The 57,671-nt window shown below is 42.0% G+C and carries 39 protein-coding genes (2 of these 39 running past the window's edge); 27 read left to right on the top strand and 12 right to left on the bottom strand.

The annotated features are described in order from the left end of the window. From ACE1EF_RS07290 to ACE1EF_RS07250, 9 genes are all read left to right on the top strand, one after another. Positions 1-206, top strand: the 3' end of a protein-coding gene (locus ACE1EF_RS07290) for a permease (RefSeq protein WP_375719976.1). The gene continues 730 nt to the left of window position 1, outside the view; only the last 206 of its 936 coding nucleotides appear in the window; its start codon lies off the left edge, out of view; the stop codon is at positions 204-206. Positions 207-282: 76 nt separating this feature from the next. After that, positions 283-2,253, top strand: a complete 1,971-nt coding sequence (locus ACE1EF_RS07285) for a DUF362 domain-containing protein (RefSeq protein WP_375719975.1) — start codon at positions 283-285, stop codon at positions 2,251-2,253. Positions 2,254-2,527: 274 nt separating this feature from the next. Then, complete coding sequence (locus ACE1EF_RS07280; RefSeq protein WP_375719974.1) at positions 2,528-3,799, top strand: DEAD/DEAH box helicase; 1,272 nt, start codon at positions 2,528-2,530, stop codon at positions 3,797-3,799. Between the two features lie 33 nt (positions 3,800-3,832). Next, positions 3,833-4,255, top strand: a complete 423-nt coding sequence (locus ACE1EF_RS07275; protein ID WP_375719973.1) for a VOC family protein — start codon at positions 3,833-3,835, stop codon at positions 4,253-4,255. A gap of 39 nt (positions 4,256-4,294) precedes the next feature. After that, the gene (locus ACE1EF_RS07270; protein WP_375719972.1) at positions 4,295-6,211 is read left to right on the top strand and encodes a sialate O-acetylesterase; all 1,917 of its coding nucleotides are present in this window, start codon (positions 4,295-4,297) and stop codon (positions 6,209-6,211) included. A 118-nt stretch (positions 6,212-6,329) separates the two neighbouring features. Next, entirely contained in the window at positions 6,330-8,510 is a 2,181-nt protein-coding gene (locus tag ACE1EF_RS07265; protein WP_375719971.1) for a polysaccharide lyase family protein, read from the top strand. Between the two features lie 20 nt (positions 8,511-8,530). Continuing rightward, positions 8,531-9,682, top strand: a complete 1,152-nt coding sequence (locus tag ACE1EF_RS07260) for an endo-1,4-beta-xylanase (RefSeq protein WP_375719970.1) — start codon at positions 8,531-8,533, stop codon at positions 9,680-9,682. A gap of 37 nt (positions 9,683-9,719) precedes the next feature. Beyond that, positions 9,720-11,762: an alpha-glucuronidase gene (locus ACE1EF_RS07255; protein ID WP_375719969.1), complete on the top strand. Its 2,043-nt coding sequence runs from the start codon at positions 9,720-9,722 to the stop codon at positions 11,760-11,762. A gap of 145 nt (positions 11,763-11,907) precedes the next feature. Next, on the top strand, positions 11,908-15,432 hold the full coding sequence (locus tag ACE1EF_RS07250; protein WP_375719968.1) for a beta-L-arabinofuranosidase domain-containing protein: 3,525 nt from the start codon (positions 11,908-11,910) through the stop codon (positions 15,430-15,432). 44 nt (positions 15,433-15,476) lie between these two features. Here the strand turns inward: ACE1EF_RS07250 and ACE1EF_RS07245 are convergent, their stop codons facing one another. Further along, positions 15,477-18,371: a PAS domain S-box protein gene (locus ACE1EF_RS07245; protein ID WP_375719967.1), complete on the bottom strand. Its 2,895-nt coding sequence runs from the start codon at positions 18,369-18,371 to the stop codon at positions 15,477-15,479. Positions 18,372-18,596: 225 nt separating this feature from the next. On the opposite strand from ACE1EF_RS07245, the gene ACE1EF_RS07240 reads away from it, so the two are divergent. The 5 genes from ACE1EF_RS07240 (at position 18,597) to ACE1EF_RS07220 (ending at position 23,574) form a co-directional block, all read left to right on the top strand. Beyond that, complete coding sequence (locus ACE1EF_RS07240; RefSeq protein ID WP_375719966.1) at positions 18,597-19,397, top strand: cation efflux transmembrane domain-containing protein; 801 nt, start codon at positions 18,597-18,599, stop codon at positions 19,395-19,397. A 125-nt stretch (positions 19,398-19,522) separates the two neighbouring features. After that, entirely contained in the window at positions 19,523-19,984 is a 462-nt protein-coding gene (locus ACE1EF_RS07235) for a hypothetical protein (RefSeq protein WP_375719965.1), read from the top strand. 26 nt (positions 19,985-20,010) lie between these two features. Next, positions 20,011-21,003 (top strand): Gfo/Idh/MocA family protein, encoded by a 993-nt coding sequence (locus ACE1EF_RS07230; protein WP_375719964.1) that lies wholly within the window; start codon positions 20,011-20,013, stop codon positions 21,001-21,003. Positions 21,004-21,222: 219 nt separating this feature from the next. Continuing rightward, complete coding sequence (locus ACE1EF_RS07225; protein WP_375719963.1) at positions 21,223-22,170, top strand: bifunctional methionine sulfoxide reductase B/A protein; 948 nt, start codon at positions 21,223-21,225, stop codon at positions 22,168-22,170. A gap of 144 nt (positions 22,171-22,314) precedes the next feature. After that, positions 22,315-23,574, top strand: coding sequence for a spondin domain-containing protein (locus ACE1EF_RS07220; RefSeq protein WP_375719962.1), 1,260 nt, complete (start codon positions 22,315-22,317; stop codon positions 23,572-23,574). Between the two features lie 83 nt (positions 23,575-23,657). On the opposite strand, the gene ACE1EF_RS07215 is transcribed toward ACE1EF_RS07220, so the two are convergent. From ACE1EF_RS07215 to ACE1EF_RS07205, 3 genes are all read right to left on the bottom strand, one after another. Further along, positions 23,658-24,653, bottom strand: a complete 996-nt coding sequence (locus ACE1EF_RS07215; RefSeq protein ID WP_375719961.1) for a glycoside hydrolase family 43 protein — start codon at positions 24,651-24,653, stop codon at positions 23,658-23,660. Between the two features lie 318 nt (positions 24,654-24,971). Next, entirely contained in the window at positions 24,972-25,526 is a 555-nt protein-coding gene (locus tag ACE1EF_RS07210; protein ID WP_375719960.1) for a DUF4251 domain-containing protein, read from the bottom strand. Positions 25,527-25,644: 118 nt separating this feature from the next. Next, complete coding sequence (locus tag ACE1EF_RS07205; protein WP_375719959.1) at positions 25,645-26,622, bottom strand: c-type cytochrome; 978 nt, start codon at positions 26,620-26,622, stop codon at positions 25,645-25,647. 294 nt (positions 26,623-26,916) lie between these two features. Between ACE1EF_RS07205 and ACE1EF_RS07200 the strand changes: the two genes are divergently transcribed. The 11 genes from ACE1EF_RS07200 to ACE1EF_RS07150 all read left to right on the top strand — a co-directional run bounded on the left by ACE1EF_RS07200 (position 26,917) and on the right by ACE1EF_RS07150 (position 46,850). After that, positions 26,917-29,796, top strand: coding sequence for a glycoside hydrolase family 2 protein (locus ACE1EF_RS07200; RefSeq protein ID WP_375719958.1), 2,880 nt, complete (start codon positions 26,917-26,919; stop codon positions 29,794-29,796). Between the two features lie 131 nt (positions 29,797-29,927). Further along, the gene (locus ACE1EF_RS07195) at positions 29,928-32,705 is read left to right on the top strand and encodes a beta-galactosidase (protein WP_375719957.1); all 2,778 of its coding nucleotides are present in this window, start codon (positions 29,928-29,930) and stop codon (positions 32,703-32,705) included. Positions 32,706-32,714: 9 nt separating this feature from the next. Continuing rightward, complete coding sequence (locus ACE1EF_RS07190) at positions 32,715-33,551, top strand: SDR family oxidoreductase (RefSeq protein WP_375719956.1); 837 nt, start codon at positions 32,715-32,717, stop codon at positions 33,549-33,551. Positions 33,552-33,566: 15 nt separating this feature from the next. Continuing rightward, positions 33,567-34,766, top strand: a complete 1,200-nt coding sequence (uxuA, locus tag ACE1EF_RS07185; protein WP_375719955.1) for a mannonate dehydratase — start codon at positions 33,567-33,569, stop codon at positions 34,764-34,766. 369 nt (positions 34,767-35,135) lie between these two features. Then, on the top strand, positions 35,136-38,312 hold the full coding sequence (locus ACE1EF_RS07180; protein ID WP_375719954.1) for a BspA family leucine-rich repeat surface protein: 3,177 nt from the start codon (positions 35,136-35,138) through the stop codon (positions 38,310-38,312). 139 nt (positions 38,313-38,451) lie between these two features. Further along, on the top strand, positions 38,452-38,982 hold the full coding sequence (locus ACE1EF_RS07175) for a DUF3124 domain-containing protein (protein WP_375719953.1): 531 nt from the start codon (positions 38,452-38,454) through the stop codon (positions 38,980-38,982). A 106-nt stretch (positions 38,983-39,088) separates the two neighbouring features. Next, the gene (locus ACE1EF_RS07170; protein WP_375719952.1) at positions 39,089-41,278 is read left to right on the top strand and encodes a glycoside hydrolase family 3 C-terminal domain-containing protein; all 2,190 of its coding nucleotides are present in this window, start codon (positions 39,089-39,091) and stop codon (positions 41,276-41,278) included. 8 nt (positions 41,279-41,286) lie between these two features. Next, on the top strand, positions 41,287-42,666 hold the full coding sequence (locus ACE1EF_RS07165) for an MGH1-like glycoside hydrolase domain-containing protein (RefSeq protein ID WP_375719951.1): 1,380 nt from the start codon (positions 41,287-41,289) through the stop codon (positions 42,664-42,666). A 501-nt stretch (positions 42,667-43,167) separates the two neighbouring features. Continuing rightward, positions 43,168-44,760 (top strand): SulP family inorganic anion transporter, encoded by a 1,593-nt coding sequence (locus ACE1EF_RS07160; protein ID WP_375719950.1) that lies wholly within the window; start codon positions 43,168-43,170, stop codon positions 44,758-44,760. A 374-nt stretch (positions 44,761-45,134) separates the two neighbouring features. Next, the gene (locus ACE1EF_RS07155; protein ID WP_375719949.1) at positions 45,135-45,845 is read left to right on the top strand and encodes a CPBP family intramembrane glutamic endopeptidase; all 711 of its coding nucleotides are present in this window, start codon (positions 45,135-45,137) and stop codon (positions 45,843-45,845) included. A 15-nt stretch (positions 45,846-45,860) separates the two neighbouring features. Continuing rightward, positions 45,861-46,850: an SDR family oxidoreductase gene (locus ACE1EF_RS07150; RefSeq protein WP_375719948.1), complete on the top strand. Its 990-nt coding sequence runs from the start codon at positions 45,861-45,863 to the stop codon at positions 46,848-46,850. Here the strand turns inward: ACE1EF_RS07150 and ACE1EF_RS07145 are convergent. From ACE1EF_RS07145 to ACE1EF_RS07125, 5 genes are all read right to left on the bottom strand, one after another. Continuing rightward, positions 46,847-47,680, bottom strand: a complete 834-nt coding sequence (locus ACE1EF_RS07145; RefSeq protein WP_375719947.1) for an SDR family NAD(P)-dependent oxidoreductase — start codon at positions 47,678-47,680, stop codon at positions 46,847-46,849. The two genes, ACE1EF_RS07150 and ACE1EF_RS07145, sit on opposite strands and share 4 nt — an antisense overlap. Positions 47,681-47,797: 117 nt before the next feature. Then, entirely contained in the window at positions 47,798-48,688 is an 891-nt protein-coding gene (locus ACE1EF_RS07140; RefSeq protein ID WP_375719946.1) for a methyltransferase domain-containing protein, read from the bottom strand. Positions 48,689-48,699: 11 nt separating this feature from the next. Next, positions 48,700-49,524, bottom strand: a complete 825-nt coding sequence (locus ACE1EF_RS07135) for an SDR family NAD(P)-dependent oxidoreductase (protein ID WP_375719945.1) — start codon at positions 49,522-49,524, stop codon at positions 48,700-48,702. A 17-nt stretch (positions 49,525-49,541) separates the two neighbouring features. Beyond that, positions 49,542-50,201, bottom strand: coding sequence for an SRPBCC family protein (locus tag ACE1EF_RS07130; protein ID WP_375719944.1), 660 nt, complete (start codon positions 50,199-50,201; stop codon positions 49,542-49,544). A 309-nt stretch (positions 50,202-50,510) separates the two neighbouring features. Then, the gene (locus tag ACE1EF_RS07125; protein WP_375719943.1) at positions 50,511-51,509 is read right to left on the bottom strand and encodes a hypothetical protein; all 999 of its coding nucleotides are present in this window, start codon (positions 51,507-51,509) and stop codon (positions 50,511-50,513) included. A 319-nt stretch (positions 51,510-51,828) separates the two neighbouring features. On the opposite strand from ACE1EF_RS07125, the gene ACE1EF_RS07120 reads away from it, so the two are divergent. Both ACE1EF_RS07120 and ACE1EF_RS07115 read left to right on the top strand, forming a co-directional pair. Beyond that, positions 51,829-53,580, top strand: a complete 1,752-nt coding sequence (locus ACE1EF_RS07120; RefSeq protein ID WP_375719942.1) for an ABC transporter ATP-binding protein — start codon at positions 51,829-51,831, stop codon at positions 53,578-53,580. Further along, the gene (locus tag ACE1EF_RS07115) at positions 53,537-55,330 is read left to right on the top strand and encodes an ABC transporter ATP-binding protein (RefSeq protein WP_375719941.1); all 1,794 of its coding nucleotides are present in this window, start codon (positions 53,537-53,539) and stop codon (positions 55,328-55,330) included. The genes ACE1EF_RS07120 and ACE1EF_RS07115 overlap by 44 nt, the downstream gene beginning before the upstream one ends. Positions 55,331-55,334: 4 nt before the next feature. Here the strand turns inward: ACE1EF_RS07115 and ACE1EF_RS07110 are convergent, their stop codons facing one another. The 3 genes in view from ACE1EF_RS07110 to ACE1EF_RS07100 are tightly spaced (each overlapping or abutting the next) and all read right to left on the bottom strand, a layout consistent with a single transcriptional unit that may run on beyond the window. Further along, positions 55,335-55,916, bottom strand: coding sequence for an HD domain-containing protein (locus ACE1EF_RS07110; protein ID WP_375719940.1), 582 nt, complete (start codon positions 55,914-55,916; stop codon positions 55,335-55,337). Continuing rightward, on the bottom strand, positions 55,913-56,878 hold the full coding sequence (locus tag ACE1EF_RS07105; RefSeq protein WP_375719939.1) for a YitT family protein: 966 nt from the start codon (positions 56,876-56,878) through the stop codon (positions 55,913-55,915). The genes ACE1EF_RS07110 and ACE1EF_RS07105 overlap by 4 nt, the downstream gene beginning before the upstream one ends. Further along, a protein-coding gene (locus ACE1EF_RS07100; RefSeq protein ID WP_375719938.1) for an adenylate/guanylate cyclase domain-containing protein crosses the window boundary here: on the bottom strand, positions 56,878-57,671 show its 3' portion. The gene runs 247 nt beyond the window's last position; the window shows 794 of its 1,041 coding nt (coding positions 248-1,041); its start codon lies off the right edge, out of view — the gene reads right to left on this strand; the stop codon is at positions 56,878-56,880. Before ACE1EF_RS07100 ends, ACE1EF_RS07105 begins: the two co-directional genes overlap by 1 nt.

Genomic DNA, 57,671 nt, shown 5'->3' with positions numbered 1-57,671 from the left:
CCGCTATTCCTGTGGTTCAGCAATTGTCAGAACTGGGTTTGTCCGATGGAGCTGTGCTGGCTTTTTTTATTTCGGGTCCCGTAACTAAAATTGCTAACATTGCCATGATGCAAAGTGCATTCAAAAAAAACATCCTGAGCATATATCTCATTACCGGCATTGGAGGAGCCGCGATTCTGGGTCTTATTTATACACTGTTTAAATAGTTGATTGCCAGCATTAAAACCGTTGTTTATTCCGGTGTTTTTATTAATTTTCCGCAATAAATCTATTTATAATCATATGAACCGGAATGTAACCCGTAAACCTTCAAAAAAGGGTGGAAAGACATATTTAAAATACGCAATACTAATTCTTGCTGCGATATCACTGGATTTTGTGGTTTCACATGTTGCCGACGATCTGGTCACGTATAAATATGAATCGGAATTCGATGCCGTAACGGCAGCTACGGTAAAGGTTGGATTGGTTCCCTCTGATTATGATGGTCTTGAAAATCCTTCTTCACGCGATGCGGATATCACTTATGAACAGGTAGAAGATATGGTGAGAAAGGCCATTGATCTGCAGGGTGGTTTCGACTGGGTGATTGATAAAGGGGATAACGTGATGCTGAAGGTCAATCTTGTGGGGGCGAACAGTCCATCCGGGCAGGGAGAAAATACCGATGTCCGCGTTGTTAAAGCGCTGATAAAAATTATTGATGAGTTTACAGAAGGAGATGTAGAGATCGTGGTGGCAGAGGGTTCGGCCAGAACCAACGATGATCCGGAGTCATCCTCAAGCGTTTGGGCAAACTCTGGTTATACCGCTCTGAAAAGTGATGCTTATCTGAATGGCATTAATTTCAGATTTCTGAACCTGAACCAATCCATCGATGATGTGGTGGAAGTGGATCTGGGAGATAAAGGGATGTCTTCCATACAGGGTTCTGTTTATGGTGTTCATGCTGCTGAACTACAGGCAGATGTTTATATTGTGGTCCCGGTACTGAAAATTCATGATACAGGAATTACAAATGCCTTAAAGCTGCAGGTAGGAACAGCACCGGGTTGTTATTACGGTTATAACAAAATGGCCGGCACAACGCATTCACCCGGATTGTATCACGATGTAGGCTTCAGAAGATGGACAACAGAAATGATCGTTGACCTGTGTAATATTGCCGATATTGACTTTGTGGTGGTGGATGCACTGATGTGCCTTGAAACGTATAAAACATACAAAGGTGATAACCAGGTCAGGATGAATACCATTATTGCAGGCGTTGACCCGGTTGCGGTAGATCACGTTTGTGCAGAACTGATGGGATTAAACCCTGACGATATTGCCCACATCACCCTGGCCGAAAAAGCGGGGCTGGGAACAAACGATCCTGATAAAATCAATGTGGAGGGTGCGACAATCAGCGAGGTAGCCAAACGCGTTAAAAAGAATACATCTGAAAACGGGAAATTCGGTCAGAGCAACAGAACGTGGATTTTATCAGGTCCTTACGAGGGAACAAGTATTGCCACAGAATATATCCCGGGGGAAGCTTCTGTAAAAGCTGTTCCGGGTCAGGATGGATGGACACAGCCGGTGTATTTCTTTGATGACAGGATAGACCTATCATCGTTTTACAGCGACCAGACCAACATTGTAAGTTATGCATACACTAATGTTTATGCACCTAAAGCTCAGGAAGCGGAGTTATGGCTTGGCGCACAGGAAGCAATTTACGTCTATCTGAACAGCGAACTGGTTTACAGTTCCACAACCACAAAGACTTACGGTGATAACGACATTGGAAGTAAGGTGGCCACTGTTCAGCTGGCTAAAGGGGAAAATGCCCTTATGGTTAAAACACTGAACCGCTTTGGAGATTACAGTTTTGCACTCAACATCTGTGAGCCCGAAACAAATTCTATTTATGCCGGAAACCGTGTAAAAGGGCTTAAGTTTTACCAGACTTCCGGTTCTACTCCATTGCAGAATATAACAGGAGAAGGTAAGCTGAAGATCACGCTGACACCTAATCCTGCAAGGGATTTTGTTAACATCAGTGTTGCTGCAGAAGCAGATGAACCGGTCAGGATAATCATTACAAATCTTAAAGGTCAAACCATAAAATCATTTGCCGGAATTCGTGGTTCACAAACATTGAACTGGGATCTGCAGGATGAAACAAATCGTAAAATTCAGGCGGGTACCTATCTTTGCATCTGGGAAAGCAACGGTAAAAGGCAGACCATAAAGTTTATGGTTAAATAGTTCAGAACGGAACAATTATCAGATCAACAGGACCGTTTATCAACTGTTTTATGGATGGTTTTGAGCATAGTCGCGCCTATTTTCAGTATTTCTGTATCATTAAATTCATTTACATCCCGGCTGTAACCCTTTTAAATAAAGGGATGTAGTTAAAAACAGAATTATTCTCCGTTTTAAGCTGATTTAAGAGTAAGAGTCACTACTTTTGCCCTCCTATGATTCTATCCCTGAAATTACTCCCACAGCTTACATTTTATACAGAACAGTCAGTAGCATGAGATTTGAAGATCTGGAATTAATTAAGCCTTTACTTAAGGCATTAGAGGACGAAAAATATGAGGTTCCAACCTCGGTTCAGGAAAAAGCGATACCACATATATTGAAACGAAGGGATGTACTGGGCAGTGCACAAACCGGAACGGGCAAAACCGCCGCATTTGCTATCCCAATCCTGCAGCATCTGTATCAGGACCGTCAGAATCAGAATAGTCCGCGTAAAATTAACGCGCTGATTATTACACCTACGCGGGAACTGGCGATTCAGATCGGAGAGAGTTTTTCTACCTACGGAAAGTATACGGGATTAAAAAATACGGTCATCTTTGGCGGAGTGAATCAGACAGCCCAGATCAGAAGGTTACGCAGTGGCGTGGATATTCTGGTGGCAACACCGGGCAGACTGCTCGATTTGATGGATCAGAATTATATTCGCTTAAACCATATTGAATATTTTGTGCTGGACGAGGCAGACCGGATGCTTGATATGGGTTTTATTCACGATATCAGAAAAATCATCGCTAAACTTCCCGGCAAACGGCAGTCCCTGTTTTTCTCTGCTACGATGCCGAAAAACATTGTGGATCTCTCACGGAAGATATTGAATAATCCGGTTAAGGTTGAGGTTAGTCCGGTGTCTTCTACCGCTGAAACCATACAGCAATACCTTTATTACACCAACAAATCAACAAAAAAGGATCTGCTGCAACATATTCTTAAAGACCGGAAGATGGATCAGGTTTTGTTGTTCTGTAAGACCAAGCATGGTGCCGACAGAATTGTACGCAATCTGTTTAAACAAAAGGTGTCTGCTGCTGCCATTCACGGCGATAAATCGCAGAACCAGAGGCAAAAAGCTTTGGGTAAATTTAAGCATGGTGAGATCCGGGTTTTGGTGGCTACTGATATTGCAGCACGGGGAATAGATATTAACAAGCTGAAATACGTGATTAATTACGACATCCCGAATATCGCTGAAACCTATGTGCACAGAATTGGACGTTCAGGCCGCGCCGGAGATGAAGGCGTTTCCATTTCTATTTGTGAACCGGAAGAAAACGACTGGATCAGGGATATTGAAAAACTCATTGATCAGAAAATTGAGATCATTACCGATAATCCTTTTCCGCAGACGGACCGCCCAATGACAGCAGGTGAAAAGCAGGAGTTCGAAAAGGAGAAGTTGCTGAGAAAGCAGGAATATTTTGCCAACAGGCATAAAAATCAGAAAAGACCGGATAAATCACACTCGGGCAGGCAAAAGAAATAATGATAACTTTGTATGGAATCTTAAAAAAATCCCATGCAACCGCTTATCGATCATATACAGATTACAGTAAAAAACATAAAAGTAGCAGAAGCATTTTACGATAAGTTTCTGCCAATCCTGGGTTTTGACATCAACAGAAAGGTTAAGGCATTTATCAGGGAACACGACTTTCATGTGATTGAATATACGCACGATAACCTTGCTTTTGCCATTACTTCGCCAAGAAAAGCCTTTCAGAACGACAGTATAAATCGTAGAAAACCTGGCGCCTTGCATCACCTGGCGTTCAGAGCAGAATCAAGAGCTGAAGTTGATAATGCATACATGCAATTATTAAAGATCGGTGCTGACATTGTGTCTGAACCACAGATTCATCCGGAATACAGCGATACGTATTATGCTGTTTATTTTAAGGATGCTGAAAACATTAAATACGAGATTGTATGCAATAGCTGACTTTAAGCTATAAGAAATTATTTCTAAATTTGAGATCTTATGAAAGGAGTCTCAAATTTTATTCTCATTACATTATTCCTGCTGCTTGATCCATATGAGGTATTTGGAGAGGTAAAGCTGCCTGCTTTAATAAGCAACGGCATGGTATTGCAGCGCGATATACCATTAACCATTTGGGGTTGGGCTGATCCGGATGAAGAGGTTCAAATTATTTTCAGAGACAAAAGCTATGCAACGAAAGCTGATACCCACGGCAAGTGGAGCACAGAGTTAGATGCTTCTGAAGCAGGCGGTCCTTACGACATGCAGATTAACACCATTACCATCCATGATATTCTGATTGGTGATGTATGGTTATGTGGAGGACAATCGAACATGGAGCTGCCACTGAGCAGGGTTACCGATCTGTATGCTACAGAAATTGATCGCATAAATAATTCTGATATCCGTATTTTTCGCGTACCCATAAGCTATCATTTTCAGGGACCACAAACCAGACTTCCGGGAGGCTACTGGATGAAAGCAGTGCCGGCTCATATCAGGTCTTTTTCTTCTGTTGCGTTTTTTTTTGCTGCCGAACTCCAACAGCGCTATCACGTTCCGGTTGGCCTGGTGAATATTGCGGTAGGTGGTTCGCCGGCTGAAGCATGGTTGAGTGAGGAAAAGTTGAAACACTATCCTGAATATGCCGAAATGTTGAAAATCTGTTCAAACCCCTCATATATTGACAGTGTGGAATCATCGGACAGGAATCGTCGAAACGCATGGTATAAACAGCTGAACGCCAATGATCCGGGTGTGGCACTTTGGTCAGAAACCGGAGTGGATGTGTCCGACTGGCCTTCCATGTCACTTCCGGGATACTGGAATGATAAGGGACTGGATCTGATAAACGGTTCGGTCTGGTTTCAAAAAAGCTTTGATGTACCGGATAAACTTTCAGGCAGAGAAGCAACGCTTCGCCTGGGACGAATTATTGACAGCGACTCAGCATTTTTAAATGGAGTTTTTATTGGATCTGTTGGATACCAGTATCCACCACGCATTTACAAGGTGCCGTCCGGTGTTTTAAAATCCGGACGAAATGAGCTGATGGTCCGGGTAGTCTGTCCGAACGGTAAGGGGGGATTTGTAGTCGATAAACCATATAAAATTTTGATTGATTCTCTGGCTATTGATCTGACCGGCATGTGGAAGTATCATCCGGGAGCAGCTATGCCACCATTAAACCCTCAAACGTTTTTTCGCTATAAACCTGCCGGCTTATACAATGCCATGCTTTTTCCGGTCCGGGATTTTGAATTTAAAGGCGTGATCTGGTACCAGGGAGAATCAAACACCGCGAAATCGGATGAATACAGGAAGCTGTTTTCCGATGTCATTAAGGATTGGCGTTCCGCCTTAAATAATAGTAACCTGCCATTTTTGTATGTTCAACTGGCAAATTACGGGGAAGCGTCCTGTTGTCCCACCAGGAGTAAATGGGCTGAACTCAGAGATGCACAGCGAAGGGTTTTAGACCTTCCAAAGACCGGTATGGCCGTAACGATCGATTTAGGGGAATGGAATGATATCCATCCCCTGAATAAAAAAGAAGTGGGGCATCGCTTAGCCCTACAGGCAAATAAAGTTGCTTATGGTGATACCGGAATCATAAGCTCCGGTCCGCTCTATGAGCATATGTCAGTGGAAAACAACAGCATTGTCCTTACGTTTAAGTCCACAGGTACAGGGTTTAACACCAATTGCAGGCTGCAGGGATTTGAAATTGCCGGTTCAGATGGACAATTTGTGGCGGCTGAAGCTGCTTTTATGAGTCAAAATTCCATCAAAGTCTGGAGCAACAAAATACAGCATCCACAAGCGGTCAGGTATGGATGGGCTGACAATCCGGCGTCTGCCAACCTTTACAATTTAGAGGGCTTACCGGCTTCCCCTTTTACAACTGCAGACTGAAACGATTTTGGAAATATGGCAGGGAAGGTTGTATATTGTACTGATTATTAAGGATGATCACTTGGTTTGAACCACAAAGAGTTAACGTCATAAAAGTAATACGCCAGCATAAAGTAACATGAATAGGGTTAAAGACCTCATATTTATTGTATTGCAGTTGTACTTTTTTGCTGTACCTGCTCAGAATATTGCTGTGGTTAGCGGGAACACGGTTGCTGTAGATAACGGTATAATTGAAGCTCAGATTGATGGTGGAAAGATGATTTCGGTGAATCTGAAGGGAGAAGCCAATCTTCTGAATAATGGCGGATACGGTTATTTTTCCTACAATGACGATAACGGTTTTTTTTCTCCTTCAGCTCTTCAGCCCGGCATAAAAGTAAATACAGCCGAAATAGCAGATATCTATTTTCAGAAGGTCGATAATTTTGATATTGAAATGCACTTTGTGTTTCGAAAAAACGAGTCCGGGTTTTATACTTACTTCGTGGTTTCGGATGCCGGACTTGCCGGTAAATCGCTTGGACAGTTGCGGTTTGCCTTTCGCGTGGATAAGGCCATTTTTGATTATGCCTGGACTGTAGAACGCCAGGGCTCCATGATTCATCCGGATGTGCTGGCAAATTATGTGGAGGAAATTCAGGATGCGACCTTCCTGCTTCAGGATGGCTCCATCTATACCAAATATGACTGGTGTACCTATAAAATTTACGACGATCTGCATGGCCTTATGGGGAACGGAACAGGTGTTTGGAATATAGAAGCCAGCCATGAATACATTTCCGGTGGTCCAACCATGCAGGAGACTACACTCCATGGGACAAATACAACGCCAATATTGCTTTGTCCCTTTTTAACCGGCCATTTCGGGAGTGAAACCATAACGCTACAGGATGAATATACACATTGGAGCAAGATCTTTGGCCCTGCATTTATCTATATCAACAGTGGAACAAATGAAGAAATTATTGCGGATGCCAGGCAAAAGGCAGCAGAGCTGAAATCAGAATGGCCGTACCAGTGGCTTGGCCATGATTTGTACGTGCACTCCCGTGGCAATTTAAACGGAAAGCTGGATATAAAAGGCCGTGGAACGGTGGATAGTGTCATGGTGGTGCTATGCAAAGCCGGGCCATCCTGGATTTCTGAAGTAGGACGCTGGCAATGGCAACCTTATGACTATTTCTTCTGGGCTGAAGCCGATGAAAAGGGGAATTTTGAAATTGAAAAGATTATTCCCGGAAACTATACCCTTTATGCCTATACGCAGAAAGGCAAATTAATTGATGAGCTGAGACAGGATAACGTGCTTATCAGTGAAGGGAATAATGATGCAGGCATCATTCAGTGGGATGCTAAAGACAGAGAAAAAACAATTTTTCAGATAGGGATAGCAGATCATAAATCCGACGAATATAAGCTGGGAAACCTGCCAAGAGCCTATGGCCGTTGGAAAGAATCACCACATGAGCTGACCTATAACTGTGAAGACGATACTCCACGTGATAACTGGTATTATTGTCAGCGGGTGAACAGCACCTGGGATATAAAATTTAACATAGCAGATGTTTCAGTTTTGAATGATCCCGTAATTAAAGTAGCGCTGGCTGGAGTGGATGCCGGGCCACACCTCGATCTTATCCTGAACGGTGAAACCGTTTCGGTGAACGATCTTTGGAGTGACAGCGGAATCCGCAGATCCTCACTGACCAGTGGAAAATACAAACTGATTGCCTGCGATGTGGATAAAAGCCTTTTACTGGAAGGTGAAAACACCCTGCAACTCAGAAGTTACGGCTCAGCACAGGAATATAAAGGAATAATGTACGATGCGATCATCCTGGAAGCCGATACCAGTAAAAGTGTGCACGACCCGTCGCTGGCATCACTCAAGGTAAGTGCAGGACAGCTTAGCCCGGCATTTAATTACAGAATCGGCACCTACATTGTTTCTGTCCCGCAGGGCACTACAGTATTACCAAGCGTATCAGTCCTTGCTGCCAACGAAAATGCCATGGTCCAAATTGATAACGTGACCGAAATTCCGGATACCGCATATGTGCATGTCACAGCGGATGATGGGATATCTACAGCTACCTACAGGATCATTTTTGATTATGCAACATCAATACAAACTGTTAAAATGGATGTGGAAGATGAAAGCAAGAGGGTAGATGTTTATACGGTTTCAGGCCGTCGTTTACGTTCAGGCGTTGAAAAGGAAAAAGCACTGAAGGGATTGGAAAACGGAATATACATTGTAGGACAAAAAAAAGTAGTTGTTACAGAATCAAAATAAACAATAACATAAATCTATTGATGGAAACAAAATTCTCCGGTCGAAGGGCCTCTGGTCTCTATTATGCACTGCTTTTTCTAATGGTATTATCGACCATTGCATGTGTGCCGAAATCCAGTCAAAAAGAGTTGGTGTTAAAGGATGCGTTCAAGGGTAAGTTTTATCTTGGAACAGCCCTGAACGGAGCCCAGATAACAGGTCGGGATACCTTAGCTGTCCGTATTGTAAAGGAACAGTTTAATGCCATCGTGGCTGAAAACTGCATGAAGAGTGCATCGCTTCAGCCGGAAGAAGGTCGGTTTAACTTTTCGCTGGCTGATCAGTTTGTGAAATTCGGGGAAGAAAATGACATGTTCATATCGGGTCATACCCTCATATGGCACTCCCAGATTCCCCGATGGTTCTTTACAGACAGCCTTGGAAATGATGTCACACCGGAGGTATTGAAGGAGCGCATGAAACAACATATCCTTACTGTTGTCGGCAGGTATAAAGGTCGTGTGGAAGGCTGGGATGTGGTGAATGAGGCCATCCTGGACGACGGATCATACAGACAAAGTAAATTCTATCAGATACTGGGTAAGGATTTCATCAAGCTGGCATTCAGGCTGGCACATCAGGCTGATCCTGAAGCAGAGTTATATTACAACGACTATTCAATGGCAAATGCCGGAAAACGTGAAGGTGTTGTCAAAATGGTGAAAGAACTTCAGCAGGAAGGCATTCGGATTGATGGCATTGGTATGCAAACACACATCGGATTAAGTTACCCGGATTTGGCAGAATATGAAAAAAGCATGGAAGCCTTCGCAGGTCTGGGGCTTAAGGTCATGATCACAGAAATGGATCTGACGGTATTGCCTTCACCATGGGGAAATACAGGGGCTGATATTGCTCAAAACAAGGCATACCAGGAAAAGATCAATCCCTATAAAGACGGACTGCCTGATTCTGTTTTGCAAAAGTTCAACGCCCGTTACCTTGATTTTTTCGGTCTGTTTCTAAAACATCAGGATCAGATTTCACGGGTTACCTTCTGGGGTGTGACTGATGCCAATTCCTGGCGCAATAACTGGCCGGTGAGAGGACGAACCGATTACCCTCTGCTGTTTGACCGCAGTGGCAGAGCCAAACCGGTAGTTACGGAAATCATACAGGAAACCAAAAAATAAAGTAACAAACAATACAATCCGGTCAAAATGCCATAACATGACACGAACACTTTTACTTCTCACGCTGCTATTATGCCTGAACATCACTGCAGAAGACGGTCATCAGCTCTGGCTCAGGGCACAGAACACCGGTCAGGTCACCGTAAAATGTAAAACAGGTTCTCCTACACTGGATATTGCAGCACAGGAGTTACATCAGGGATGGCAGGGTAAAGATGGCGGCCACATCAAACTGAAGATAAAGCAGGACAAAAGGATTACAGGAGATGGATTCCGGCTGACACGAAACAGGATTTACGCTCAAACCGAACCGGGTATTCTCTACGGTGTATATGAATTGCTGCGTCGTCAGCAGACCGGAGCACCTATTGATAGGGTCACTCAAAACCCGTCGTATGATCTTCGTCTGCTGAACCACTGGGATAACCTCGATGGGAGCATCGAACGTGGCTATGCCGGTTCATCCATATTCTGGCGCAAAGGCAAAGATGCCTTTACTGTTACAGCACAGGACAGAAACCTATGGACGGAGTATGCGCGGGCAAATGCGTCGGTCGGGATAAACGGGACTGTTTTGAATAATGTCAATGCATCACCTCAAATGTTAAGTCCAAAGGTTTTGAAGAGGGTTCAGGAGATCGCTGATGTACTGAGGCCTTATGGTATAAAACCGTATCTGGCGGTTAAATTCTCCTCTCCTTCGCTGATCGGCGGACTTAAAACGTCTGATCCGCTTGATCCTGATGTTATAAGATGGTGGCAGGAAAAAGTCAGTGAAATATATGCGCTTATCCCCGATTTCGGTGGATTCCTGGTCAAAGCTAACAGTGAGGGACAGCCGGGGCCACAGGATTTCGGCCGGACCCATGCCGATGGGGCTAATATGCTGGCCGATGCATTAAAGCCGTATGGTGGAATTGTGATGTGGCGCGCCTTTGTCTATAAACCTTCCGGGGATGATCGCGTCAAACAGGCTTATAACGAATTTGTCCCTTTGGACGGAAAGTTCAGGGACAATGTTATCATCCAGTCCAAAAACGGGCCGCTGGATTTTCAACCACGTGAACCCTTCAGCCCGTTATTCGGAGGGATGAAGGAAACGGCTGTGATGCCGGAACTGCAGATTACACAGGAATACCTTGGTCAAAATGTACACCTTGTTTTTCTGGCGCCCATGTGGGAGGAGTTTTTTAACAGCGAAACCTATATGGAAGGACCCGGAAGTACCATTGCCAGATATACAGGTGGTGACATAATTCCTTTTCAACATACGCTGATTGCCGGTGTGTCAAATATTGGTTCTGACCCAAACTGGTGTGGTCATCCCTTTGCGCAGGCCAACTGGTATGCTTTTGGCAGAATGGCATGGAACAATGCCTTAAGCAGTGAACAGATCGCCGATGAATGGATAAAGCTGACGTTTAAAAATAGTTGGGGAAATGACGCAGGCAAAGAGATATTTAATGAAAAGTTTATTTTGCCGGTAAAGGAAATGATGCTTAAAAGTCGTGAAACAGCCGTTAATTATATGATGCCACTTGGGCTACATCATATTTTTGCTGCTAATCATCATTATGGGCCCGGTCCCTGGTGGGCGCCTGCAGGCGTAAGAAAAGACTGGACACCACCATATTATCACCAGGCTGATGACAAAGGTATCGGGTTCGACCGGACCCGGACCGGAAGCGATGCTGTGAGCCTGTATCATAAACCATTGCCATCTGTTTTTAACGATTTGAAAACTTGTCCTGAAAAGTATCTGCTTTGGTTTCATCATGTGCCATGGGATTACAAGCTGCATATTGGTAATACCTTATGGAATGAGCTGTGTTACAGGTATGATCGTGGTGTTAAAGAGGTAGATAAATTTCAAAAAACCTGGAATAATATGGGATTGTATGTGGATTCTGAACGCTTTTATCAGGTTCAGGGTAAATTGCGGGAACAATACGATAATGCCCGTATCTGGAAGGATGCCTGTCTGCTATATTTTCAGCAGTTCAGCGGAATGCCTTTACCTGATAATGTAGAACCACCGGTTTACAGGCTGAACGAACTGATGCAGATAGATAAAAAGTGATAAACCACATTTTAACGGATGAATGCAATAAAATCCCTGTATACTTCTTCATAAAAACGAATTAATTTCTGGATTGAACTCAATTTGAACCGGATAATGCCTATAAGTTTTTAAATTTGCCCCGTACTAACAACGTGCTTTTCACATGAAAAAAACCATTTTTTATGCCTTTGTAGTTATGCTTGGTCTGCAAACTGCAAATGCACAAACAGATTATACTGATTCCATTACTAATCCTAGTTTTGAAACCGGCAATGCTAACGGCTGGAACTGGAGCGGAACAAGCGGCTATACATGGGTTGGCGTGAACAACGATGGAGACGACACCAAAACAGGGACGTACATTGCCGGCACATGGAATGCGAACATTGGCGATGTTGAACTTTCTCAAATGATCACAGGGCTTCCGGACGGTATGTACACCGTCACAGGAGATCTTATGGGAAGCAGCAATGCAAGCACCAGTCGCTTAACTACCCAGCGTATTTTTGCCAACGGGGTATCGCAGTTGTTTGGATCAGAAAGCGATTATTCCACAGATAATCTGTCTGTTTTAGGCAGGGCAGAGACGTATTCTTTCGGCGGATATACTGAAACTCAAAACGACAGGGGACCGTTTTTAACATTGACGGTCATGGCTCCGGTAACCGATGGTAATTTAGTGTTGGGTGTTCGTACAAATGGTAGAGCAACTCAACAGGGATATGCTTTTCCAAACCTTACTTCTGGAGATGGTCATGGATGGTTCAAGGTGGATAATTTTACGCTGACCTATATCGGTGAGTTAACTGAAGAAGTGAAAACCAATGTCTCTCTATTGAATATTAAAGTCACAGATGGGCAGTTTGAACCGGATTTTAATCCTGACTCTCTAACCTATGCGGTGACACTGCCTGTTGGTGCCACATCGGTCAATCCGGAAGTGGTTCCGGCTGTACCCGGTGTTGCTGTTTCAGGAAATGAAGCGGTTGATATCACTACAGGAACAGGGGTGTCTGTGATAACAATCACATCTGTAGATGGCTCAGAATCAAAAATATATACGCTGAATTACACGGTTGAAAACCCGTTTGAAATTACCGGTGAACAACAGGATAAACTTTACACCAATGAGTTTCCACTGGGAGATGTTACGCTTTTGGATGGTCCGTTTAAACATGCGGAGGATCTGAATATCCAGACGCTTCTGAAATATGATGTGGATCGCTTACTTGCTCCTTATCGCAAGGAAGCAGGTTTATCCGCAAAAGCAACCAGTTATCCCAACTGGATCGGACTTGACGGACACATCGGGGGACATTATCTTACGGCAATGGCTATCAATTATGCGGCTACCGGCAATACAACCTGTAAGCAACGCATGGATTATATGGTGGATGAATTGAAATCCTGCCAGGATGCAAACGCAGTTAAATATCCAGCATGGGGTGTCGGTTATGCCGGAGGTGTTCCTTCAGGTAATTCGGTATGGTCAACATTTAAAACAGGGAATTTCAGCAACTATACTGCAGCCTGGGTTCCCTGGTACAATCTGCATAAAACGTATGCCGGCTTACGTGATGCCTGGCTATATGGTAATAATGAAACCGCGAAGGAAGTATTCCTGAAATTTTGTGACTGGGCCATTTCGATCACTTCCGGTTTATCTGATGCGCAGATGGAAACCATGCTGAATACAGAACATGGTGGCATGAATGAGGTACTGGCTGATGCTTACCAGATGACCGGTGAAGCAAAGTATATCACAGCGGCGAAACGGTTTTCACATAAGCAGATTTTAAACAGCATGGCTGTTCATGTTGACAACCTGGATAACAAACATGCCAATACACAGGTGCCTAAAGCTGTCGGATTTCAGCGAATTGCAGAACTGACCAAAGATGTGGCATACACGAATGCAGGACAGTTTTTCTGGCAGACCGTGACACAAAACCGCAGCCTTGCACTTGGAGGCAACAGCCGGAAGGAATATTTTCCACAGGCTTCTGCCTCCATGGATTATATCAACGATGTGGAAGGACCCGAATCCTGCAATACCAACAATATGCTGAAATTGACAGAAGATCTGTTTCGTATTGATCCTCAGGCCAAATACGCTGATTTTTATGAAAGAGCGATGTTGAATCATATTCTTTCCACCCAGCATCCGGAACATGGTGGATATGTTTACTTTACGCCGGCACGTCCTCAGCACTACCGGGTTTATTCTGCGCCCAACAAAGCCATGTGGTGTTGTGTTGGAACCGGTATGGAAAATCATGGTAAATATGGTGAGTTTATCTATACACATGATGACGAATCTCTCTATCTCAACCTCTTTATTGCATCAGAGCTTAACTGGAAAGAAAAAGGTTTAACGCTAAGACAGGAGACATCTTTTCCTGAGGAAGAGCAGACCGTTTTAATTGTATCTGCGGTTGCACCAACCGATTTTACACTGAAAGTTCGTTCACCAAAGTGGGTTAATGCAGGTGAACTGAAAATTATTGTTAACCACGATACGCTTGATGTGCAGTCAGATCCACAAACCTACATCCCGGTTCAGCGCACATGGAGTGACGGAGATACTGTGAAGGTTTTACTGCCCATGCATAATACAATTGAGCAGCTTCCCAACGTATCCCGCTACGTGGCCATCATGCATGGTCCTGTACTGCTTGGTGCAAAAACCGGAACCCGGGATATGGCCGGACTTATTGCGGATGACAGTCGCTGGGGACATATTGCCAGTGGCAGCCTGATGCCCCTGGATCAGGCTCCTGTGCTTGTTGCTGATAGGGACAGCATCCCTGCAAAAATAGTTCCTGTAGAAGGGGAGCCATTGCACTTTAAAGCAAATGATCTGTTTCCTGATGCAGAAGATAGAGATCTGGTACTGGAACCGTTCTACAAAATACATGACGCTAGGTACATGATGTACTGGCTGACCCTGAACAAGGATCAGTATCAGAGCGTACTGGATAGTCTGGCTGAAATTGAGAAGGCAGAACTGGAACTGGATGCACGGACAGTGGATCAGGTAGCACCCGGTGAACAGCAGCCGGAGGTGGATCACAACCTGCAGAGTACCAACTCCAATACCGGAAACTGGCAGAATGAATTCTGGCGCGATGCCACGAATGGGGGATATATCAGTTATTCATTCAGCACCCTGGGGAAACAGGATCTCTCGTTAATGGTTCGTTACTGGGGAAATGAAACCTTTGGCAGCCGTACATTCGACATTTTAATCGACGGTGTGAAGCTGACTACAGAGAACTTAATCGGGAAGTGGAATATGGATCAGTTTATGAATGTGGAATACCCGATACCAAATTCCATGACGGAAGGGAAGGAACAGATCACCGTAAAATTTCAGGCCATTAATTCATCTAATATAGCCGGTGGATTATTTTACGTTCGCTTACTGCAACCTGCTGAAGAGACCGCAATCTCTTACGAAGTAGTGGATAACATGGGTTGGAAAGCTGATGTTGTAGATAAAAGAATCAGGATCACAGTATTGCCTGAAAATGGAACCGTTACCTTGTATGATATCCGGGGAAAACTGATGGAAAAGCGTCAGATAAGAAATTCTTATGAAGAGTTTGAATGCCGTGAGAGCGGGATTAAAATTATCAGGGTTTTTTCAAACGGTGAAGTACAGACTGGTAAAATTGTTGTTCCATAGTTTCCAGTTTTCAGACGGGTTCGCTCTGCATGCAGTAAAACAGATTACCCAAGGTAATGTCTGACGGTCTGAAGTAACTGTTCTTCTTTCACCGGTTTTGGCAGGTAACTGTTACAGCCGGCATCGAGAGCTTTGCGTTCATCTCCGGGCAAAGCGTAAGCTGTTTGTGCAATAATTATTACATCCTCGTCTGTTTCCCGTATCTTTTTCACAAGGTCCAGTCCGTTAATATCAGGTAACCCAATATCCATCAGTATGATATCCGGTTTAGTTTTGTTGAAAAGCATCATGGCTTCCTGGCCGGTTTCGGCATACAGAATATTTGAAAAGGACTCTTTCAGAATTTCTTCATAGTAAACTTTGCTTGCCAGATCATCTTCTACAACAAGAATTTGTTCTGTGTTTACCTGTTTTTTCGTCCGTATTTTCTCATTAGCTGCGGACTCAACTTCCTTCTGGGGCAATAGCGCAACCGGCATCTGAAACCAGAATTTTGAACCTTTGTCCTGTTCTGATGCCAGATTAATTTTGCTTCCCATCATTTCCGTCAGTTTTTTAACAATGGCAAGTCCAAGACCTGTTCCACCGTAACTTCGGGTGGTATTATTATCGGCCTGACTGAACCGTTCAAATATAATTTGCTGCTTGTCTTCCGGTATTCCGATACCGGTATCAGATACAAAAATCTCGACTGTCTTATCGTCTTTCATAATGAATCCAAAATCGATACTACCTTTATGGGTAAACCGAATTGCATTGTCCAGAAGATTCGTAATGACCTGGGTGAGGCGATTCTCGTCACTGTTTAAATAAACCGGATTTGGAGGTATTATTACATTTACGGATACATCCGGTTTTTTATACTCTTTAATTTTATTCTGATAGATGGCATTGATACTGGAAAGCATTGTACCGATTTCAAAAACATACTCATCAAAAACAATTTTTCCTGTTTCAAGTCTTGAAATATCAAGAATGTCATTGATTATTTTCAGCAGGCCCTGAGCACTTTTGTTTATGATTCTTCCAAATTCCTGCCTGTTTTCTTTCGTCAACGTATCACTTTCGGTAAGCAGATTGGTAAAGCCCAGTATGCCGTTTAACGGGGTCCTTATTTCATGACTCATATTGGCCAGAAAAGCCGACTTTAAGCGTTCACTCTCTTCTGCCTTCTCTTTGGCAATTACAAGATCATTAAAAAGCTTCCGTTTCTCTGTTACGTCATGAACAACACTGTGCAGAAGGTTCTTCCCTTTATACTCTGTTTTGCTGGCATAGACATCCACATCTCTTATTTCCCCGTTTTTGAGCCGATGTTTAAGTTCGAAAAATATTTTTTTATTCGTCAGGACCAAATCCATTTTATGCCTGATCTCATCTTTGGATAAAACATTGATCTCAGCGATATTCATTTTTTTCAGTTCCTGAATGCTCCATCCATAAAATTCTGAAGCCGCTTTATTGGCCTGAACTATGTCACCGTTATCGGGATCTAAAAGAAATTTAATGGCCGCATGATTATCAAACAGATTGCGATAAGATTCTTCACTTTCCTGTAGCTGTATTTCATAGTTTTTCCGGTCTGTAATATCCTGTATTGTTCCAAACATTCTTACAGGTTCCCCTTTGGCATTAAATTCCAGTTCACCGTTTCCCAATACCCAGCGGACAGCCTGATCATTATGCCGGATAATCTTATACTCCTTTTCGAACGGGTGTTTTCCTTTAACCACATAATTGATAAAGTATTCCATCATCTCTTTTCTGTGATCAGGATGCACCAGTTTATTCCAGCTCTCAAGTGTATGAGGCGTACTTTTTGTGATTCCAAAAATTTCATCCAGTACAACAGAAGAAGTCCAGTGGTTATTTATGATATCCTGATCGTAGGTGCCAATTTTGCCGACCCTTTGCGATTCTCTTAGCCAGAATTCACGTTCCTTGTAGCGAGCTTCACTCGCCTTGAGTTCATTCTGGTATTTTCGCTCATCTGTCTGATCTCTGAAAACAATCACCACACCAATCGTTTTACCTTCACTGTTTTTTATGGGCGCACCACTGTCAGCCACAGGAAACTCGTTTCCGTTTTTTGAAATTAACAGCGTCTGTTCTGCCAAACCAACAACGGTTCCACTCTTTATAACCTTCTCAACAAGGTTTTCTGCGGTCTCACGGGTCTCCTCGTGTATGATATGGAAAACCGTTTCCAGGTTTTTCCCCTTCACCTCGTTAAACTTCCAACCGGTCAGTTTTTCTGCAACTTCATTCATCTGGGTGATTTTTCCCCGGGTGTCTGTACAAATTACCGCATCTCCAATGCTCATCAATGTGGTGCGGTATAATGCCTCACCGTCCTTATTGGCATTGAAGTTCTTTATATAGTTTTCAATTAACTGGATTAAAATGGAAATAATGGCAAATGCCAATGGAAATACTGTTAGTACCGGCACCCATAGCTGATTGAAAAGATAACTGAATTTGAGCTCAGGATGTACAATTTGTGAAAGCAGCATGAAAACATGGGAAATAATTCCGATAAGCAGGAATTGCCAGAAGTTTATTTTGTACAGTTTTTCCCTGAGGTAATAGCGGAACAGTAAACCGATGCCACTGCACACCAGGATGGTTGCGAGTCCTGGTAATGTGCCGGCTCCACCCAGGTATATCCGGTAAGCAGCCGATATGGCAGCTGAAATAAGCACTGTCAGACCCCCGCCCCAAAGGCCGGCCAGGGTCAGAACCACCGATCGGCCGTCATATATGGTTCCCTGATCATAGACAAACGGATTCATCATAGCTGCAATGGCTATAAGACCGAATAATAAACCACTGGTTAAGTGATATAACCGGTTTAGATCGCGTTTGTACCATTCAATAATGCCATAAAGAAATGAAAGTGTTACAAGTAATGTAGCATTTTCTATAAATTCCTGAGTCATTTCAAATCCTTACTGTTTTCCCAAAAATACTAATTTATTCGCATCATAAGCCTTTAAAAATTAAGGAAAATCAAAATACAAGGTGTAAACCAGTTGACTGTCAGAGAGTAAGTTCCATCGTTCTGTTCTACTGATTTTATCCTTTAGGATTTTATTAATGCGCATTGTTATCAACAATTAATCCCGTTTATTCGTTTTAATGCATATGAAAATGCTGGAATGGAAATGGATAAAACGATTTTTCGAATCGATAAAATGGATTGCCCTTCGGAAGAGAGGCTTGTCCGAATGAAACTCGATGGGAACCCGGATATTGAAAATATGGAGTTCAATTTATCCCAAAGGCAATTAACCGTTTACCATAACGGGCATATTCATGCCATTGAAAAAGCATTAAACAGTCTGAATTTGGGTATGAAAAAATTAGCAACAGAACAGATTGCTCCTTCTGATATTGAAGAAGCTGCAAATCAAAGAATTGTACTTTGGGCAGTGCTGGTCATTAATTTTGTTTTCTTCATCATAGAAATATCAACAGGACTTATTTCCAAATCAATGGGATTAGTGGCTGACAGTCTTGATATGCTCGCAGATTCATTTGTGTACGGTTTAAGCCTTTTTGCAGTGGGAGGCACCCTGGTGAGAAAGAAGAATATTGCCAGGCTTGCAGGATATTTTCAGATTCTGCTTGCCGTGCTTGGTTTTATGGAAGTCATCAGGCGTTTTATCGGCAGTGCACATCTCCCTGATTTTACCACGATGATTATCGTGTCTATTTTTGCATTGCTTGCCAATGGAATATGTCTTTATATGCTGCAGAAATCCAATAGTAAGGAAGAAGCTCACATGAAGGCCAGCATGATTTTTACATCCAACGATGTAATCATTAACCTGGGAGTAATTGCAGCGGCCATATTGGTTAAGGTGCTGCAATCCAATAAACCGGACCTCGTTATCGGATCCATCGTATTTATTCTTGTTATGCGTGGAGCGTTCCGGATACTTAAGCTTGGCAGAAAAGATTAGGCAGAAAAAGGAGACCTGTTTGGAATCATGTACACTAACAATAGTATACCTGTTATTCAAGCTATAATTTTTATTTCCCTGTGATTGTTTATAAATTTATCGGTGACTTTAAACAGTAGATGTTTATGAAGATAAATGAACTGCAACCACTTCCGGATTATACTGAAGACGCGAAGATGCGAAAGGCACACCTGCAACTCAACAATCTTATCCTGGCAATAAAAACAAAAGATATACCGGACAGAATCATCAGCATGATTAATGCTGAAACAGATAAGATAAATGCGGTTAAAATTCCCGGTCCTGATTTTCATAAAAAATTACGGGCAGTACAGAACACATTGATTAAACTTATGGAAAAGGAACTAAAGATTGTTCCCAAAAACCATTATCGTAATCAGTGGATGGCACTTGGGATGGCTGCTTTTGGAGTGCCATTAGGCGTAGCATTTGGCGCAAGTCTGAAAAATATGGCTTTTATCGGAATTGGAATACCCATTGGCATGACTATCGGCATGGCGGTTGGTTCTGATATGGATAAAAAAGCTTATAATGAGGGGCGGCAACTTGATATTGAGATTAAATAAGGGATGAATCTTTTACATTAAAAACCATGAATGAGAAGATCAAATTTGTAATTATCGGCAGTGGAAATATTGCCAACACTTATGTTTCTGCGATCCGTAAAATTGAGAAAGCAGAGGTTGTTGCATTTGTGTCACGCCAATCAGAAAAGACTACCGCTTTAGAGAATCTGCCGGTTTTTCATTCCCTCGACAGTGTGAATATTGAATTCCATGCAGTTATAATCTGTACACCAAATGGGTTACATCATATTGGGGCGGTTGAAGCTGCACAGCTAAAGAAGCATATATTATGTGAAAAGCCTATCGATATTTCCACAAAGGCGATAGATGAAATGATATCTGCGTGCCAGCAAAACAATGTGAAGCTGGGTGTTACCTACCAGCGCCGTTATAGTTCTGATAATCCGGTTGTAAAAAAACTGATTGATCAGGGAAAGCTTGGGAAAATTTTCTCCGTTGATCTTTCAGTGAAAAACTACAGGGATGATACCTACTACAACTCCTCTGCATATCGTGGAACATGGGACATTGACGGTGGTGGGCCTTTTATTCAGCAGGCCTCACACTATATAGACCTGTATTACTGGTTTTTTGGCAGACCACAAAAACTGGTGAGCAGCATGGGAACCTTTGTACACAACATTGAGGTAGAAGATCACGGAGCAGTAATTTGTGTTCACCCGGAAGGGATGATAGGCACCATTACGGCCTCAACAGCAACAAAGCCGGGCTTTCCGGCAAAACTGGAAATCTACACCGATAAGGGATTTCTGGTGATGGAGAATGATGTGATAACACGGTGGGAAATTGAAGGAACAGAAAATCCGTCCGTCGTTAAGTCTGCCATGAACCAGCACACCGGATCGGCAACTGCTGTCGTGAATGACACCTCTAATCATGAATTTATTATTCAGGATTTTGTTGATGCAATACGCTTAAATAAAGAACCATTGATAACGGGTGAATCAGCACGTCATGCGACGGAAATCATTCTTGAAATATATAAGAACCGCTTTTGATTGTTAAATAAATTATATATTTTTCATTTTAAGCTGTACAACTATTAACAGGGGTTATTGGTTCTAACTGTTGCACTCCACTTCTCCGCTCTGACTTATTTTCAAAATTGGGAAAAATTTGAAGGCTTTGTGATATTCCTGTGATCTTTGATGATGAATTTTGTAGATGAAAATTATCGCGGAGTAATGCCATTGAATGAACATAAAAAGGAAATGAAAATGAAACGGATCATAAATATGATGGTTCTGGCAGTGATCACCTTCACCGGGTGTGCGCAAACCGGAAAAGATAAGCAGAAAGAAGACAGTCGCTATTTTCGACCGTTAACACGGGCTGAAGAACGCGTGATCGTTAATAAAGGAACCGAGCGTCCCTATACAGGAAAGTATGAAGATTTCTGGCAGGAAGGGGTATATGTTTGTAAACGTTGCGGAGCCGAATTATACAGGTCATCAGATAAGTTTAATGCACAGTGTGGCTGGCCAAGTTTTGATGATGAGATTCCGGGAGCAGTGACACGAACTCCCGATCCGGATGGTATGCGAACAGAGATCACCTGCAGCAATTGTGGTGCACATTTGGGACATGTATTTACCGGTGAAGGTTTTACACCAAAAAATACCCGGCACTGCGTAAATTCCGTTAGTCTGGTTTTTATTCCGTCTCATCCACCCAAAGATGCCACTTCCGATACGGCCATATTTGCCGGTGGTTGTTTCTGGGGTGTGGAATATTATATGGAAAAAGCACCGGGTGTACTTGATGCTGTCGATGGCTATATCGGAGGACATATTAAAAATCCGACTTATGAAGAGGTATGCAGCCATACAACAGGTTTTGCAGAGGCTGTTGAGATCGTTTATGATCCGAAAAAGACGGATTATGAAACACTGGCCAGGCTATTTTTTGAAATTCATGATCCGACACAGATGAATCGTCAGGGCCCCGATATTGGGGATCAGTACAGGTCAGAAATTTTTTACCGGAATATGGATCAGAAAAATACAGCAGAGAAACTCATTGGCATACTGAAAGACAAAGGTTTTAATGTAGTGACCAAATTATCACCGGCTACAACATTCTACAAAGCTGAGGATTATCACCAGGATCATTATGACCGGAAAGGAGGTACGCCTTACTGCCATGGCTATACAAAAAGGTTCTAAAAAGACATTTCTGTAACTGACTCATAATTAAATTCCTGGAAATTACTTTCCGGGAATTTTTTTATGGAAACGTGTAGATTCTGTGACTTTTCTGTGATAGTTTTCCCGGAACTTCGTCGTAGATAAATTTTAAAAATCAGTATTATGAAACTACTACGTTTAACTTTTGGACTTACAATGATCGGATTATTTTTTGTGTCTTGTGAAAAATATAATCAGATTCATGACGGAAAACATTCTCATAAAAAGGCGATGTATACTGTAACCGTTGAAAACGTATTCAATGCCTACAGTTATTTTCAGTCTGGTGTTGTTGCTGTTCCGGAAGGCGCATCAGATCCGGGACCTGCTTTACCGGGGCATTCCTATAAATTTTCGTTTTATGCCGGACCTAAGCATATGTTGTCCTTTGCAACCATGTATGGGTTTTCAAACGATGGATTTTATGCTCCGGATGGTATGGGTATCAATTTGTACAGTGGCGGCAATCCGGTAACCGGTGATATAACCTCCAGTGTCATGCTTTGGGATGCCGGAACCGAAATGAACCAGATGCCGGGTATGAGCAATATGCATGATGGTGCGGATGAAACAGGTACGGTTATGCTCATGTCGGATGTGGGTGATGGTTACGATTACGGTACCGTAGCAACTAACCTGATGGTCACTCTTGAATACAACGGTAACCATATGTTTACGGTGACTATTGATAACATGGGTGGAAGTACAACAGCGATATCACCCGTGGCATGGGTGGTTCACAGCATGGATAATCCCCTGTTTGAAAAAGGAACGGCAGATTATGGTAAAGGACTTGAAGATTTGGCTGAAACAGGAAATGCATCGGTATTAGGTGATTATCTTGCGATGAACAGTGGCTATGTATCTCCGATTGCACCGGGCGTATTTGTGGTACATGATAATAAGGAGATGCCAATATTTACAAACAACACACCGGATTATGGTGAAGGCCTCGAACAACTGGCCGAAATGGGTGATCCTTCCGTAGTTCATACCTCTCTGATGGGTGAAGGTTATCAGACTGGCGTTTATAATACTCCTGATGGTGCTGCTGCTCCGGCACCAATTTTCCCGGGAGAAAAGTATATTTTTTCATTTGAAGCCTATCCCGGACAGCGCCTGAGTATAGCGAGTATGCTTGGTGCCTCAAACGACCTGTTCTTAGGTACGGGAGATACCGGATTCACATTATCATCTTCACCGGGAATGAAAGACATCACGAAATGGTTCAGCTTATGGGATGCAGGAACGGAAGTGAATGAATATCCCGGAACGCAAACGCAGGCCAACACCGTTGAAGGCGGAAACGTGATGATGGTGAATGACGGGTTCCCTTACCCAATGGTGGATGAGATGATAAAAGTGACCATCATGAAAAACTAGAACTATATCGCAGGGGTTTTACCTAAAGTAAAAACAGGAAAATGAAAGAGTCAGCCTTTTTACAGGCTGACTCTATTTATATTTTAAGGTTGATATGGCCCTTTAACCACTAACTTATCACCGGACAGATCCACTTCGAACAGATGCGGAATTCTGACAGTTCGTCCGTTTACTTTTTTATGGCTGTGAACCGACATCAGATCTTTTCCATCCAACGTTTTAAACAACATGCCATGGCCAAAATTAGCCGGTGTTATCGGTTCCTTCTGTTGAATCCATGGTCCATCAAGTGTACCACTTTCTGAATATGCAACGCCCTGCGTATATACATCATAAACCCAGCTGGTCCAGATCATTCCCAGTCGGCCGGTTCCGGTTTTAAAAAGATATGGACCATCCGTAACCTTATTCGGTTTTACGTTTCCATTTTCATCGCGTTCCCTGCTCCAGGGTGAATCACTGGCTCTGAACAGTAGTTTACCTTCTCCTACACTGCCTGACAGATCAGGTTTCAGTTCTATTTTCTCAATTGTACCATCCAAGTTCTGCAACCATTCATAGCAGTAAATCATATATGGTTTTCCGTCCTTATCCACCCAGAATGTGCCATCAAGGGTTGGTTTGTCTGCCGGAAGATAGGTAGGATCATCCATGGGTACATACGGACCATCCGGTGTATCACTGACCAGTATATGGCTGGCTCTTCTGTTTATGACATTGCCACGAACAGTATCGATATTCACGCTTCTGTTGGTAAATGTGGCGAAATAATAATACTTTCCTTTGTACTGATGCAATTCAGCAGCCCAGATCATCGGCCGTGGTCCCATCCAGGAATCGGGATCTGTTTTAGCTACAATATACGGGCCGGTCCATTCTTTCAGATTTTTACTTTTCCAGAGCAGACCACCTGTTCCGGTCATGTAATACATCTGTGTGTTTTGATCTGCCAGAATACATGGATCACTAAGACGGATAGAATCCAACGGGATATTCTCCCTGACTTCAGGTATCCACCGCTGTGCAGAAACCTGAAAGAAGGTTGCTGCGGTTAAAATTAAAGTTAACAGTGTTTTCATGCGCTTTTATAATATAATGTTTGTGCCATGGGGCATGTTTGCTTTTTAAACGGTAAACTCTCAGATTCACGTAATGGAAGAAAAATCAGGGATTTTCAACAATCCTGATGTTAATCCGGCTACTATCGGTAAAGTTAACAAATTCTGTGATGATTAAGGCTGTGGTAGGTGAGCAACAGTAAATTTAGGGTTGGGAACATGCAAAAAACGTCAGCCGCAACAATACGGCTGACGTTCAAATGTTACTAAAATAGCAGGGAAAACAATCCGTTTCCCTCTTTACTTAAAACCAGTTCTCATTCGCTATACTTGTACAGTTTAAATTGACTGTCCTTCAAATACGCCGGAATATTCCAGCGGAACAACATCGCCTTCAAAAGTAAGACGTCCCGGGCGTAATCCCGTAACACTGGCTGTTGATATACCTCCGGCACTTATGCTGAAACTTACATCATAGATGCCTATGCCGGTCATAACATTCATCTGAACAAAAAACGATGCATTTTTAGGATTTTCCTTAACAGACCATTTTGTAATTTTACCTTTAGCGGTGACTCCTCCAACACCATTGGGCCCGAGCCTGTAGTTCGAACCTATCTGTATAACGGCTTCTGTAGAATCCACCATAACAAAATTGATTGAAGAGCTTACCCAGGCACGGTTACCCCATTTATCCATCAGATGATCTGCTTCAAGAACAAAATCCCTGTTGTGGAGCATGTCCCGGGTTTGATTGTATTCTTTTTCAAGCTGAGCCTTTGCCTCGCGTTTTTCTAATTGTTTTTGATCGGCCCTGCTATCCTGACCCATACCGTTTGAGAAAAATATCAATGGCATGAGTGCTAACATCATTATCAAAAATCTCTTTTTCATGACCTTAAGTTTTTTGACAATAATGGCATCAAAATCAGTTCCAAAACTTGTTTTGAAACAACTTAATGGCCTTAAATTCAGAATATTTAGCAGTAGACAACACTAATTAATAATCCGTTTATTCCGGTACAAATTTCGTGACCTTAGCGGATACCGGTTTTACGGTTTGCAAATAGGCAAAAATAGCTTTCAGATCGTACTCATCCATGGTACTGTACATAAGCCACGGCATCTCAGAGTTAAAATCACCGGAGTGAATGTTCTGTGGCGTATACGAACTATCTGCGTAAATTTTAAACCGGGCAACAAAACTTTCTGCAGTCCAGTTGCCTATGCCTGTCTTTTTGTCTGGTGTAATATTGGCAGAATAGACTTTACCTCCGGTGCGCAATGGAAACTCCATGCCACCGGCAAACTGTTTATCCATAATATATTGACCCTTATCCATAGGAGTATGGCAATCGGTACATGAGGCTGCTGTGGTCATGTATTTACCGTAAGCCACGATGTCACTTTTATCAGGGCGACTGGTAAACCCGGGTTTCATGGGGATGGTATGAATAATCAGACTCATGGGAAAATCCGATTCTGATTCCGGAACTTTATTCTCAAGCGGATCAATGGTTCTCAGATATGCTATAACAGAATATATATCCTCTTTATCCAGTTTTGAATAGTTCGGGTAAGGCATAACAGGGAAAAGTGCCTTTCCATCTTTGTTAACACCGCTGGTTATAGCTCTTAAAAGTTCCCCGTCACTCCAGTCAGACAATGCGGCTGGTGTAATATTTTTAGCATAATATTTCCCGGGGAAGCCCATTTCCTGGTTAAATACCTCGCCTCCTTCTCCCTGTGTACCTGGTTTGGGTGGACCCGAAAATGTATTCCAGTCCCTTTGGGAATGACAGTCCATACAAAGCATTACGCTGTTTGCCAGATACTTGCCACGTGCAACACGTTCCGGTGTTATTTCAACTGTTACATTTTCGGGTACAGGTATGTTTGGTAAGGCAAATTTCAGGTATAGGACAAAACCAATAACAACCACGACTATCGCCAGAAAGCCGTAGCCAAGAATTTTTTTAAACTTTTTCATGACATTATATTTTAAGGTTTCCAAACAGAGAGTAATACTTGTAAACAGAGACAGAGGGTAGTAATTCCGGACTTTATTGTGACGTATCAAACGGATAAAGAGTCGCAGGTGAGCCATTGTAAATTTAAGAAAATTAGAAACAGTGAAAAGATATTTCTGAACATACATCGGAAGACTAAAAGCCTTTCCTTTCGGTTGAAAGCATTATGCGGCGGATATAAATTTTAATTTGTAATCCTGTTATTTGTTGGTAGTTTTGTTAGGTTTATCAGTTTATAATTTAACACGTTGCCCATGCGGATTTCTGTGCTTTGTTTTATGGTGATTATCCTTGCATCAGCTTGTTCCAATGCTGTACAACGCATAGATCTTTCGGGTGAATGGCAATTTGCGATGGACGGGAATGATGTAGGACAAAATGAAGAATGGTACACAAAATCATTTGATGAAACGGTTCAGTTGCCCGGATCCATGATGACCAATGATAAAGGTTTTATCCCGGATCTGCATACACCCTGGACGGGTTCTATTTATGACAGCTCGTTCTACTTTAATCCGGATCTGGCAAAATACAGGAAGGAAGGCGATATTAAGTTTCCATTTTGGCTCACACCCAATAAGTATTACAAAGGTGCTGCCTGGTATCGGAAAGAAGTCCGTATTCCTGAGGACTGGCAAGGAAAGCATGTTGTACTTTACCTGGAACGTCCGCACTGGCAAACCACGGTATGGGTTAACGATGGAAAAGCAGGGGAAGAAAACAGCCTGTCAACACCACATGAATTTGATATTACAGCATTCCTTAAAACCGGATTGAATTATATTACAATTGAGGTTGATAACCGAAGTGATAAAGTAAATGTGGGACCCGATTCACATAGTATTTCGGATCATACTCAGGGCAACTGGAATGGCATTGTGGGTAATTTGTATGTGGAAGCGAAGTCTGATGTTTTTATTGATGATGTACAGCTGTATCCTGATGTTGAGAATAAAAGTGTTAAGGCAGTCATTCAGATTAAAAATACAGATGCAAAGGCAGGAGAGGCCATAATTAAACTTCAGGCCGGATTGGTTGATTCGAAGGCAAAGCACCTGCACGAAACTGTCAAAACGGTGCAACTTCAGGGGACAACTCAAACACTGGAACTGGAATACGCAATGGGTGATAATATGAAACTCTGGGATGAATTTACGCCTAATCTGTACCGAATGCATGTTTCTCTTATTACCAAAGATAAAACAGGAGATTATACTGAAAAAACTTTTGGAATGCGGCACATCGGGATCAGGGATGGAAAGATTGTCCTCAATGATCGACCAATATTCCTCCGTGGCACACTGGAATGTGGTGCTTTTCCACTGACCGGTTATCCACCGACCGATGTTGAGTCCTGGAAGAAGATTTTTGAAGTGTGCAAGGAGAGTGGCCTGAATCATGTTCGGTTTCACTCCAATTGCCCACCTGAAGCTGCTTTTACCGCGGCTGATGAAATCGGCATTTATCTTCAGCCTGAAGCCGCAAGCTGGCCAAACCACGGGACAGCACTGGGTAAAGGCCGCCCGATAGATGATTATATCATAAAGGAAACAGATCGCATCATAAAAGCTTATGGAAACCATCCGTCATTTCTTTTATGGGCCTACTGCAATGAACCATACGGGGCATATGTACCGTTTCTGGATAAAGACCTGAAGATTCGTAAAAGGGAAGATAAGCGTAGGATTTACACCGCAGCCTGTATTGGTAAAAGCTGGAGTGTTAATCCGGAAAGTGAATTTATTGTACGTTCTTATCCCCGTGGGTTGCCGTTTAAACAAAGGCCTTCAGCTGATTTTAATTACGACAATCGCATTGCCGATGAAAGCCGACCGTATATTACCCATGAGATGGGACAGTATTGTGTATTTCCTGATTTCTCTGAGATTGATGAGTATACCGGTATCTATAAAGCGAAAAATTTCGAGATGTTCAGGGATATCCTGAGGGATCATCACATGGGCGATCAGGCTGAGGATTTTTTAATGGCTTCAGGGAAGTTACAGGCCTTGTGCTATAAAGCTGAAATTGAAGGTCAGCGGAGATCTGAAACACTTGATGGATACCAGTTGCTGGGCTTAACAGATTTCCCGGGACAGGGATCAGCCATCATTGGTTTGTTAAATGTGTTCTGGCAGGAGAAAGGCTATATTACTAAAGAAGAAATCAGAAGGTTTAATGGTGAAACCGTGCCGCTGGCTCTGTTCGATAAATTTGTGTTTACAAACAATGAAACACTGAATTGTCCGCTTAAGGTCTCACATTACGGGCAATATGATCTTAAAAATGTTAAACCTGAATATACCATCACAACGGCAGATGGAGATACGTTATTAAAAAGCAGTTTCCCTGAAACGAATGTAAAAACCGGGCAACTGAGCTCGATAGGAAAAATTTCGTATTCCCTGAATACAATTATCAGGGCAACACACTGCAGGCTCGAATTCGATGTTGACAATCATAAAAACGCATGGGATTTCTGGGTTTATCCGTCAATACTTCCGGAGGTAAAAAACGATGAGATTTACTATACTTCTACTCTTGATCAGGCAGCGCTGAAAAAGCTTGAAGAAGGAGGTAAGGTTCTGCTTGATGCAAACAGCAAGGTGGAACATGGCAAAGATGTAGTCGCCTACTTTACTCCGGTTTTCTGGAATACGTCATGGTTTAAGATGCGACCACCACATACTACCGGCTTTCTGGTGGAGGATGAACATCCGGTCTTCAGGGATTTCCCAACATCGTATCACAGCGACTATCAGTGGTGGGCGATTGTTTCCGGTCGGCAGGTGATGAATATAGATAGTTTTCCACCGGCTTTCAGACCTATGGTACAACCCATTGACACCTGGTTTTTAAGCCGTCGTCTGGCACAACTGTTCGAAGCCAAAGTGGGAAATGGGAAACTGGTGGTTACAACACTGAATATAGACAAGGACAATGGTCCGGCTTCAGCACAGCTCCGGCAAAGTATTGTTAAGTATATGAATTCAGAGCAGTTTAACCCAAAAGATTACCTGTCCGCAGCTACAGTCTCCGAACTGTTTGAAAAGAAAAATCGACAGAAAGTGGAGATGTATACAAAAGAGAACCCGGACGAGTTACAACCTAACCGTACAAAAAGTAAAAGGTAAGGATGAGGTTAAATCGGGAATAAGGATTTAGAAAGCAATCGTTTATTGCACGATTACCAGATCTGGTAGATTTATGAGGTTGAAAACAATGATGATATTTAGTCTTCTGAAATGCACAATAATCGTATGATATGCAAATAAAATACGTCTTACTTATACTATTGGTAACAGCTTTTGGTGTACCATCTGAAAGCCGTACAATCACCTTTAAAACGTCAGTTTCTGCAACTAAAGATGTTATTCATAATCAGCTTAGGATGGGTGATCCGGGGCCGGAAGGTAAAGCTTTGAAAGTGAATAACCGCTACCTTACGCTGAATGGACAACCCGTTATTCCGGTGATGGGCGAATGCCATTATTCACGTATTCCCAGGAATCAGTGGGAAGATGTGTTACTGAAAATGAAGGCCTGCGGAATTAATATTGTAGCCTCGTATGTAGTATGGATACACCACGAAGAGGTAGAAGGACATTTTGACTGGTCAGGGAATAAGGATCTTAGAGCATTTGCAGAATTGTGCCGGAAACATGATTTATGGTTTTATCCTCGTATAGGGCCCTGGGTACATGCTGAGGTTCGTAATGGTGGCACACCGGACTGGATTCTGACTAATCCTGAAATAAAGGACAGGTCGAATGATGCGGAATACCAGCATTATGCTGAAGGATGGTATAAGCAAATAGGCTTACAGTTAAACGGATTGATGTATAAAGATGGCGGACCGGTGATCGGCGTTCAGCTCGAAAATGAATACAGGCGTGGAAGAGGAGGCGAAGCACACATTTTATGGCTGAAAAATACGGCACGAAAATATGGGTTTGATGTACCTTTGTATACCGTAACAGGCTGGGGCAATGCGTCTGTGCCGGCCTATGAGGTTATTCCCTTGTATGGTGGCTATCCGGATGCACCATGGCAGACAGATCTGAATCGTGGCACATCGTGTGATGAGTTTGAGTTTAAACCCTTCAGGGACAGTGAAACAATAGGGAATGAGGGTGTGCAGGTTAAGAAGCCTTATGTGGATAACAACGCATATCCGTATTTTACCTGTGAAGTAGGCGTGGGTATCATGAACACGGATCACCGGCGTTTATTCATCAATTCAAAAGACGGACCTGGGATTATCATGTCTAAGATAGGTTCAGGTAGTAATCTGCCCGGCTATTACATGTTTGCCGGTGGAACCAATCCCCATGGAATTCTGACGACACTGGAAGAGAACAAAGAAGAGACCGGATACTGGAACACCAATCCGGTAGTATCTTACGATTTTCAGGCAGCTATCCGCGAATCGGGTCAGCTTAATAGATCCTATTTTGAGGTCAAAAAACTGCATTATTTTTTAAATGAATTTGGTGACAGGCTGGCACCCATGGAACCTGTGTTTCCTTTTGAACCGGATGAACTGAATTGCGCTCTCAGAACAGATCAATCATCGGCTTTTCTGTTTGTATCCAATTACTGCAGACACAATAAATCAGGAGAAAAGAAAAATATTCAGTTTTCGGCTGAACTGCATAACGAAACCGTTACGTTTCCATCAAAAAATACAAATATTCCCGATAGTGCCATGTTTATCTGGCCGGTAAATTTTAAGATGGGTGTGATAACCCTGCGCTATGCCACAGTTCAACCCATGTGCAGGGTGAATAATACCTGGATATTTTTTGAAACTCCTGGAGTTGATCCTGAACTGTGCTTTGATGCAGAGGGCATTAGTGAAATCAAACTTCATAACAACCCGGTAGAGAAAACGGGAGGAAATTATGTAGTAAAAGGAATAAAACCCGGATTATCTGCCAGGGTTAGTATTACCGGAGACGATGGTTCCGAAATAAATGTGATTGTTTTGGATAAAAAAGAGGCTTTGAATGGATGGCTTCTTAGGGCAAAAGAGGAGAAACATTTTTTTGTTTCTGATGCGGGACTGTATTTGAATCAGGAAAAGCTTAAAGCATTCAGTACATCAGCAGCATTTGATATTTATCAGCTTACTGAAAATGGTTCTTTTAACGTACAAAGTTTCAATGTCCCGGTTCAGGCTGTTAAAGTGGGCGTTCATGAGACAAAACCACTGGATAGTGCAAAATGGTTGATCAGCAGTGAAGGTCAACCCCCGACCGGTAAAAGCAAACTGATGCACCGTTTTTTCCTGAAAGAGTTTATGCTGAATAACGCTTCGGATATAAAAAGCGCAACATTAACAATATATGTCCAGGGAACAAGTCATGTTCAGGTTAATTCCAGATGGATAAACAGTAATATTAAAGCAAACAGACTGAACACTATAGATATGACCGGATATGTGCAAAAAGGGGAAAACAAATTGTTGCTTGAGTTCCCATACCAATCCAGTCAGCAGATGTTTGCTGCGAAGCTGGAGGTAAATTATTTTAATAGGGACCGTGAAACAATTTATTCTGATCAAAGCTGGTTGGCAAACGATAATTACAGGTATCCATCATTTTTGACAGATTACAACGGATTCAAAGCTCCGAAAATCATTGAAGGTCAGCGGCCTGAATACGTCTGTGATATAACCGGGATAACATATGCCCTGATGTTCCCCGATGATTATCCTGAAGGGTTGAACAACCTTTATCTTGAGATTGATTATACCGGTAATAAGGCCAGAGTGTATCACGATGGACGTTTGATTGCTGATGATTTCTACAATGGAACAACATGGTCAACAGGAATAAACCGTCTGGGCTTCTATCCTGCCGGTCAAATACTGACACTGGAAATCGATCCTTTAAAAGATGCTACAAGGGTTTATTTTGATATACAGGGTGCAGCTGAAAAGGCCAAAGAGGCCAATGTGGAAAGCGTTCGATTAATTCCCGAGTATAAAATGACATTTGAAATTAAAAATGATCGTTTAATTCGGGACCGCATAAAATGATTTGTATTTTTGAAAACAAAAAAACAGAATATGGAACCAACCAATTTTAGCATTGAAGGTAAAGTGGCTGTTGTTACCGGTGGCGCAGGCGTTTTAGGCAGCAGTATTGCTGAAAGTTTACTCCTGAAGGGCGTTAAAGTAGCCTTAGTGGACATCAGAGAAGATATATTGAATGATAAAATAACGCAACTGGAACAAGCAGGTACAGTAAAAGGTTTTGCATGCAATATTCTTGATGAAGCCTCTGTGAAAGCTGTCAGAAAAGACGTAATGGATCAGTTTGGTCGAATAGATATTCTGCTGAACATTGCAGGAGGTAACATGCCGGGAGCCACGCTGACTGAAGATCAGACCTTTTTTGACATGAAGATGGAAGATTTCAAAAAAGTGACGGATCTGAATCTCAACGGGACCGTTTTGCCCAGTATGATTTTTGGTGAGGAAATGGCAAAAAGTGGCAGTGGCAGCATCATTAATATCTCATCTATGGCTACATATTCTGCCATTACACGGGTTCCGGGTTACTCGGTTGCCAAAACAGGGATCAATATTTTCACCCAATGGCTGGCCATGGAAATGGCGATGAAATTTGGAGATAAGATCCGTGTAAATGCTGTTGCACCAGGCTTTTTCATTGGTGATCAGAACCGCGCAGTATTAATTAATCCTGATGGATCGTTAACCGAAAGAAGTAAAAAAGTGATCGCTAAAACACCCATGAAACGCTTTGGTGATATTACGGAGCTAAATGGCTTGGTTCAGTTTTTATGTTCAGATGAAGCCAGCTTTATTACAGGTGCAATCATTCCTGTAGATGGTGGATTCAGTGCTTACAGTGGCGTTTGATAAAAATACAGAGGTATGGCTTTAGAGAAAACATGGCGATGGTTTGGGGTAAATGACCCGGTTACACTGGCTGAACTCAGGCAGATAGGTGTTGAAGGTATTGTAACGGCATTGCACCATATTCCGAATGGTGAGGTCTGGCCGGTAGAGGTCATAAGGGAAGTAAAGTCACTCATTGAATCACATGGAATGCGCTGGAGTGTGGTCGAAAGTCTGCCTGTTTCTGATGGCATCAAAATAAAATCGGAACATTATGATCTCCTGATCGCCAATTATAAACAATCCATCCGAAATCTTGCGGAATGTGGCATAGACCGGGTTGTTTATAATTTTATGCCTGTTCTGGACTGGGCACGAACCGATCTTTCATACACTTTATCCAATGGTGCTGAGTCACTGTATTTCGATTTTGCTCTGTTTGTGGCGTTTGATGTTTTTATCATTGAGCGGCCGGGTGCAGAAAACGATTATCCGGAAGAAGTGGTTAAGGCCGCACGTGAAAAGTACGCGGATTTAAGTAATGAAGATAAAACGCAGTTAGCACATAATATTATCGTTGTTACCCAGGCATTTATTGATGGTGCAGTTGGTGAATCGGAGCAGGATTATATCAAAGCATTTCTGAATTATATTGCTAAATACAAGCGGATCAGTAAGGAAGATTACAGGCAGCACCTGGCTGACTTTCTGAATGAAGTTGTTCCAGTTGCAGAAGAATGTGGTGTGAAACTGGCTATCCATCCCGATGATCCGCCATTTCCTATTCTTGGGTTACCGCGCATTGTCAGCTCACAGGATGACCTGGAATGGATATGTGCTGCGGTTGATTCGCCATCAAACGGTATTACGTTTTGTACGGGCTCACTATCGGTCAGAACCAATAATGACATGGTATCCATTATTAAGTCTTTGGGGTCGAGAATCCATTTTGCCCATTTGAGAAACAACAATGTTTCGGATAATGGCAACTTTTACGAATCCGGACATCTTGAAGGTCGTATCGATATGTATGCGGTTCTTAAATCATTGCTCGAAGAACAGAACAAGAGACGCGACAAAGGCCAAAATCCGGTATTGCCATTCAGGCCTGACCACGGATTAAAACTGCTTGATGATTTTACCCGTAAAGCGAATCCAGGCTATCCTCTTATTGGTCGTTTAAAGGGTATGGCTGAGATTGACGGTCTGCAGCGTGGAATAGAGAGGAGTCTGTAAAGCCACTTTAGCATACAGGTGCTTCAAAAGGTTCCGGATTTGTTTCTACCAAACTTTCGGACCTACGGCCCTCAATTTCTGAAGTTTTATTGATCGCACCCCTATTTTTTGTATAAACGTACATTGAGGAATTCTAGATGTGCTCCGTAGGAGTGCCTGTATGGTAGAAATAGTGTCATGATAAAAACCAGAGCCCGGTAAGGGCGAAAGAGTTCAAGACTAAATTCTAATCATTTCGTCGCAATGTTTTCTATTGGATTTTACGTTAAAAACGCGTACTTTTAATCTGTTTTGTTGAATGGTATTTATGGCTTTTTTTGTTATTGGATCTAAACGATAGAAACAACATTTAAAAATAAACCGCTTAATATGAAAAAATTACTAACATTCCTGTTCTTGGCAGTATTTCCTTCGATTTTATTCGCACAAATGACCTTAAGTGTTAACACAAACCTACGAGGTTATAACGACATTGGTTTTGACCTTGAATTATCGGACAGCATCAGAATAGATTGGGGGGATGGAAACGTGGATACGGTAAAAAATTTGAATATAGTCCGGCATTCTTATATGGCCCCACGGGAGTATAAAATAAATGTAAGCGGTAGGTTGAATAGACTAAAATTGAGGGACAGCCTGCGTTTTCAGATTGATTCAGTTTTGAGTTTTGGAGATCTTGGATTAACAACTTTGAGCCATGCCTTTGAAGATGATTCAAATCTGGTTTTTATACCAGATTCAATCCCTGAAACAGTCAAGGATCTTAGTTACATGTTTGCCGGAGATACAGCTTTTAACCAGAATATCTCAACATGGAAGGTAGATAGCATCACCCTGATGAAAGGAATGTTCGCAGGTGCTGAGAATTTTAATCAGGACCTGAGTTCATGGAATATATCCAGAGTAACCGATATGACCGATATGTTCAATAGTTGTAAATTGAGTACGGAAAATTATACGGTGATGCTTGTAGCGTGGTCTGAATTATCACTTCAGAACAGTGTTGTGTTTAATGCAGGAAATTCATTGTTTGACAGCAAAGGTGATACAGCCAGACAAATAATTATCGATAATTATGGGTGGACAGTGAGTGACGGCGGACTGGAGGATATGGATTCAGATGGTTTGAGTGACAATTATGACAACTGCCCTGAAACAAATAATCCGGACCAGGCCGATCTGGATGGAGATGGTAAGGGTGACGTATGTGATGACAGCGACGAAGATGGGATCATTGATGCAGAAGATAACTGCCCGTATACATTTAATCCCAAACAAATTGATATGGATAATGATGGTATCGGGGATGTCTGTGATGATGATTTATCAAGCCTTCTGGTGATGCATATTAATACCATTGACAGATTTAATGGATTTACATTTATCTTAGGTTTAACTGACAGCGTAATAATTGACTGGGGTGATGGAATTCTTGATACTGTTGTCAGTGAAGATCTAAAAACACATACCTATTCAGTAGATGGAATATATACCATAAAAGTTACAGGGGTAATGGATACCCTGAATTTTAATATCAGAGCACTTTCCCCACTGGATTCTGTAAGTAGTTTCGGCAATTTGGGTTTAAAATCTTTAAATCATACATTTTATGCCGCGTTCAATTTACTATCAGTTCCAGACAATTTGCCTGAAACTGTTGAAGATCTGAGTTATACCTTTCTCAATGCTTACAATTTTAATGGGGACATCAGTTCCTGGAACGTTGAAAATGTAACTAATATGGAAGGTATGTTTAAAAACGCGAATAATTTCAATCAGGATATTAGAAACTGGGATGTAAGTAGAGTCAGGAATATGAGTTACATGTTCAATGGGGCTGAAAATTTTAATCAGCAAATAGGGCAATGGGACGTATCAAATGTAGAGGATATGTCATATATGTTTTCAGCCATAGGTTCATTTAATCAAAACCTGGAAGCATGGGACGTCAACCATGTTACAAATATGGAAAGGATGTTTTATAAAGCAAGAAATTTTAATAGCAATATAAGTGGTTGGGACGTAGGGAGTGTTACAAATATGGCCTGGATGTTCATGGGAGCAATTTCCTTTAATCAGGATATCGCATCATGGAATGTGGGTAATGTGACCAACATGGAATTAATGTTTGAACGAGCTGATAGTTTCAATCAGGACTTGAGTACATGGGATGTTTCCTCTGTAAAAAATATGTCTCAGATGTTCAGAAGAGCTCCATTATTTAACCAGAATATAGGTTTATGGAACGTTAGTAATGTGACTGATATGTCTTCCATGTTTCAGGAAACTACATCTTTCGATCAGGATTTGGGATCCTGGAATGTTTCCAATGTAGAAGATATGACTGATATGTTTAAAAGTATTGCACTCAGTACAGAAAATTATAATTCACTTTTAACTGGTTGGTCAAACCTACAACTTCAACAAAATGTCATTTTAAATGCTGGAGAATCCCGTTTTAGTGATTCTGAGGCGAGGGATGCAAGACAGAATATCATTGATAACTTTAACTGGACCATATACGATGGTAATTTTGGAGAAAATGATACGGATGGTGATGGTGTAGATGACAGTTATGACAATTGTTTGGGGTACTATAATCCCGGGCAGGCAGACATTGACTGTGACTGGATTGGAGACGATTGCGATGATGACTTGTCGGCGATGATGATTTTCAGGATCAATACGGAATTGGGAAGCCTTGACAGTATCGGTTTTGATATGGAAATGGGCGACAGTGTTTGGGTAGATTGGGGAGATCAGGCTGTAGAAATATTTATTAACAGGGATGCCTATCATACATATGCTACGGATGGAGAATATACGATAAGAATGTCCTTAAGTTTGAACGCACTGACCTTGTCTCAAAACTTAAAAGAAGTACTGATTGGTATTGATAATTTTGGACTGCTCGGAGTAACATCTTTCAGTAATGCTTTAAAAGGAGCCACCAACCTTTCAGAAATACCGCACGATATACCGGAATCAGTGTCAATAACCAGCGCCATGTTTTCAGATCTTTCAACCGTTAGTTTTGATATTTCAGACTGGGATGTGTCTAATGTAACCGACATGTCAAATATGTTTGCAGGCAGCAGATTAAATACAGAGAAATACACCAGACTTTTAATTAACTGGTCAACACAGAACTTAAAGAATGATGTTGTGTTTGATGCTGGCTATTCAACGTATACAAAGGAAGCTGCATCATCCCGGCAATATATCATCGATCATTTTAACTGGACGATCATGGATGGTGGTTTGGAAACCGGAACCAATATTAATACGGAGATTAATGATAATGGAATCTCAATATTTCCAAATCCTGTCAATGAACGGTTTACTATTGAACTAACAAACGAGGATATCCATAGCTTCGATGTTCAGATATTTGATGTTTTGGGGCATTGTATTTATCAGTCAACGATTGACGGAAACAGAACGGAGGTGGATATGAATAAATTTGACTCCGGGGAACTGTTTTATGTAAGAGTGGTAAGTGCTCAGAATAACTTATTTTTTAATATGAAAATTCTGAAAAAGTAATTCGGAAAATAAAAACAGAAGCAATGAATATATCGTGGGGTTCAATAAAAGTGAATCCCGGCTGATCAAATTTTGTAAGGCTATTTTACCACTGTTCTGGTTCAAAAAAAATCAGTATTTTAGATAAAAATTGAGAACCATGAAAACTTTAATGTGGAGTTTTGCCTTGCTGCTGGTATTTTCGTCTTGTTCTTTGGATAGACAGACGAAAATTAAGAAACGTAGCCATCCCAGTCATATTTACAATTTTGTTGATATTACACATCAAAAACTTGGCTACAAGGAAACGGATTATGTGCCCGTGTATTCTGACATTTATCACAAAGATGGTTCGGAAAGGTTTTTATTGACCACCACACTTAGCATCCGAAACACTTCGTTCACAGATTCGGCTTACATTGTTTCTGCAGTATATAACGATTCTTATGGGAAAAAACTGGCCGAATACATTGATTCAACTATTCTTCTTTCACCACTGGAATCTATCGAATTTGTGGTCGGCGAAAAAGAGTCTCAGGGAGGTGCCGGAGCCCATTTTTTGGTTGACTGGACAGCCAGGGATAATTCGGATCAACTGCTGATTCAGACTGTTATGATTGGTTCTTATGGACAACAGGGGATATCGTTTACGGCCGATGCCAAAATAATTAAAAGCGCATACACGAAATAAATGAAATTGTCAGGTCACATGGGACTTAGTCATTATTTTTGTGTTTTCTCATTCCCCAAATATTCCCTATTTTTAACCCTTAAGTATGTTTTAACCTTATAATATCATGAATAAAGTCCTTATGTTCTGCCTGCTGATGTTAAGCAGTGCAGGTTTTGCACAGAATCTTTCCAACGATTTTCCCTGGTTTGATGGTTCAAAATCCTTTGATGAAAGGATAGATCTTTTGTTGCAGGAAATGACGCTGGAAGAGAAATCCAGCCAGCTGCTGAACGCCAGTCCGGCTATAGAACGCCTGGGTATATTTCAATATAACTGGTGGAGTGAGGCACTTCATGGTGTGGCCCGATCCGGACGCGCCACGGTATTCCCTCAGGCCATTGGTCTGGCTGCAACCTTCGATCCGGATTTGGAATACCGCATCGGTGATGCCATTTCGGATGAAGCCAGGGCCATCAATAACGATCTGGTTGCTTCAGGAAAACCCTACATACAATATATGGGGCTTTCATTCTGGAGCCCGAATGTAAATATATTCCGTGATCCCAGATGGGGCCGTGGTCAGGAGACCTTTGGAGAAGATCCATTCTTATCCGGTAGCATGGGCGCCGCTTTTATCAAAGGGATGCAGGGCGATGATCCAAAGTATTTGAAGACTGCTGCCTGTGCCAAACATTTTGCGGTCCATAGCGGACCCGAAGCGGACCGCCACCATTTTGATGCCGTGGTGAGTGATAAGGATCTGTACGAAACCTATCTTCCTGCCTTTAAAATGTGTGTGGATGCAGGCGTGGAAGCCGTGATGTGTGCCTATAACCGTACCAACCATCTGCCATGCTGTGGCAGCAATCCGCTCTTGGTTGATATTTTAAGAAATCAGTGGGGCTTTAACGGCCATATTGTGAGTGATTGTGGTGCTATTGCCAATTTTCACAGAACTCATCATGTTACTGAAACGGCAGAGCAGTCTGCTGCTATGGCCATAAAGAGTGGTGTGGATATCAATTGCGGTAGTACCTACCATGCACTTGTAAAAGCCGTAAATGACGTACTGATCTCGGAAATTGATATCAATAACCGCTTAAGGGAAGTGCTGCGTACACGGTTCGAACTCGGACTTTTTGATCCTCCGGCAGATAATCCGTATACAAAAATACCGGTATCCGTCATTAACAGTCAAGAGAACAGGGCACTGGCCCGGGAAGCAGCACTTAAATCGGTTGTCTTGTTGCAGAATAAGAACAATACACTGCCATTAAAAAAGGATCTGAACTTTGTGTATATCGGAGGTCCGTTTGCAGGGGATATTCATTCCCTTATTGGTAACTACCACGGGTTAAGTGATAACATGGTAACGCTTGTGGAGGGTGTGGTTTCGAAAACATCACCTTCAACACGTGTGGGTTACCGGGCCGGCACATTAGCGGCCACTGAGAATAAGAATCCCATAGACTGGTACAGCGGACAGGCAGGAGAGGCGGATGTCACCATTGTGGGTATGGGATTAACCATGTTAATAGAAGGCGAGGAAGGTGAAGCCATTGCATCGGAGTTTAAAGGGGACAATCTGAGCATGAAATTACCTGAAGCACAGATGAAGTATCTACGAAAGATAGCTCAACGCAAAGGCAATAAGAAGCTTGTCGTGGTGTTGTTTGCAGGAAGCCCTTTGGATCTGACAGAAATAAGTGATCTTGCTGATGCCATTGTTTATGCCTGGTATCCAGGTGAAGAAGGTGGAAACGCCGTGGCGGATATCATATTTGGCGATGCATCACCATCGGGCAAATTACCGATCACCTTTCCAAAATCTTTGGATCAACTGCCTCCCTATGATGATTATAACATGGAGAACCGGACCTATAAATACATGAAAGCGGAGCCTATGTATCCGTTTGGGTTCGGTCTGACTTACGGAGATATAGAGCTTGGTGAACTTGCTGTTGAGAAAACAGGAAAAGGAAAATCCAAACAACTGACTATAAGTGTACCGGTTCAGAACAATGGTAAGGTCCGAACAGACGAAGTGATACAGCTGTATATCACTCTACCGGATGCCAAGGTAAAAGTGCCACAGGCAGATCTTAAGGCCTTTCAACGGATTACGCTTGATCCGGAATCAAAACAGAATCTGAGTTTTAGGCTGACGCCGGCAGAGATATCATACATCAACGATAAAGGTGAAACGGTAAATTATAAGGGGAAAGTGAAAATTATGGTGGGTAATGCCTCACCCGGAGAACGAAGTGCAGAACTGGGAGCCTCGGTAAGGGAAGTTGTGGTTGATTATAAATAACCTGTAAAATGATTAGAAGCTTAGCCATATTATTGGGATTATGCTTTCTGAATCTTGCATATTGTCAGATGCCGGAACGGAATACTGCTAATATTGAAAAATACAAACAGATCTGTCGCGACAATATTTACAGCGAAATGAAGGGCATGTACCGGGAAGCAGGAGGCGCACTTAAGTTTCCGTTTCTCGCACCCGGAAGTAATCAGTACCTGGATATGTTATGGGACTGGGATTCCTGGCTCAGTGATGTGGCATTACGACAGATCCTGCTGGAAAACGGAACAGAAAAGGACCGGAAACAAGCATTGAAATATGAGCAGGGTTGTGTTTTGAATTCCCTGAGTTATGGCGGCATGGATGGCTGGATCCCTATCTGGATTGAACGCAGTGCACCATCACGGAACGAAATGCTTCAAGGGGTGAATGCATATAAACATAACATGCATAAGCCTACCCTGGCTCAGCATGCAGCATTTATTGTACAGAACATGGATGGTGATGCCGAATGGTTGCGGGATGACTTTTATACCCTGCAGGCTTTTGTGGACAGATACCTCAATTTTCAGAGGCATAAAGCAACGGGATTGATGTACTGGGAAACTGACGAAGCTATTGGCGTGGATAATGATCCGAGCACGTTCTACAGACCGGATGAAAGTTCCGGCTCTGTCTTTTTAAATGCGTTGATGTATAAAGAGCTGAAAGCTATGGTTTATCTTGCGGAGTGTCTGAATCTTGGGGAGATAGCAGGTTACTACGAAAAAGAAGCTAACGTTCTTTCTGACCGGATCAGGGAACATTGCTGGGATCCTCGCGATGGTTTTTATTACAGTGTGGATCTGAACCTAAAACCGGTAGTAAAACCTGACGATGCAGATGCTAAAGCAGGAAAGCTTATTTTTCATGTGGGCCAGCCACGGACCTACGATTGTCTGATTCAAAGGCTAAGTATCTGGAGCGGATTTATGGCCATGTGGGCAGGCATAGCCACGCCGGATCAGGCTGAACAAATGGTCGAAAAACACTTTCATGATACAACATCGTACAATGCACCGGCAGGAATCAGAACACTCTCTCCGCTTGAAAAGATGTATGATACAAGAGCTAGTGGAAATCCTTCGTCATGGCTGGGACCGATTTGGATTAATGTCAATTACCTGGTATTCCGTGGTTTGGTGGAGTATGGCTATGATGAGGAAGCGAAGGAACTGGCTGAGAAAACTATTTTGCTGTTGGGACGTGACTTTGAACGGTTTGGGGCACTTCATGAATATTACCTGCCCGACAATGGTGAGCCTGTTTTAAATAAGGGGTTTCAGAACTGGAACTTTCTGGTACTGAACATGGCTGCCTGGCTGGACGGAAAAGATATAATTAAAGAGTTTTAATTAACCGTAAATTGAAGAATTTCAGATGTGCTCCGTAGGAGTGCCGGTATGGTATAAATGTTTGCAGGAACAAAAAACTGAGCCCGTTAAGGGCGAAAGAATTTATAGCAATGTTTGCATTACATCATGTATCATTCGTTTGTCTTTCGCACCTACGGTGCTCTACCTTACTATCTGGATCTACGGCTACCATACTTTCGGACCTACGGCCCTCTTTTTCTATAGTTTAATTGATCTCTACGCATATTCTTTTTAGTTAAACGAATATAGAGGTATTACAAAAGTGCTCCGTAGGAGTGCCTGTATGGTAGAAATGTTTGCAGGAATTAAAACCGGAGCCCGATAAGGGCGAAAGAAAAACTTCAACGTGAATTAACTTTTAACCGGTATCTACTTCTTTATCAAAGGATAAACATGCTTGAAAATGGCGGCATGTTACGGAAAATATATTTTATAACATAATTATCTTACTTTTGCGGCTCATTTAAAAAAGCGCAAGGTTTGGATTTTAAGTTTATTGATAAGAAAAGAGGCAACGTAAAAGACGATATATTTTCCGGTTTAACTGTAGCACTGGCATTGGTTCCTGAAGCCATAGCATTTTCGTTTGTGGCCGGTATTTCGCCTATAATCGGGTTGTACGGTGCCTTTATGATGGGGCTGGTTACATCAGTTATAGGTGGTCGGCCCGGGATGATATCCGGAGCCACAGGCGCACTTGCGGTTGTAATGGTTCACCTGGTAAAAGAGGGGAATGCCATGGGTGATCCGGGCATGAACATGGGGCTGCAGTACCTTTTTGCCACCTTGATTCTGGCGGGGATGATTCAGATGAGCGCCGGCTTTTTAAAACTGGGGAAGTTTATCCGTATGGTGCCGCATCCGGTTATGATGGGTTTTGTGAATGGCCTTGCAACAGTTATTTTCCTTTCGCAGTTAAATATGTTTAAGATTGGTGGTGAGTGGTTGAGTGGTTCATCATTATATATTATGCTTGGTCTGGTTTTACTGACGATGGGGATTATGTTTTTCCTGCCTCGTCTGAGTAAGAAACTTCCGGCTGCTCTTATCGGCATTATCGTTGTTTCTGCTGTGGTCATTGTGGCTAAAATTGATACTCCGACAGTTAAATCCTTTATCATCTCCGGGGGCGGAACAGGCATAAAAGCCGGCCTTCCAACATTCAGCATTCCGGTCATTCCGTTTAATTTTGAAACGCTGAAATTTATCTTCCCGTATGCCTTGATCCTTGCGTTGATCGGGCTTATAGAATCCTTAATGACCCTTCAGCTTGTTGACGAGCTGACCGAAACAAGAGGAAGTGGTAATCGCGAATGTGTGGCTCAGGGAGCAGCCAATATGGTGAATGGCTTGTTTGGTGGAATGGGGGGCTGTGCCATGATTGGGCAGAGCATTATTAACATCAAATCAGGTGGGCGAATGCGTTTGTCGGGGATTGTAGCAGCCGTGGCACTGCTCATATTCATCCTGTTTGCTTCAGGTTTTATCGAAATGATCCCGATTGCAGCTCTCACCGGTGTAATGTTTATGGTGGTATTCGGAACATTTGCGTGGAGTACATTCAAAATTATCGGAAAGGTACCCTGGTCCGACTTTTTTGTCATTTTGCTGGTGACGGTGTTAACCGTTATTTTCGATCTGGCCATTGCCGTATTTGCAGGCGTTATTGTATCAGCACTGGTGTTTGCCTGGGACAACGCAAAGCGCATCCGTGTAAGGAAGCGGTTCGATGAACGCGGAGTGAAGCATTATGAGGTTTGGGGACCTCTGTTCTTCGGGTCAACAACCCTTTTTAATTCAAAGTTTGATGTTGAAAATGATCCTGATGAGGTCATCATTGATTTCAGGGAATCGCGTATTATTGATCAGTCTGCCATTGAAGCTATAAATAAGATCGCCGAAAACTATCTGAAAAAAGGAAAAATAATTCACCTCAGGCATCTGTCAAAAGATTGTGTGAACCTGATCGACAAGGCTCAGAACATCTGTGATGTAAACGTTCTGGAAGATCCGGATTATTTTCTGGCTATTGATAATTACCGGCAGAAAATGCAGGCGCTGGGAAAGGTCTGAACAATTATCATTGCAATAGGATCCGGATGGCTCTTTAATTTCCATCAGTTTGAGTTATAGTAAAACGGACAGAGATGCGCAGATATGATTAGCCAGGGATAAGGATCCCTTTTAGCCAAAGCAGAGGAAAATAGATCAATAGAAAAATCTCGCCAGAACCACATATTCTGGGCATTGTTTGTTGCTGGTTCAGTACGTGGATCGTAGGAGGTTTTTATATTCTTGTTGCTCTTATTTGGCTCATTCCGGATAAGCGAATAGAGAAATCTGTTTCATGATGCCGTAAAATTTGCTCAGATCTGTATCAATTATTTCCCTGAACCCGATTATTTCAATAAATTTGGATGTATTCACCCCCGTTTAACAGGTTAATTATGAAATCAGAAACTGTTAACCAACAGGAATTTTTGTATGTCATCCTTGCTTCACTAATCCTGCTGATTGTCTATTCTGTTGCTTACATAGCGATTAACAGATATGCACAAAAGCACAGTGATAAAAGCAACGAGTTATTAATATATCTTCAGCGACTGACCGGTGTTATCTCATTTGGGGTGGTTCCTGTAATTGTTGTTCAGCAGGTGTTGGATACAGATATTAGGGATTATGGCTATTTACTTTCAAAACCATATAGTTCCCTTATCTGGCTGGGTATTCTTTCGGCTATTGTGATTCCTCTGAATCTGGTTCAGGCTAAAAAGGATACTAACCTGGCAGCATATCCACAAATCAGGGCATCAGAATGGAACATCCGAGTCTTTTCATTGAGTGCACTGTCATGGACGGCTTATTTGCTGGCTTATGAATTCTTTTTCAGGGGATTTTTGTTTTATGCCGCACTGAGATTTACAGGTTTATACTGGGCCATAGGTATTAATGTGGTGTTATATGCGCTTGCTCATGTGCCTAAAGGCCGCTTTGAAACCATTGGAGCCATACCTTTGGGCATTTTACTTTGCATCGTGACCTATTTCACCGGATCATTCTGGGTTGCATTTGGCGTTCATGTCGTCATGGCGCTATCCAATGAATGGACATCACTATTCTATCATCGGAAACTGAAAGAGAAACCACAGACTTTATAAAAACAGCATATAAATATGAAAGTTTTTGTGACAGGAGCTACCGGTTTTATTGGCAAACAGCTGGTTACACGGTTGGTTGAAGAGGGCCATTCGGTACATGCATTATACAGAACGCCGGAAAAGAAGACAGAAATTGATATGCCGGGAGTCTTGCTTTTTCAGGGTGATATTCTGGATCAGGAATCCCTGGAAAAAGCGATGGCAGGCTGTGATGTGGTATTTCATCTGGCAGCATTTGCAAAGTTATGGGATAAGGATACGGAGAGCTGGTACAGGATCAACGTAACAGGAACCGAAAATGTGCTGGATGCGGCGCATAAAGCAGGCATCAGGCGCTTTATTCTAACCTCCACAGCCGGAAAGTACGGTCCTTCCACAGACGGAATTGTTACAGAGGCAACAAAACGGACCGTCCCTTATCTAACGGAATATGAAGAAACCAAGGATATGTCAGAACAACGTGCGCTGACATATCCCGGACGTCCTTTCGACGTGGTCATTGTCAATCCCACCCGGGTTTATGGTCCCGGTTTACTAAGCGAAAGCAATGGTGTGACGCGTATGGTTGATATGTATGTCAACGGCCGTTACAATGTGATTCCGGGTGATGGGGAGAGCGTTGGTAATTATGTGTATATTGATGATGTGGTTGAGGGGCATATTCTGGCGCTGAAAAAAGGAAAAGACAGCGAAAATTATCTTCTGGCAGGAGAAAATGCCTCATTCAATGAATTCTTTAAAATACTGGGTGAGGTATCGGGTGTACAGAAGAGGATGCTGCATCTGCCAACCGGAATTATGTCATTTGTGGCTACTCTTTTCGAGGCATGGACAAAGGTTTCAGGCAGGCCGCCTCTGATTACCAAAAAATGGTTGAAACGGTTTATGTATAACTGGAATGTATCCTGTGAGAAAGCTGAAAAAGAACTGCAGTACAAACCGGTTAACCTGGAATTTGGGTTAATAAATACGGTAAAGTGGCTGAAACATATAAAAAACAGTTAGGTCTGAGCCGATTTGCCACTGACAATTTTGGCTTTTGTCTCTTCGCTCATTTCATTTTTAATTCTCCTGGAAACCAATGGTATTAATAGGCGGGGTGGTATTATTTTAATCATCAACCAATTGATTTTATTGATAATACCCGGCACGATCACTTTTCGGCGTTTCAGAAGACTCTTTACGGCAATTTTAGCCAGTTTTTCGGGTGATTGCAGACCTGCATGTACCCACCAGCCCTGTTTTTCAATCCGACTGATGATTTCACTGTTGGTACGTATTGGTCCCGGAAAAATCACAGTGACAGAAACTCCTGTGCCACGCAATTCTTCAGATAATCCTCTTGAAAAGGAGTATATAAATGCTTTCGATGCAGGATATACGGTTTTAAAGCCAATGGGACTGAAGGCTGCCATGCTGGATATGTTCAGGATATAAGCCTTCTTATTCAGCATCAGCTGCGGCAGCAGGGTATGTGTAAGCAGGGCAACCGTTCTGATATTGATCTGAATGATCCTTTCAATGTAAGAAATTTTGGAGGTATGGAATTGTCTGGTTCCTCCTAAACCTGCATTATTCACCAGAATATCGATATGAAACGGCTTAACCCAGTTCCTGATTTGCTCTATAACTTCAGGATGCATAAAGTCGACCTCTAAAAAATGGACCTCCACATGATGCAGATTTCTGATTTGCTGACACAGCATTTCCAGTCCTTCATTTTTCAAAGAAAGGAGAAGAAGATTTTTTTTACGCTTTGCCAGTTCAATAGCTATGGCCCGGCCAAATCCCTTGCTTGCGCCGGTTACGAATGCAAATGTTTTATCAGATGTCATGAATCAATGCCTTTGTTTTAACCGCAATTACATTTATCATAATCACCATGTTTTATATTTCATATAATAAATTACGGAAATTATTACTTACCATAAAAGTGAAAGTTCAATAAATTATCAATTTAATGGTTTTCTGAATGAAATAAGGTAACCATTTCCTTTCCAGATATCCATTAATTTAACCTCCTGCATTGGCTTTGGAATCAGATGAACCGGAGGAACAACTTTTTCCTTTATCCCCGTCAGCATATTAAAATATCTACCTGCTTTTTCTGATTCATCCGCAATAACAATTTTAGTTCCCGGTTTGGCTACACGTATCATTTCTGAAATCGCTCTTTCTTTATCAGGGAACAGATTGATGGACCCCAGATGAAAAACAACATCAAAACTGTGATCCATGAATGGCAGATAGTGAGCATCTGCCTGAAATAGTTGGGCCGGGATGCGCCATTTTAATAAATTTTTCACGGAATGTTTCAGCATCTGCTGCTGGATGTCAAGCCCAAAGAATGAAAGATTTTCAGCCCGTTTATGGAGCAAACGAAAATTTTCTGCGGCACCAATTCCGGTTTCAAGAATTTTATAGTCGTTTTTTATTTCAAGCTGATCCAACACTTCCTTTTTAGCCTGCGCTACACCACCACAGACCAGAAACATCAGATTTGTTGCTGGAGTATATATTTTAGCATATTGTGTGCGTAAGAACTTATCCCAACTGCTGTGGTATTCAAGTTGTCTCTTCCCCATAAAATCGATGTAATTCCGGTTAACAGGAAATACAAGCTCACATTTCATACATTTATACTGAAAGCTGATTTCTCCATTTACGATTTGCATCATTTGCATTTGACCATTACACTCCGGGCAGCAAAAAAGATGTTCCGAACCTGGATGCAAATCCGTTAATGCTTCACTTATGATGCCGGGTTCGAGTGCGAAGGCCATGTTTTGAAAGTGATCGTTCTCTGTACCGGAAGCTGTGTTATGTTGTAAATTTGTATTCATGATGATTTAGTTTATGTCCTTATTTTTGATAGGTATTCTGAATGAAGAGTCTTTGACTTAGTTCCTTTGGAAGCCGCAAATAAGTAGTAAAGATGATCGGGAAGAAGACTTTTTATCCTATAAAGAAGTTTATTTACAGTTCCGGGAATAACAATAACGTTATGGCGGTTTAAAGCATTAAGACTGATGCGCACTACCCGTTCCGGTGTCATCCAAAAAATGCCTTTTTTCATCCATTTGGGTAGAATATTTCCGTCAATATTATCCATAAATTCGGTTTTTGTAAATCCGGGGCATAAAACCTGAACTGTAATATGCTGAGGGTTTAATCCAAGGGACAGACACTCTGAGAAAGACACAAGAAACCTTTTCGATGGTGAATAAATATAGCTGTAGTGTGCCGGCATAAATGCTGCAAGTGAAGCGACATTTATAATTTTTCCGAATCCGTTTTTCAGCATTTTGGGAACAATATGGTGCACAAGTTTTACGACAGCTGTGATATGTACCGCCAACATGTTCAGATGGGAGGTGTAATCATCGCTGAAAAAATCGGACTGGCAACCAAAACCAGCATTATTAATAAGCAGTTCCACGGTTTCAAGCCTGTTGGTCTCTTGCAGAAAAAGGTCGAGAGAATCTGAACAGCTAAGATCAGCAGTAAAACAGCTGACATTAGTCAGATAGTGTTTTTCAAGATCCGTTTTTAGCAGCATTAGTTTAGTTGTATTTCTACCGGTAAGCAAAAGTTGATAGCCGCGTCTTGCAAGTTCTCTGGCATATGCTGATCCGATACCTCCTGAGGCACCTGTGATTATTGCAACTGGTCTTTTCATGACTTTTGAATCAGGGTTTACAGGTTCTCCAGCTGAAGTTTTAATCTGGAGAGATTGTTAAAGTATTCCCGTTTGATTACAGGCTCCTGTATCCAAAGCGGAAAAAGAGGCGGTTCATCTGAAAAGGTGGTAAATATTATTTTTGTTGAAGCCGTACTGATTTTTTCAATGTTCCATGTTGCCCGGTATACTTTAATTCTTACAATACCCGGATATTCAGTGCCGCTTTCAGAACTGACAACAGATATTACCGTACGGTTTTCATTGATAGGGTAAACATTGTACAATGCAATAACATCCCGGTTATCCAGGGGCCATGGCAGTTGAAAAACGATATGCTTCAATGTTAAGCTTTCAGATTCAGATCCTGCAGGTTCAACAACCGTGACGCTCTTCATCCAATCCTTTATGGTATGAGTCTGTCCCAGATAGCTTACCGTTTTTGTATAGTTGCAGTCCAGGATCATTTCTCCTTTACGTTCTCTTACGTTAAGTTCATTACTTAATTTTATCCAGCGTTCAAACAGCCGGATACCGTTTTTATCTTTTACACAGTTCCAGTCAGAGATGACATTCAGATTGATCTGTTCACCTTCAGGTTTCGTTGCAGAGGGAACGGTAGCGAACCAGAACCTGTAGATTAAAAAAAGCAGGATTAACATGACTTTGAGTTTCATATTAGAGGTTTTTAAATTCACATGACATAAAATTTCTGCAGAGTGCTTTTCCTTTTCGGAAAACGGAGCGATGATTAATAATCCGGAGTTAAATAATCATTTACATCGTAAAGGTATCGCTGTTGTAAAGGATAGAAAAAGCTGTTTCGAAAACGAATTGAACAGATTTTGCAGGCGCTAATAATTACTGCATGATTCGTCTGAAGATGTTGCAGATTTTGCAAGGTTTTATTTCACCAGGGTATTAAAGCAGCAATATGAGCAATAAGTTGTATTGAAATAAGATAGATCTGTAATTTTATCCTGACCCTAAATACTCTGGCGGAATTTCAGAATGGCATTAAGTTGTTCATTAAAGAACCGGTTACGTTCCTTTTCACCGGATTGACTGATAAGATTTGATATCCGTATCAGGCCGTTGAAATGGTTTTTAATTTCATTACAGAAGGGCTGATTATTTGTTTGTAGCAAGCTTAATACGTTAAACGTAATGTAGGAGAATAAGCCTTTATCATGTTTTACGAGAATTGTATTATCGTTTAAAACAACTTCGTTACAATACATTTTAAAATAGTCGGGTAGCCCTTCAGGTTCTTCACCTGATTTAAACAGGAATCCGTATTCGGCCTGCCGCTGGATATGTTTTATCCATTTTTCCGCCTTGTCCAGTAAATTCAGCAAATCATCCTTCGAATCAAATAAACCCGAAATCCAGTAGTATTCAATCTGGTTCAACAACATTCGAAAGGTATCTTTATTCCAGATTTCAGTTATTGGTGTTTTGGATGCTATGGTCAGCGAATCAAACCCTCTTTTATAGGTTGATTCAGAAAAATCCTTTAAACTGAATTTGTGGGTTTCATGATTTGGAAATCTGAAGAGTGTTTTCTCCCAGAAGAACACTTTAAATGCGGCTATTTCAGGTAAATGAAAGTATTGGTATATGGGTGGATCCTTGGCTGCATAAATGAGTTCACAACCTTTTAGGGCATGAATTTTTCTTAGGTCGTTATAAATTTTATCCAGCCAGTCGCTCACAACAAATTTTTCAGGATGCAGATGCGTACTGTTAAAAGTAACATTTGCGGAATAAGGATTTAGGATCTCATCGACAGATATATTGAACCTGCTGTTCAGGCTGGCCAGTTCTTCCAGAGTCAGAGGTTTTTCTCCTCTTATTCTGCGGTATGCACTGTCTGTACTTACTTGTAAAGCATTGGCAACTTCATGAACAAGTGAGATATTATCAGGTAAAATTTCTTTTACACGGTTAAAGATATCCTGTTGTATCTGAGAGGTGCTGTTCATAGATATAAAATTAGGGAAATTTTGATAAAAAATAATAAAAAATATGAATGTAATTGTCAGCCTTACAGAGCCTTATTTTAATGTCAGCGGCGAAGGGGAGTGTTCTGATTCGATCACGAAATTTACTATAAATACCGCCCAAAATCCATTGCCGGTTTTTTAAGGTAATGGCTGGTCTGAACTTTTTCCGTTTATAATGAGTTTTATCTGCTGATACTTGCTGACTAAAATTGTAATTCCTCAGGAAATCCTGCATTAATTCCGGTTTTTTCCATTAATTAGCCGGATTTTTAAATTTACGTAGAAGAATTTCATGCAGATGAGATCGGGCAAAAACAGGAATAAAGGAAAAAAAGGCAGTTCAAATATATTTGGATTGCTAAAACCATATAAACTCCTCATCGTTCTGTTGGTGATATTTACACTGATCAGTAACGGTGCGAATCTGATTATTCCCAAGATTATATCTTACGGTATTGATGCCTATTCAGGTGGCGGCTATGATATTCACAAAATCATCTTTTATTTTATGCTTGCTGCAGTACTGATTTTTTTATTTTCAGTATTTCAATCCATTACACAGGCATATACTGCAGAACGTGTTGCTATGAATCTGAGGAATAAATTGTCTGATAAAATTTCACAGCAAAGTTTTGCTTTTATCCAGGACTCCAATCCATCTAAGCTCCTCACCAACCTGACTTCTGATATGGATTCGTTAAAAATGTTTGTCGCACAGGGCGTCACAAACATTGTCTCCTCTGTATTTATGATTATCGGTATCTGTATTCTGTTGCTGACGATTAACTGGGAGCTGGCTATTCCTGTTATTCTGGCTATTCCTGTTATCGGAATAACGTTTTTTATTATTCTGAAAAAAGTCAGGGTCTATTTTAAACGGAGCAGAGAAGTCATTGACTGGCTTAACAAGGTGATCAATGAAAGCATACTGGGATCAGCCATAATAAGGGTATTGAATTCACAACAGCATGAGTACCGAAAGTTTCTGGAAGCAAACAGCGAAGCCAGGGATATTGGGATTTCTATAGTTACCTTATTTGCAACACTCATTCCCATCATCACCTTTGTGGCAAACCTGGCAACACTGACCATTCTTGCATTGGGTGGTCATTTTGTGATTAACAGCAAGCTTACACTGGGGGAATTTGCAGCATTCAACAGCTATGTAACCATCCTTGTGTTTCCGATTATTGTGATTGGTTTTATGAGTAACCTGATTGCACAGGCATCGGCATCTTATGAACGCATTGATAAGGTTTTAAAAGTTCCGGATAAAACGGATACGGGACATATTGAAACCAAACTGAATGGCGATATACGTCTTAAAAATGTTTCGGTTTTTTACGACGATAAGGCTGCCCTGAAGAATGTAACTTTTTCGGTTAAGCCGGGCACGCGTACAGCGGTTATCGGGCCTACAGCGGCAGGAAAGAGTCAGCTTTTGTACCTGCTTACCGGTCTTATAAATTGTGATGCGGGAACTGTGGAGTTCGATGGGAATAATATTGCCGCATATAAAAAAAGTATTTTTCATCAGCAGCTTGGGTTTGTTTTTCAGGACAGCGTTATGTTTCATATGAGTTTGCGGGAGAATATTGCTTTCAGTGATCTGGTAACCGATGCATCCCTGGAAAAAGCGATCAGTACAGCTGAGCTAAGAGACTTCATCAACACCTTGCCTGATAAACTTGATACCCTTGTTTCTGAACGGGGAACCAGTCTCTCCGGTGGACAAAAACAACGTATTATGCTGGCCAGAGCTTTAGCCCTGAATCCGGAAATCCTTCTTTTGGATGATTTTACGGCCAGGGTTGATCAACAGACAGAGCAAAAAATACTGAAAAATGTGTACGATAATTATCCCGGTATCACATTGATAACGGTAACCCAGAAGATTAATCCGGTTAAGGATTTTGACCAGATTGTTTTACTGATGGAAGGAGAAGTTGTGGCAACCGGTAAGCATGAGGAACTTTTAAAAACATGTCCGGAATACATTCAGATTTATGAATCTCAGAAAAGCACCAGCCATTATGAATTACAATCTTAATACACCAGACGGAGCAGAAAACAAAAAGCAGAAGGTGCGTTTCAGTTCGCTGAAAAGTTTGGTGGGGCATATGGTAGAGGAGAAGAAAACGTTGCTTATAGCTTTTATCGCTATGCTGGTAACGGCAGTTCTCAGTCTGACAGGTCCGATGATTATCGGATATACAATTGATCACTACGTGCAGACGAAACAGTTTCATGGTGTTTTAGTGTTCAGTGGTATCCTTTTGCTTATGTACATTGTGGCACTCTTTTCAGGATATTTGCGTACAAGACTAATGGGATCGGTAGGACAACGCATGTTGTTTACACTGAGAAACGCTGTTTTTACTAAACTTCAGGAACTGCCATATGATTTTTTTAATCAGAACAAGGCCGGGGATCTGATTTCCCGAATTAACAATGATACCGATAAGGTAAACCAGTTTTTCTCACAATCTCTCATGCAGTTTCTCATGTCAGTCCTGATTATGATCGGATCCGGTATTTTTCTGTTGTCCATTAACTTCCGCCTGGGTGCTGCAGCCCTGTCTCCGGCTATTCTCATCTGGGTATTCACCAAATTTGTATCACCCTGGGTTAAAAAAAAGAATTCAGAAAGTCTTAAAACAACCGGGTTCCTGAGTTCAGAAGTACAGGAAAGCCTGAATAATTTTAAGGTAATTGTAGCCTTCAACCGGAGAGATTATTTCAGAGAACGATTTAAAAAGGCAAACCGTAAAAACTACTCGGCTTCAGTCAAAGCTGGAATTGCCAACGCTTTATTTATGCCGGTCTATACCATCCTGTCCAATATCGGGATGCTAATTGTACTGACATACGGAATTTATCTTATTTCTCAGGGCAGTTTTACCATTGGTTTCCTGATTAGTTTTATTGCATATGTTACCAGTTTTTACAATCCGTTAAGACAGCTGGCATCTCTTTGGGCCAGTTTTCAGCTGGCACTTGCAGCATGGGAACGTATACAGAAGATTCTGGCCCTCGAGAGTAATATGAAGCGCGTATCCGGTGGTAAAAAGAAAGAAACGGACTCGTTCCTGACATTTACAGATGTTACTTTTACATATCCTAACGGGACTAAAGTTCTTAAGCGAATCAATTTTAATTTGCAAAGGGGAAAAACCTACGCATTTGTCGGACCTACAGGAGGTGGCAAAACCACAACAGCTTCTCTCATTTCGCGCCTTTACGATCCGACTGAGGGACAGGTTTTACTCGACGGGACAGACATTCGGTCCTATTCCGAAGCAGAACGGATGAAAAAAATCGGTTTCATACTTCAGGATCCTTTTATGTTCAGTGGTACCATAAGGGACAATATTTTATATGGGAATGAGGAATACAGTGGAATGGACAACAATAAACTGGCCGGAATATTCCGGGAGAGTGGTTTGGAAAAACTTTTGGAGCGGTTTGACAACGGGCTTGAGACCAGGGTGGATATTTCTGAAAATGGCATAAGCCTTGGACAGAAGCAAATTATTGCATTCATGCGGGCTATCCTGCGTAAACCGGAACTGTTGATTCTGGATGAAGCCACGGCAAATATCGATACCGTTACGGAACAAATGCTGGATGAAATCATTCAGAAACTGCCTGAGTCAACCACAAAGGTCATTATTGCGCACCGTCTGAATACCATTGCCAATGCCGATGTTATCTATTTTGTAAATACCGGTGAAATAACAAGAGCCGGTTCGCTTAACGATGCCATTGACATGCTGATGCACGGAAATATGGCGAGTTAAATAATCAGGGTTGAGCTTTGAGTAGTTCTTCCAGATGTTGTTGTTTTACAGGTTCCCTGTATCTTTTGGCATAAGGCGTATGGTAGCTGTGGTTTTGCAGGAATGTAATCTGCATTGCATTCCATTCCTTTTCAGATCCGATAACATTCAGATTCATCAGTTCACGGAAGAGTGTTTGACTCACCGGATAAAACCGGTCGGTTCCGAGGTAGTCCAGATCTGAATCGCACAAGATACATTCCAGTATGTTCAATGGCTTCTGTGGTATTCTGGTTGCCCTGATCATGCCATTTATCCGGGCAATCTCCGGATCACTGTAATTCCATTCAGGCAGGATGTTCCGGGCAATCCGTACACTTTCTTCTTCGTGATTTATGCTGCTTACCAGGTAGCCTGTATCGTGCATCAGAGCGGCAGTTCGCAACAGGTATGCGTCAGGTGGCGGAACATGCATGCGTTTGATATATTGCTGGCAGACTTCCAGCACACTCAGGGTATGGTGAACCCTGTGATAGGTTAACTGATCTGAAAGTTCATTTTCCAGCATCCGGGTAATGTGGTGTTTCAGTCCTGCGATATTCTTCATGGGTTATTTTCTTTTTCAGCTTTGGTTCGTCTTGTTTTAACGGTTCCCAGGGGCCTGATCTTTTTCTTTCCCAGAAATCCGCCTTTTACCTCTTTTATGCTTTCTACATAGAAGAAGGCATTGGGATCAATCTGCATGATGGCTTGTTTGATGCGGTGAATTTCAAGGCGTGTGACAACGGTAACAACGATATCCACATCGTGCTTAACATGGTATGATCCGGGTAAATAGCCCCGTTCACCTTTATACACAGTTATGGCTTTCCCGAATTCGTTTACAATCTGGTTCTTCACCTCTTCATACTCCTTCGAAATGATGGTGAGCGCTGTAAATTCCTCAAACCCGTCCACAACATAATCCGATGTCTTCATGGCGGTATAGTACACCAGGATGGAATACATAGCCGGTTCAATACCGAACTCGATGGCAGCAGTCAAAATGACCAGTGAATTGAACAACATGATGATCTCGCTCGTCGTAAATCCAACTTTTCGTTTGGTATAGTGAGCAATGATTTCCAAACCATCCACAACGCCACCTCCACGGATAACCAGGCCAATGCCAAGGCCCATGAGGAATCCGCCAAATACGGCGATCAAAAGTTTGTCCTGCGTTACCGTAGGTATATTCAGTACCAGCATTAAAGCGGCCATCAGCAAAATGGCAATCAGGGACTGCACAGCAAATGTTTTACCGATTTTTCTGTAACCCAGGTAAATAAAAGGCAGGTTGATCACGATCAGTAGGATGCTGAAATTGATTTTAAATACCAGGTTAAATAATATCGATACTGCCGTAACACCGCCATCCAGGAATTTATTGGGGATCATAAAGCCCTTTAATGCCACAACCGAAATAAATACGCCGATAATGGTTGTTAGCATGGACTGCAATGAAAATATGGATTTCCAGTCGATACGGTTTTTCTTACTTTTTAGTTGTGTCTTATTTTTTTTACCCATTACTCTATTACTTCGTAGGTTACCATCGTTTTAGCTTTATTTTTCAGGCTGAGTTCACCATTTTGTTTACAGTTAAAAAATTCCCTGATCTTTTCATATGAGTTTTCACTGATAAGAATCTGTCCCGGCCCGGCTGATGCCTGCAAACGTTGTGCAACATTTACTGTGTCTCCAATAACGGTGTAATCCAATCGTTTAAGGCTGGATGAACCGATGTTTCCGGAGACCATTTCACCGCTGTTAATCCCGATAGATACGCTGGGTTTAAACGTGACATGTTCGGATACTTCAGGCAGGTCCGCTATTTTATTTCTTACCGCCAGACAGGCATCAATAGCACGGTCCATGTGATAATCACCACGAAAAACAGCCATAATGGCATCGCCAATAAACTTATCCACGAATCCGCCCTGGCTGATAATCTCTTTTACCATGATATCAAAATAGCTGTTCAGCAGTTCCACTACCGTATCCGGTTGTTCATTTTCACTGATTGAGGTAAATCCACAGATATCTATAAATGCCACGGCTGCTTCAATGGTTTCATTGGTCATGATAGATGATTCAAATTCTTTGGTATCCATGAAGTTAAGCACTGTTTCATCCACATACATTTTCAGGATATTGTTCTCTTTGATTGCCCGTAACGTTTCTCTGACCTGGGTCACCTGTTTTATGGTTTTCTCAAGGGTTATCTCCAGGTCCTTAAAATCGACCGGTTTGGTTATAAAGTCGAACGCTCCCCGGTTCATAGCTGTACGTATATTATCCATATCACCATAAGCAGATATAA

Origin of the sequence: Quyinboa sediminis (assembly GCF_042219855.1) — a bacterium.
Classification (GTDB): Bacteria; Bacteroidota; Bacteroidia; order Bacteroidales; family UBA5342; genus JBHJHP01.
This window is presented reverse-complemented; position numbering and strand designations above follow the sequence as displayed.

Bases quoted from the DNA above. Each gene is read 5' to 3' on its own strand.
- ACE1EF_RS07285 (WP_375719975.1), top strand. From the start codon at position 283: ATGAACCGGAATGTAACCCGTAAACCTTCAAAAAAGGGTGGAAAGACA.
- ACE1EF_RS07280 (WP_375719974.1), top strand. From the start codon at position 2,528: ATGAGATTTGAAGATCTGGAATTAATTAAGCCTTTACTTAAGGCATTA.
- ACE1EF_RS07275 (WP_375719973.1), top strand. From the start codon at position 3,833: ATGCAACCGCTTATCGATCATATACAGATTACAGTAAAAAACATAAAA.
- ACE1EF_RS07270 (WP_375719972.1), top strand. From the start codon at position 4,295: ATGAAAGGAGTCTCAAATTTTATTCTCATTACATTATTCCTGCTGCTT.
- ACE1EF_RS07265 (WP_375719971.1), top strand. From the start codon at position 6,330: ATGAATAGGGTTAAAGACCTCATATTTATTGTATTGCAGTTGTACTTT.
- ACE1EF_RS07260 (WP_375719970.1), top strand. From the start codon at position 8,531: ATGGAAACAAAATTCTCCGGTCGAAGGGCCTCTGGTCTCTATTATGCA.
- ACE1EF_RS07255 (WP_375719969.1), top strand. From the start codon at position 9,720: ATGACACGAACACTTTTACTTCTCACGCTGCTATTATGCCTGAACATC.
- ACE1EF_RS07250 (WP_375719968.1), top strand. From the start codon at position 11,908: ATGAAAAAAACCATTTTTTATGCCTTTGTAGTTATGCTTGGTCTGCAA.
- ACE1EF_RS07245 (WP_375719967.1), bottom strand. From the start codon at position 18,371: ATGACTCAGGAATTTATAGAAAATGCTACATTACTTGTAACACTTTCA.
- ACE1EF_RS07240 (WP_375719966.1), top strand. From the start codon at position 18,597: ATGGATAAAACGATTTTTCGAATCGATAAAATGGATTGCCCTTCGGAA.
- ACE1EF_RS07235 (WP_375719965.1), top strand. From the start codon at position 19,523: ATGAAGATAAATGAACTGCAACCACTTCCGGATTATACTGAAGACGCG.
- ACE1EF_RS07230 (WP_375719964.1), top strand. From the start codon at position 20,011: ATGAATGAGAAGATCAAATTTGTAATTATCGGCAGTGGAAATATTGCC.
- ACE1EF_RS07225 (WP_375719963.1), top strand. From the start codon at position 21,223: ATGAAACGGATCATAAATATGATGGTTCTGGCAGTGATCACCTTCACC.
- ACE1EF_RS07220 (WP_375719962.1), top strand. From the start codon at position 22,315: ATGAAACTACTACGTTTAACTTTTGGACTTACAATGATCGGATTATTT.
- ACE1EF_RS07215 (WP_375719961.1), bottom strand. From the start codon at position 24,653: ATGAAAACACTGTTAACTTTAATTTTAACCGCAGCAACCTTCTTTCAG.
- ACE1EF_RS07210 (WP_375719960.1), bottom strand. From the start codon at position 25,526: ATGAAAAAGAGATTTTTGATAATGATGTTAGCACTCATGCCATTGATA.
- ACE1EF_RS07205 (WP_375719959.1), bottom strand. From the start codon at position 26,622: ATGAAAAAGTTTAAAAAAATTCTTGGCTACGGCTTTCTGGCGATAGTC.
- ACE1EF_RS07200 (WP_375719958.1), top strand. From the start codon at position 26,917: ATGCGGATTTCTGTGCTTTGTTTTATGGTGATTATCCTTGCATCAGCT.
- ACE1EF_RS07195 (WP_375719957.1), top strand. From the start codon at position 29,928: ATGCAAATAAAATACGTCTTACTTATACTATTGGTAACAGCTTTTGGT.
- uxuA (WP_375719955.1), top strand. From the start codon at position 33,567: ATGGCTTTAGAGAAAACATGGCGATGGTTTGGGGTAAATGACCCGGTT.
- ACE1EF_RS07180 (WP_375719954.1), top strand. From the start codon at position 35,136: ATGAAAAAATTACTAACATTCCTGTTCTTGGCAGTATTTCCTTCGATT.
- ACE1EF_RS07175 (WP_375719953.1), top strand. From the start codon at position 38,452: ATGAAAACTTTAATGTGGAGTTTTGCCTTGCTGCTGGTATTTTCGTCT.
- ACE1EF_RS07170 (WP_375719952.1), top strand. From the start codon at position 39,089: ATGAATAAAGTCCTTATGTTCTGCCTGCTGATGTTAAGCAGTGCAGGT.
- ACE1EF_RS07165 (WP_375719951.1), top strand. From the start codon at position 41,287: ATGATTAGAAGCTTAGCCATATTATTGGGATTATGCTTTCTGAATCTT.
- ACE1EF_RS07155 (WP_375719949.1), top strand. From the start codon at position 45,135: ATGAAATCAGAAACTGTTAACCAACAGGAATTTTTGTATGTCATCCTT.
- ACE1EF_RS07150 (WP_375719948.1), top strand. From the start codon at position 45,861: ATGAAAGTTTTTGTGACAGGAGCTACCGGTTTTATTGGCAAACAGCTG.
- ACE1EF_RS07145 (WP_375719947.1), bottom strand. From the start codon at position 47,680: ATGACATCTGATAAAACATTTGCATTCGTAACCGGCGCAAGCAAGGGA.
- ACE1EF_RS07140 (WP_375719946.1), bottom strand. From the start codon at position 48,688: ATGAATACAAATTTACAACATAACACAGCTTCCGGTACAGAGAACGAT.
- ACE1EF_RS07135 (WP_375719945.1), bottom strand. From the start codon at position 49,524: ATGAAAAGACCAGTTGCAATAATCACAGGTGCCTCAGGAGGTATCGGA.
- ACE1EF_RS07130 (WP_375719944.1), bottom strand. From the start codon at position 50,201: ATGAAACTCAAAGTCATGTTAATCCTGCTTTTTTTAATCTACAGGTTC.
- ACE1EF_RS07125 (WP_375719943.1), bottom strand. From the start codon at position 51,509: ATGAACAGCACCTCTCAGATACAACAGGATATCTTTAACCGTGTAAAA.
- ACE1EF_RS07120 (WP_375719942.1), top strand. From the start codon at position 51,829: ATGAGATCGGGCAAAAACAGGAATAAAGGAAAAAAAGGCAGTTCAAAT.
- ACE1EF_RS07115 (WP_375719941.1), top strand. From the start codon at position 53,537: ATGAATCTCAGAAAAGCACCAGCCATTATGAATTACAATCTTAATACA.
- ACE1EF_RS07110 (WP_375719940.1), bottom strand. From the start codon at position 55,916: ATGAAGAATATCGCAGGACTGAAACACCACATTACCCGGATGCTGGAA.
- ACE1EF_RS07105 (WP_375719939.1), bottom strand. From the start codon at position 56,878: ATGGGTAAAAAAAATAAGACACAACTAAAAAGTAAGAAAAACCGTATC.